The 55,661-nt window shown below is 68.8% G+C and carries 53 protein-coding genes (2 of these 53 only partly in view); 29 read left to right on the top strand and 24 right to left on the bottom strand.

Annotation, left to right across the window (positions count from 1 at the left end; translation table 11 throughout):
- Positions 1-546 carry the final stretch of a carboxyl transferase domain-containing protein gene (locus tag M9M90_RS03850; protein WP_254835845.1) on the top strand. It extends 1,047 nt beyond the left edge of the window, so 546 of the gene's 1,593 nt are visible here — the last part of the coding sequence; its start codon lies off the left edge, out of view; its stop codon occupies positions 544-546.
- A 2-nt stretch (positions 547-548) separates the two neighbouring features.
- Complete coding sequence (locus M9M90_RS03845; RefSeq protein ID WP_254835844.1) at positions 549-2,441, top strand: biotin carboxylase N-terminal domain-containing protein; 1,893 nt, start codon at positions 549-551, stop codon at positions 2,439-2,441.
- A 6-nt stretch (positions 2,442-2,447) separates the two neighbouring features.
- Here the strand turns inward: M9M90_RS03845 and M9M90_RS03840 are convergent, their stop codons facing one another.
- Both M9M90_RS03840 and M9M90_RS03835 read right to left on the bottom strand, forming a co-directional pair.
- Complete coding sequence (locus tag M9M90_RS03840) at positions 2,448-3,872, bottom strand: MBL fold metallo-hydrolase (protein WP_254835843.1); 1,425 nt, start codon at positions 3,870-3,872, stop codon at positions 2,448-2,450.
- A 4-nt stretch (positions 3,873-3,876) separates the two neighbouring features.
- A complete protein-coding gene (locus M9M90_RS03835) occupies positions 3,877-5,805 on the bottom strand; it encodes a hypothetical protein (RefSeq protein WP_254835842.1) in 1,929 nt (642 codons plus the stop codon).
- A gap of 163 nt (positions 5,806-5,968) precedes the next feature.
- Between M9M90_RS03835 and M9M90_RS03830 the strand changes: the two genes are divergently transcribed.
- Entirely contained in the window at positions 5,969-7,495 is a 1,527-nt protein-coding gene (locus M9M90_RS03830; RefSeq protein ID WP_254835841.1) for a hypothetical protein, read from the top strand.
- On the opposite strand, the gene M9M90_RS03825 is transcribed toward M9M90_RS03830, so the two are convergent.
- From M9M90_RS03825 to M9M90_RS03815, 3 genes are all read right to left on the bottom strand, one after another.
- Complete coding sequence (locus M9M90_RS03825) at positions 7,476-7,622, bottom strand: hypothetical protein (protein ID WP_254835840.1); 147 nt, start codon at positions 7,620-7,622, stop codon at positions 7,476-7,478. The genes M9M90_RS03830 and M9M90_RS03825 overlap by 20 nt on opposite strands.
- 31 nt (positions 7,623-7,653) lie before the next feature.
- On the bottom strand, positions 7,654-8,763 hold the full coding sequence (locus tag M9M90_RS03820; RefSeq protein ID WP_254835839.1) for an S-(hydroxymethyl)glutathione dehydrogenase/class III alcohol dehydrogenase: 1,110 nt from the start codon (positions 8,761-8,763) through the stop codon (positions 7,654-7,656).
- Positions 8,764-9,010: 247 nt separating this feature from the next.
- The gene (locus M9M90_RS03815) at positions 9,011-10,210 is read right to left on the bottom strand and encodes a DSD1 family PLP-dependent enzyme (protein ID WP_254835838.1); all 1,200 of its coding nucleotides are present in this window, start codon (positions 10,208-10,210) and stop codon (positions 9,011-9,013) included.
- Positions 10,211-10,358: 148 nt separating this feature from the next.
- Between M9M90_RS03815 and M9M90_RS03810 the strand changes: the two genes are divergently transcribed.
- The 4 genes from M9M90_RS03810 to M9M90_RS03795 all read left to right on the top strand — a co-directional run bounded on the left by M9M90_RS03810 (position 10,359) and on the right by M9M90_RS03795 (position 14,654).
- The gene (locus M9M90_RS03810; RefSeq protein WP_254835837.1) at positions 10,359-11,738 is read left to right on the top strand and encodes an L-serine ammonia-lyase; all 1,380 of its coding nucleotides are present in this window, start codon (positions 10,359-10,361) and stop codon (positions 11,736-11,738) included.
- A gap of 135 nt (positions 11,739-11,873) precedes the next feature.
- On the top strand, positions 11,874-12,272 hold the full coding sequence (locus M9M90_RS03805; protein ID WP_254835836.1) for an avidin/streptavidin family protein: 399 nt from the start codon (positions 11,874-11,876) through the stop codon (positions 12,270-12,272).
- Between the two features lie 167 nt (positions 12,273-12,439).
- The gene (locus tag M9M90_RS03800) at positions 12,440-13,597 is read left to right on the top strand and encodes an MFS transporter (RefSeq protein ID WP_256549228.1); all 1,158 of its coding nucleotides are present in this window, start codon (positions 12,440-12,442) and stop codon (positions 13,595-13,597) included.
- A gap of 31 nt (positions 13,598-13,628) precedes the next feature.
- Complete coding sequence (locus M9M90_RS03795) at positions 13,629-14,654, top strand: serine hydrolase (protein ID WP_254835834.1); 1,026 nt, start codon at positions 13,629-13,631, stop codon at positions 14,652-14,654.
- Here M9M90_RS03795 and M9M90_RS03790 read toward each other — a convergent pair.
- Positions 14,651-16,399, bottom strand: coding sequence for a hypothetical protein (locus M9M90_RS03790; protein ID WP_254835833.1), 1,749 nt, complete (start codon positions 16,397-16,399; stop codon positions 14,651-14,653). The genes M9M90_RS03795 and M9M90_RS03790 overlap by 4 nt on opposite strands.
- 139 nt (positions 16,400-16,538) lie before the next feature.
- Between M9M90_RS03790 and M9M90_RS03785 the strand changes: the two genes are divergently transcribed.
- Together M9M90_RS03785 and M9M90_RS03780 are read left to right on the top strand one after the other, a co-directional pair.
- Positions 16,539-17,000 (top strand): (2Fe-2S)-binding protein, encoded by a 462-nt coding sequence (locus M9M90_RS03785; RefSeq protein WP_254835832.1) that lies wholly within the window; start codon positions 16,539-16,541, stop codon positions 16,998-17,000.
- Positions 16,997-19,237, top strand: coding sequence for a xanthine dehydrogenase family protein molybdopterin-binding subunit (locus M9M90_RS03780; RefSeq protein ID WP_254835831.1), 2,241 nt, complete (start codon positions 16,997-16,999; stop codon positions 19,235-19,237). The genes M9M90_RS03785 and M9M90_RS03780 overlap by 4 nt, the downstream gene beginning before the upstream one ends.
- Here the strand turns inward: M9M90_RS03780 and M9M90_RS03775 are convergent.
- Positions 19,234-20,223 (bottom strand): YafY family protein, encoded by a 990-nt coding sequence (locus tag M9M90_RS03775; protein ID WP_254835830.1) that lies wholly within the window; start codon positions 20,221-20,223, stop codon positions 19,234-19,236. The two genes, M9M90_RS03780 and M9M90_RS03775, sit on opposite strands and share 4 nt — an antisense overlap.
- Before the next feature lie 80 nt (positions 20,224-20,303).
- Here M9M90_RS03775 and M9M90_RS03770 point away from each other — a divergent pair, with 80 nt between their 5' ends.
- A complete protein-coding gene (locus M9M90_RS03770; RefSeq protein ID WP_254835829.1) occupies positions 20,304-20,705 on the top strand; it encodes a hypothetical protein in 402 nt (133 codons plus the stop codon).
- 326 nt (positions 20,706-21,031) lie between these two features.
- Here M9M90_RS03770 and M9M90_RS03765 read toward each other — a convergent pair whose 3' ends face one another.
- Positions 21,032-21,982 (bottom strand): nitronate monooxygenase family protein, encoded by a 951-nt coding sequence (locus M9M90_RS03765; RefSeq protein WP_254835828.1) that lies wholly within the window; start codon positions 21,980-21,982, stop codon positions 21,032-21,034.
- A gap of 265 nt (positions 21,983-22,247) precedes the next feature.
- Positions 22,248-23,816, bottom strand: a complete 1,569-nt coding sequence (locus M9M90_RS03760) for a carboxylesterase/lipase family protein (RefSeq protein ID WP_254835827.1) — start codon at positions 23,814-23,816, stop codon at positions 22,248-22,250.
- 99 nt (positions 23,817-23,915) lie between these two features.
- On the opposite strand from M9M90_RS03760, the gene M9M90_RS03755 reads away from it, so the two are divergent.
- Positions 23,916-24,221: a GNAT family N-acetyltransferase gene (locus M9M90_RS03755; RefSeq protein WP_254835826.1), complete on the top strand. Its 306-nt coding sequence runs from the start codon at positions 23,916-23,918 to the stop codon at positions 24,219-24,221.
- Here M9M90_RS03755 and M9M90_RS03750 read toward each other — a convergent pair.
- Both M9M90_RS03750 and M9M90_RS03745 read right to left on the bottom strand, forming a co-directional pair.
- Positions 24,218-25,297 carry an acyl-CoA dehydrogenase family protein gene (locus M9M90_RS03750; protein ID WP_254835825.1) on the bottom strand — a complete coding sequence of 360 codons (1,080 nt, stop codon included), beginning with the start codon at positions 25,295-25,297 and terminating at the stop codon, positions 24,218-24,220. The genes M9M90_RS03755 and M9M90_RS03750 overlap by 4 nt on opposite strands.
- Before the next feature lie 3 nt (positions 25,298-25,300).
- Complete coding sequence (locus M9M90_RS03745; protein ID WP_254835824.1) at positions 25,301-26,494, bottom strand: acyl-CoA dehydrogenase family protein; 1,194 nt, start codon at positions 26,492-26,494, stop codon at positions 25,301-25,303.
- A gap of 595 nt (positions 26,495-27,089) precedes the next feature.
- Between M9M90_RS03745 and M9M90_RS03740 the strand changes: the two genes are divergently transcribed.
- From M9M90_RS03740 to M9M90_RS03685, 12 genes are read left to right on the top strand one after another with little or no spacing between them, the layout of a single operon-like run.
- Positions 27,090-28,994, top strand: coding sequence for a methyl-accepting chemotaxis protein (locus tag M9M90_RS03740; protein WP_254835823.1), 1,905 nt, complete (start codon positions 27,090-27,092; stop codon positions 28,992-28,994).
- Positions 28,995-29,028: 34 nt separating this feature from the next.
- Entirely contained in the window at positions 29,029-29,328 is a 300-nt protein-coding gene (locus M9M90_RS03735; protein ID WP_254835822.1) for an STAS domain-containing protein, read from the top strand.
- A complete protein-coding gene (locus M9M90_RS03730) occupies positions 29,325-29,690 on the top strand; it encodes a response regulator (protein WP_254835821.1) in 366 nt (121 codons plus the stop codon). The genes M9M90_RS03735 and M9M90_RS03730 overlap by 4 nt, the downstream gene beginning before the upstream one ends.
- Before the next feature lie 26 nt (positions 29,691-29,716).
- On the top strand, positions 29,717-32,050 hold the full coding sequence (locus M9M90_RS03725) for a chemotaxis protein CheA (protein ID WP_254835820.1): 2,334 nt from the start codon (positions 29,717-29,719) through the stop codon (positions 32,048-32,050).
- 2 nt (positions 32,051-32,052) lie between these two features.
- Complete coding sequence (locus M9M90_RS03720; protein ID WP_254837216.1) at positions 32,053-32,520, top strand: chemotaxis protein CheW; 468 nt, start codon at positions 32,053-32,055, stop codon at positions 32,518-32,520.
- The gene (locus M9M90_RS03715; protein ID WP_254835819.1) at positions 32,517-33,389 is read left to right on the top strand and encodes a protein-glutamate O-methyltransferase CheR; all 873 of its coding nucleotides are present in this window, start codon (positions 32,517-32,519) and stop codon (positions 33,387-33,389) included. Before M9M90_RS03720 ends, M9M90_RS03715 begins: the two co-directional genes overlap by 4 nt.
- The gene (locus tag M9M90_RS03710; RefSeq protein ID WP_254835818.1) at positions 33,386-34,426 is read left to right on the top strand and encodes a chemotaxis response regulator protein-glutamate methylesterase; all 1,041 of its coding nucleotides are present in this window, start codon (positions 33,386-33,388) and stop codon (positions 34,424-34,426) included. The genes M9M90_RS03715 and M9M90_RS03710 overlap by 4 nt, the downstream gene beginning before the upstream one ends.
- Complete coding sequence (locus M9M90_RS03705) at positions 34,426-34,815, top strand: response regulator (RefSeq protein WP_254835817.1); 390 nt, start codon at positions 34,426-34,428, stop codon at positions 34,813-34,815. The genes M9M90_RS03710 and M9M90_RS03705 overlap by 1 nt, the downstream gene beginning before the upstream one ends.
- Positions 34,812-35,375 (top strand): chemotaxis protein CheD, encoded by a 564-nt coding sequence (locus M9M90_RS03700; RefSeq protein ID WP_254835816.1) that lies wholly within the window; start codon positions 34,812-34,814, stop codon positions 35,373-35,375. The genes M9M90_RS03705 and M9M90_RS03700 overlap by 4 nt, the downstream gene beginning before the upstream one ends.
- Entirely contained in the window at positions 35,375-35,743 is a 369-nt protein-coding gene (locus M9M90_RS03695) for a hypothetical protein (RefSeq protein ID WP_254835815.1), read from the top strand. The genes M9M90_RS03700 and M9M90_RS03695 overlap by 1 nt, the downstream gene beginning before the upstream one ends.
- Positions 35,744-35,758: 15 nt before the next feature.
- The gene (locus M9M90_RS03690; RefSeq protein WP_254835814.1) at positions 35,759-36,355 is read left to right on the top strand and encodes a response regulator; all 597 of its coding nucleotides are present in this window, start codon (positions 35,759-35,761) and stop codon (positions 36,353-36,355) included.
- Entirely contained in the window at positions 36,352-36,801 is a 450-nt protein-coding gene (locus M9M90_RS03685; RefSeq protein WP_254835813.1) for a hypothetical protein, read from the top strand. Before M9M90_RS03690 ends, M9M90_RS03685 begins: the two co-directional genes overlap by 4 nt.
- Before the next feature lie 23 nt (positions 36,802-36,824).
- On the opposite strand, the gene M9M90_RS03680 is transcribed toward M9M90_RS03685, so the two are convergent.
- The 5 genes from M9M90_RS03680 to M9M90_RS03660 form a co-directional block, all read right to left on the bottom strand.
- Positions 36,825-37,310, bottom strand: coding sequence for a hypothetical protein (locus M9M90_RS03680; protein ID WP_254835812.1), 486 nt, complete (start codon positions 37,308-37,310; stop codon positions 36,825-36,827).
- A complete protein-coding gene (locus M9M90_RS03675; RefSeq protein WP_254835811.1) occupies positions 37,307-37,909 on the bottom strand; it encodes a response regulator in 603 nt (200 codons plus the stop codon). The genes M9M90_RS03680 and M9M90_RS03675 overlap by 4 nt, the downstream gene beginning before the upstream one ends.
- Before the next feature lie 87 nt (positions 37,910-37,996).
- Entirely contained in the window at positions 37,997-39,478 is a 1,482-nt protein-coding gene (locus M9M90_RS03670) for a CehA/McbA family metallohydrolase (protein WP_254835810.1), read from the bottom strand.
- A gap of 139 nt (positions 39,479-39,617) precedes the next feature.
- Entirely contained in the window at positions 39,618-40,760 is a 1,143-nt protein-coding gene (locus tag M9M90_RS03665; protein ID WP_254835809.1) for a hypothetical protein, read from the bottom strand.
- Positions 40,761-40,769: 9 nt separating this feature from the next.
- Positions 40,770-41,174, bottom strand: coding sequence for a Zn-ribbon domain-containing OB-fold protein (locus tag M9M90_RS03660; RefSeq protein WP_254835808.1), 405 nt, complete (start codon positions 41,172-41,174; stop codon positions 40,770-40,772).
- Positions 41,175-41,293: 119 nt separating this feature from the next.
- Here M9M90_RS03660 and M9M90_RS03655 point away from each other — a divergent pair, with 119 nt between their 5' ends.
- Complete coding sequence (locus M9M90_RS03655; protein WP_254835807.1) at positions 41,294-41,728, top strand: DUF1810 domain-containing protein; 435 nt, start codon at positions 41,294-41,296, stop codon at positions 41,726-41,728.
- On the opposite strand, the gene M9M90_RS03650 is transcribed toward M9M90_RS03655, so the two are convergent.
- Positions 41,717-42,403 carry a helix-turn-helix transcriptional regulator gene (locus M9M90_RS03650; RefSeq protein WP_254835806.1) on the bottom strand — a complete coding sequence of 229 codons (687 nt, stop codon included), beginning with the start codon at positions 42,401-42,403 and terminating at the stop codon, positions 41,717-41,719. The two genes, M9M90_RS03655 and M9M90_RS03650, sit on opposite strands and share 12 nt — an antisense overlap.
- Before the next feature lie 101 nt (positions 42,404-42,504).
- Here M9M90_RS03650 and M9M90_RS03645 point away from each other — a divergent pair, with 101 nt between their 5' ends.
- Positions 42,505-42,822 (top strand): NIPSNAP family protein, encoded by a 318-nt coding sequence (locus M9M90_RS03645; protein WP_254835805.1) that lies wholly within the window; start codon positions 42,505-42,507, stop codon positions 42,820-42,822.
- A 166-nt stretch (positions 42,823-42,988) separates the two neighbouring features.
- Here the strand turns inward: M9M90_RS03645 and M9M90_RS03640 are convergent, their stop codons facing one another.
- The 3 genes from M9M90_RS03640 to M9M90_RS03630 are packed head-to-tail and all read right to left on the bottom strand — an operon-like array spanning position 42,989 to position 45,677.
- The gene (locus tag M9M90_RS03640; protein WP_254835804.1) at positions 42,989-43,369 is read right to left on the bottom strand and encodes a hypothetical protein; all 381 of its coding nucleotides are present in this window, start codon (positions 43,367-43,369) and stop codon (positions 42,989-42,991) included.
- The gene (locus M9M90_RS03635) at positions 43,366-44,394 is read right to left on the bottom strand and encodes a phosphotransferase family protein (RefSeq protein WP_254837215.1); all 1,029 of its coding nucleotides are present in this window, start codon (positions 44,392-44,394) and stop codon (positions 43,366-43,368) included. Before M9M90_RS03635 ends, M9M90_RS03640 begins: the two co-directional genes overlap by 4 nt.
- 5 nt (positions 44,395-44,399) lie before the next feature.
- Complete coding sequence (locus M9M90_RS03630) at positions 44,400-45,677, bottom strand: cytochrome P450 (RefSeq protein WP_254835803.1); 1,278 nt, start codon at positions 45,675-45,677, stop codon at positions 44,400-44,402.
- A gap of 156 nt (positions 45,678-45,833) precedes the next feature.
- Between M9M90_RS03630 and M9M90_RS03625 the strand changes: the two genes are divergently transcribed.
- Positions 45,834-46,925 (top strand): hypothetical protein, encoded by a 1,092-nt coding sequence (locus M9M90_RS03625; protein ID WP_254835802.1) that lies wholly within the window; start codon positions 45,834-45,836, stop codon positions 46,923-46,925.
- On the opposite strand, the gene M9M90_RS03620 is transcribed toward M9M90_RS03625, so the two are convergent.
- Complete coding sequence (locus M9M90_RS03620) at positions 46,922-47,404, bottom strand: group 1 truncated hemoglobin (RefSeq protein ID WP_254835801.1); 483 nt, start codon at positions 47,402-47,404, stop codon at positions 46,922-46,924. The genes M9M90_RS03625 and M9M90_RS03620 overlap by 4 nt on opposite strands.
- A 9-nt stretch (positions 47,405-47,413) precedes the next feature.
- Positions 47,414-48,286, bottom strand: a complete 873-nt coding sequence (locus M9M90_RS03615; protein ID WP_254835800.1) for a DUF3034 family protein — start codon at positions 48,284-48,286, stop codon at positions 47,414-47,416.
- Between the two features lie 98 nt (positions 48,287-48,384).
- On the opposite strand from M9M90_RS03615, the gene M9M90_RS03610 reads away from it, so the two are divergent.
- Entirely contained in the window at positions 48,385-49,008 is a 624-nt protein-coding gene (locus M9M90_RS03610) for a methylamine utilization protein (protein WP_254835799.1), read from the top strand.
- Between the two features lie 27 nt (positions 49,009-49,035).
- On the opposite strand, the gene M9M90_RS03605 is transcribed toward M9M90_RS03610, so the two are convergent.
- Entirely contained in the window at positions 49,036-51,378 is a 2,343-nt protein-coding gene (locus tag M9M90_RS03605; RefSeq protein ID WP_254835798.1) for a bifunctional diguanylate cyclase/phosphodiesterase, read from the bottom strand.
- Positions 51,379-51,637: 259 nt separating this feature from the next.
- Here M9M90_RS03605 and M9M90_RS03600 point away from each other — a divergent pair, with 259 nt between their 5' ends.
- The gene (locus M9M90_RS03600) at positions 51,638-52,600 is read left to right on the top strand and encodes a MoxR family ATPase (protein WP_254835797.1); all 963 of its coding nucleotides are present in this window, start codon (positions 51,638-51,640) and stop codon (positions 52,598-52,600) included.
- 4 nt (positions 52,601-52,604) lie between these two features.
- Positions 52,605-53,963: a VWA domain-containing protein gene (locus M9M90_RS03595; RefSeq protein WP_254835796.1), complete on the top strand. Its 1,359-nt coding sequence runs from the start codon at positions 52,605-52,607 to the stop codon at positions 53,961-53,963.
- A gap of 1 nt (position 53,964) precedes the next feature.
- Here the strand turns inward: M9M90_RS03595 and M9M90_RS03590 are convergent, their stop codons facing one another.
- Positions 53,965-55,661: the 3' portion of a carboxyl transferase domain-containing protein gene (locus tag M9M90_RS03590; protein WP_254835795.1), read on the bottom strand. 1,645 nt of this gene lie beyond the right edge of the window; 1,697 of the gene's 3,342 nt are visible here — the last part of the coding sequence; its start codon lies off the right edge, out of view — the gene reads right to left on this strand; its stop codon occupies positions 53,965-53,967.

The following is a 55,661-nucleotide window of genomic DNA, read 5'->3' as shown; positions in this document are numbered from 1 at the left end:
TCGGAGAGCGCGCTGAAGGGCGCCCACTTCATCGAGCTGGCCTGCAAGCGGAAGATCCCGCTGGTCTTCCTGCAGAACATCTCGGGCTTCATGGTCGGCGGCAAGTACGAGGCCGGCGGCATCGCCAAGGACGGCGCCAAGCTGGTCACCGCCGTGGCCTCCGCCGAGGTGCCCAAGTTCACCGTCCTGATCGGCGGTTCGTTCGGGGCCGGAAACTACGGAATGTGCGGCCGCGCCTATTCCCCCCGCTTCCTGTGGACCTGGCCCAACAGCCGCATCTCGGTGATGGGCGGCGAGCAGGCGGCCAGCGTCCTGGCCACCGTCCACCGCGACGCCGGCAAGTGGACGCCCGCCGAGGAAGAAGCCTTCAAAGCCCCGGTCCGCGACAAGTACGAGACCGAGGGCGACCCCTACTTCGCCACCGCCCGCCTCTGGGACGACGGGGTCATCGACCCGGCTCAGACCCGCGACGTGCTCGGCCTTTCCATCTCCGCCGCCCTCAACGCGCCGATTCCGGAAACCCGGTTCGGCGTCTTCCGGATGTGACCATGATCAAGAGCATTCTGGTCGCCAACCGGGGGGAGATCGCCCGCCGCATCTTCCGCACCGCCCGCGAGATGGGGATCGCCACCGTGGCGGTCTATTCCGAACCCGACGCCGACGCGCCCCATGTCCGCGAGGCCGACCAGGCCGTGCTGATCGGCCCGGCGGCGGCGCGCGAGAGCTACCTCGTCGGCGACAAGATCATCGCCGCGGCTCAGGCCTCCGGCGCCGACGCCATCCACCCCGGCTACGGCTTCCTGTCGGAGAACGCCGAATTCGCCGAGGCGGTGATGGCCGCCGGCCTGATCTGGATCGGTCCGCCGCCCTCGGCGATCCGCGCCATGGGCCTGAAAGACGCCGCCAAGGCGCTGATGGACGCCGCCGGGGTGCCGGTCACCCCGGGCTATCTGGGCGAGAACCAGGACGAGGCCCACCTGAAGTCCCAGGCCGACCGCATCGGCTATCCGGTGCTGATCAAGGCGGTGGCCGGCGGGGGCGGCAAGGGCATGCGCAAGGTCGAGCGGTCCCAGGATTTCGCCGCCGCGCTCACCTCCTGCAAGCGCGAAGCCTCGGCCTCGTTCGGCGACGACCGCGTGCTGCTGGAGACCTATGTCACGCGGCCCCGGCACATCGAGGTCCAGGTGTTCGGCGACAGCCAGGGCCGTGTCGTCCATCTCTATGAGCGCGACTGCTCGCTGCAGCGCCGCCACCAGAAGGTCATCGAGGAGGCCCCGGCTCCCGGCATGAGCGACGCCACCCGCGCCGCCGTCACCGCCGCCGCCGTGAAGGCCGCCAAGGCCGTCGGCTATGTCGGCGCCGGCACCGTGGAGTTCATCGCCGACGCCAGCCAGGGCCTGAAGCCCGACCGCATCTGGTTCATGGAGATGAACACCCGCCTGCAGGTGGAGCATCCGGTCACCGAGGCCGTCACCGGGGTCGACCTGGTGGAATGGCAGATCCGCGTCGCCTCGGGCGAGCCCCTGCCCCTCTCCCAGGACCAGATCAAGCTCACCGGCCACGCGGTGGAAGCCCGCCTCTATGCCGAGAACCCGGCCGGCGGCTTCCTGCCCTCCATCGGAACTCTGGAACATTTCCACCTGCCCGACGACCTGATCCGGGTCGACACCGGGGTCGAGGAAGGCGGCGAGGTCTCGCCGTTCTACGACCCGATGATCGCCAAGCTGATCGCCCACGCCGCCACCCGAGAGGGGGCCTCCGATCTGCTGGCCCAGGCCTGCAGCGAGGTCGAGGTCTGGCCGGTCAAGACCAACGCCGGCTTCCTGGCCCGCTGCCTGGACCACCCCGACTTCATCGCCGGCGAGGTCGACACCGGCTTCATCGAGGCGCGCCTCGAAGCCCTGGCGGCTCAGCCACTGCCCTCGCAAGCCGCCCTGGCCGCGGCCGCCACGGCGGTGATCATGGGCCAGGACCGGCTGACCAACGAACCCGCCTCCCCCTGGCATGAGCTGATCGGCTTCCGGGCCAACGCCGCGCCCTGCGACACCGTGCGGCTTTATCTGGGCGGAGAGGGCCTCGACGGCTCGCTCTCAGTGGAGGAGCTGACCGACAACGTCCTGCTCACCGATGACGGCGAGGTGGTGGTGTTCGACGCCGGCGAGGCCTTCGTCCTGACCCGGCGCCCGCCGGTGGCCGACGCCGCCCACGCCGCCGGCGACGGCGGGGTCCGCGCGCCCATGCCGGGCAAGGTGGTGGCCGTCAGCATCGCGGTCGGCGACATGGTCGTGCGCGGCCAGGCCCTGCTGACCCTCGAGGCCATGAAGATGGAGCACGCGCTCACCGCCCCCTATGACGGCGAGGTCGAGTCGCTTTCGGTCTCGGTCGGCGACCAGGTCACCGAGGGCTCGATCCTGGCCCGGCTGGTGGCGAAGGACGACTGAGGCGCCTCAGACCAGGGCGTCGTATTCCACCCAGAGGTCACCCGGTCCCGTCCGCACCCGCGACTTCTTGAACGCCGCCTTGTCGGTCGGCTGGTCTCCACGCAGGACGCGGCCCTTGGTCTTTTCCAGCAGGCGCTCCAGCAGCGGCGGGAAGGGCATGTTCCAGCCCTTCGAACCCTGCTCGCGCGCGATGCTTTCCACGACCGGAATCATGGCGACGAGGTCCGGGCTCGCCATCAGCTCCAGGCCGTCCTTGCGCAGGGTGGCGTTGTGGCTGGCGTGGTGGCCGACCTTGTAGAACACCGTGCGCGAGAGCAGGTCGGCGACGGGGGTCGCCGCGGGCCCATAGGCCTGGTCGTGCCAGGAGAGCCAGTTGCCCACCTGGGCGTCGGCGGCGAACAGCAGCACCTCTCCGCCCGGCGCCTCGAATGCCAGGACCAGGCTGGTGTTGTTGGTGTCGGAATCGAGCTTCAGCGCCAGGGCGCCGGCCATGCCCAGCCATTCAGCGTCCACCCGCCGCCAATCGGGCGCGGCGTAATAGGCTGTATTCAGCCAGTCGACGTCCTGTTCGATCTCTTCCTTTTCGTGGCCCGGCCGGGACCCGGCCTGGATCCGGTCGGGCGTCAGGCCATGGCGGGGGGCGAAGGGCCGCTCCGGCTCACCATCCTCCCAGGCGCCCTCCGCCGCGCTGAGCAGTTGGTCGGCGGCGCTGAAGCGATCGAGGTAGGTCTCCTTCTCCTTGCCGGGATGATGGGACGGCAGGTCGTGATAGAGGCGCTGTTCGGTGCGCGGTGGGCCCAGGACGTAGGCTTTCAGGCTGGCGGCTCCCGGCGTGACCTTGACCTCACCCGGTTCCAGGAACTCCACCTTGCCGCCGCCCGCCCGGGTCACCTCCTTCAGCCTGCGCATCACCACCTTTCCGGTCGGCCGCTCGGCCGCACCCAGCACGCCCCTCGGCGGGTCCACGGGACCGATGAAGGCCTCCAGCCCGCCCACGATATCGTCGGCCCCCGGGACCCCAGCCGCGGCCAGGGCGCCGGCGCGGTCGACCGCCATGGCCACCGCCTGCTTGGCCTTGTTGAACTTGAGGTTCAGGGCGTCGGCCTGCGGATCACCCTCCTTCTCCGTCCAGGCCATCCAAAGATTGTCGATCTTCAGTCCGCCTTCCAGGAACACGGAACTGGCGTGGGCGAAGCCGGAGATGTGATCGTGGTGTTCATGGGTCACGACCAGCAGGTCCAGCCGGCCGCCCGTCGCCTCCACGATGTCGGCGGCCACCGCCTGCATCTTGGCCTTGTCGCCGGGGATGTTCTGCAGAATGCCGCAGTCGATCAGGATGTGGCTGACCGCCTGGCCAGACTTGAGGCGGACCAGGAAGCAGTCGCCCAGCAGGCCCTTGTACATCCGGACAGTGGCGGTGGTCTTGGCCATGACCCTAGCCCCGATGCAGCATGGCGAAGGGCTCCTGCCCGTCGCGCTCGCCGAAATAGACAAAGCCCAGGTCGCGGTCGGCCCCGCCGCGCAGGTAGTCACGTTGCGCCTGCAGCCGCCGGTCGTCGTCGATCCGCTTGCGGACGGCGTAGCGGATCTTCCCCTCGCTGAGCTTCATGACCGCGTCGTAGCGGATCAGGCTGGCGCGCAGGTCGACCAGCAGGGTCGCGCCTCCCCGAAAGATGAAGTCTCTCGCCTTGGGGTCGCCCTCGCCGCGATCGGCCCTGGCCTGGGCCTCGGGATCGAAGAAGCCGCGTCGGGTCTGGGTGATCTCCACCACCAGCTGGCGGATGTCCTGGCCATCCGGACCGGCCCGGCGGGCGATGCGCACGGAGTGGACCTCGACCTTCGGGGCGCCGGTCTGGCTCGATCGTTCAATGGTCATCGGCGCGTCGGGGCGGAGGCGGATGCCCAGCATCCGCTCCCACTCCGGCGTCATCTCGTCGGTATGGGTCAGCCACCGCCAGACGGCGAGCTGGTTCTTCTGGGCCTGGTCCCAGATCGCTTCGCGGCTGTAGAGGGTCTGGAGATCGAGGTCGGGAACCAGGTCGCCGAAATAGATGCCGGCCAAGCTTGGGTCCCATGCGTCCGGCGTCTCCCACAGCAGGCTGTCGGGCGCCATCGACAGGCAGCCCTTGGGAAAGATCCCCCGCCTCCGGAACGCCTCGGCGATGGCCAGGCGGTAGTGCAGCTTGTCGTCGGGAATCAGGTCGGCGTCGGCGGTGATCATGGCCCGCAGGAACTCGCCGAACCGGATGTCGATGGGCGGCACGTAGTCCAGCGCCCGCACGCAGATGCGCAGCAAGTGGTCGGCCGCCTTCATCGCCTCGGCGGCCAGCCGCTTGACCATGTCCGGATGCAATTCCTCACCGAGGGCCGTTGTCTGGGCCAGCCGCATCAGGTCGGCGGTGCGTCGTTCGAAGATGGTGACGAAGGCGTCGAAGATCGCGGCCACCAGGAACGAGCCGCGCTCGTGGGGCTCCTCGGAGTCGGCGTAGCGCTTCGGCGGCTTGTCGCCGGGTCCGTCTCCGGTCGGCTCGATGTCGATGGCCTCGCGCAGGGCGCCCATCCGGCCGGTGGCGTCGCCGAATTGATGGGCCAGGCCGGTCAGCAGGTTGCGGGTGCGCAGCCGCCCGCGCACCTGGGCGAGTTGCTGCTCCACCGCCTCGGCCATGGTGAAGTGCTGCAACAGGGCCACGATGTCGGCGAAGGCCTCGTGGAAGGCCAGGGTGTCCAGGCTGGTCGGCTCGATGAACCGGCGGTGCACCCCGTCCAGGATCGCGTGGGTGGTCTCGTGGGCGATGATGTCGTGCGACAGGCAGGTGAACACCCAGCCGTCCGGCAGGCCCGCAGAGGTCTGCGAGGCCTTGAAGTAGCCGAACAGCAGGGCCTTTTTGTCGGGGCTGTAATAGGCGTTGCGCTCGCGCAGGGCGTGGGGATGGACGCGCAGCTTGCGCACGAAACCGTCCCGCGGCTCGCCGCGCTTGCGCGACCACAACACCTTGCGGCCCAGGGCGCGCTCGAAGTGGCGAATGGTCTTCATGGCCACCGCGTAGACCATCTGTTGATGGAACTGCGGCCGGCTCTCGGAGGGCGGCAGGCCGTCCTGGGCCAGCAGCACGGCGGCGGTGGGGTCGAGGGGTTCGTAGAACAGCCCACTCGCCGGATCGTAGTCGACCACCTCCAGATACTCGCCGCTGGGGCCCTTGCCGAGCGGCTCCTCCCAGGGCTCCTCCCAGGGCAGGCTGATGACGGCGTCATTGACCAGGGCGGTGTCGAGCGAGGTCGAGGCCAGGGGGTCGAAGGCGTAGACCCGAAACCGCCGCGCGGCGGGGATCGGATAGTCGGTCCTGACGCCAAGCTCACTGCTCATCGCGCAAGCCCCTAAGCTGAGGCCCGAAGCTTGCCGCCCCCTCTCGCTCAAAGTCAACCAAGCCGTGCCGTGTTAACCATCGCCCGGATGGATTGCGGATTTCAGCTTAACACCCGGCCGCGACAGGAGGATGATGGCGCCCGCAACAGGCGGAGGGCGGGTCATGGCGCAGGTCGACCTAGGCGGTGGCGTGGTCGTAGAGACGGCCGAGCGCATCCAGGTCCGGAGGGTTCCCGCCGCAGCGGCCCTGGCCGCGGCGGTCGAGCCGGAGCGCCAGGCGCTCACCGGAGCCCTGGCCCTGGCCGGCTTCGAAGTCGCCGCCGAAATGGACCTGCGCGGCAAGCCGGGCGCCGGAGTGGGCCTGGCGGCCTCGGCGGAGTCGCCGAAGATCAGGGCCGACGTGGCGGCGGGGGAGAGCGCCGTGGTGCTGCTGGAAGGCCAGGGCGGAGTCTTCGCCTGGGGCTATCCGGATCGCCAGCCCGGCGTCGCCTTCTCCGCGGACGGCGCGCGCACCCTGACCTTCACCCTGGCCAGTCCCCGCAAGGGCGGCGCCCTGGGTTTCGGCCTGTCGGACCTGCGGCGCGGCCCGATCTTCAACTGGCTGGTCGACAAGATGGTCGATCCGGTCCGCGCCTATGTCCTGAAGTTCGCCGTCGGCAAGATCATCGACGTGGCGGTAAAGAAGATCGAGGGTGACATGCTCACCGGCCTGATCGGCATGGCCGGCGGACCAGACACCTGGGTCCCGGGCCGCGCGATCCCGCCGCTCGCCAAGGCCAAGCCCGCCAAGATCCTGCTGATGGTCCACGGGACGTTCTCGTCCACGGCCGGCAGCTTCACCCAGCTCGCCAAGTCCGCGGACGGTCAGGCCTTCCTGACCCATGCGCGGGGCGCCTATGACGCCGTGCTGAGCTTCGATCACAAGACCCTGGCCGACACGCCCGAACAGAACGCGCGGGCGATCCTCGACGCCCTGATCGCTTTTGGCGTGCCGCCGAACTCGGCCCTGGACGCGGTGGCCTACAGCCGTGGCGGCCTTGTCTATCGCGAGCTGGCCGAGACGCTGCTCGCGCAGGAACGTCCCGACATCAAGCTCGGCAGGGCGGTGTTCGTCGGCTGCACCAATGGCGGCACCAACCTGGCCGAGCCCGAGAACTGGGAGGCCATGGTCGACCTCTACACGAACATCATCCTGGCCGGCGCGCGGGCCGTGGCCGTGGCCTCCGGAGCCGGGGTCGCCGTCAATCCGTTGGTGGATTTCGGGATCAAGACGGTCGGCCGCTTCCTGCAAAGCTTTTCGGAGGTGGCGATCACCGACCGGCGGGTCCCGGGTCTGGCGGCGATGGAGCCGGACGGCGCCCTGGTCGGCAAGCTCAACGGCGCGGCCGGCGGCCTGGATCGCCTGGCGACCTACCACGCGGTCACCTCCAACTTCGTGCCGCGGTTCGAGCCGAAGAAGGGCATCTCCAAGGAACTCGCCCAGGCCCTGCTGGACAAGATCACCAACCGCCTGTTCCAGGGCGACAACGATCTGGTGGTCCACACCAAGGCGATGACCCAGTTCGGCACCCGCCAATCCCGCCTCGCCGACGCCGCGGTCCTGCCGGTCGGCTCCGGCGAAGACATCTATCACACGGTCTATTTCACCTCGGACGACGTCGCCCGCCAGCTCAAGGCCTGGCTGAGCTGAGCGGCTCCATCGTCGCTACGCCGTCGGCGGCGCAGGGTCCGGTGCGCAGCACATTGTCGACCACGGCCGCGCGGGCCTCCTGGTGGGGCTGCTCGCCCTTTTCCCTGGCATGCAGATCGAAGTGCACGGCCGTGCGGCCCACCTCAGAAGATGGAAGGTCAGAACACCACCACGCTGCGGATGCTCTCGCCGGCGTGCATCAGGTCGAAGGCCTTGTTGATGTCTTCCAGCGGCATGACGTGGGTGATCATCGGGTCGATCTGGATCTTGCCGTCCATGTACCAGTCGACGATCTTCGGAACGTCGGTGCGGCCACGGGCGCCGCCGAAGGCCGTGCCCTTCCAGACCCGCCCGGTGACGAGCTGGAACGGCCGGGTGGCGATCTCCTTGCCGGCCTCCGCCACCCCGATGATGATGCTCTCACCCCAGCCGCGATGGCAGGCTTCCAGGGCCTGGCGCATCACCGTGGTGTTGCCGGTGCAGTCGAAGGTGTAGTCCGCGCCGCCATCGGTCAGCGCCACCAGGTGGGCCACGACATCGCCGTCGATGGCCTTCGGATTGACGAAGTGGGTCATGCCGAACTTCCGGCCCCAGTCCTCACGATCCGGATTGATATCGACACCGATGATCATGTTGGCGCCCACCATCCTGGCGCCCTGGATGACGTTGAGCCCGATGCCGCCCAGGCCGAAGACGACCACATTGGCGCCGGGCTCGACGCCGGCCGTATTGATTACGGCGCCCACCCCGGTCGTCACCCCGCAGCCGATGTAGCAGGCCTTGTCGAACGGCGCGTCGGACCGGATCTTGGCCACCGCGATCTCGGGCAGGACCGTATGGTTGGCGAAGGTCGAGCAGCCCATGTAGTGGGCGATCTGCTGGCCCTTGTAGGAGAACCGGCTGGTGCCGTCCGGCATCATCCCCTTGCCCTGGGTGGCGCGGATCGCGGTGCAGAGATTGGTCTTCCGCGACAGGCAGCTTTTGCACTGGCGGCATTCGGGCGTGTAGAGCGGGATCACATGGTCCCCGGGCTTCACGCTGGTCACCCCGGGTCCGACTTCCAACACCACGCCGGCCCCCTCGTGGCCGAGGATCGAGGGGAAGATGCCCTCCGAATCCAGTCCGTCCAGGGTGTAGGCGTCGGTATGGCAGATGCCCGTGGCCTTGATCTCCACCAGCACCTCGAAGGCCTTGGGCCCTTCCAGGTCAACTTCGACGATCTCGAGCGGCTTCTTGGCTTCGAAGGCGACGGCGGCGCGGGTCTTCATGGTTCCTCACGGGTCTTCGTTGTCGGCGCACAAAAGGGCAGGCCGATGCTTCGGGCAAGTCCCCAACGCGGCGGAGCGCGCTCCCAGATCCTCCCCCAGCGCGCAGCGCGATTTGGGGGAGGTGGCGCGTCGCCCTCTTCGGCGACGTGACGGAGCGGGTTGAAGCGCACGAAAGCGAGTCAAAATCCCCCTCAGTCGGCCATTCGGCCGACAACTCCCCCAGAGGGGGAGCATCTGGACTCAGACTTCAGACTCGCGCCGTGCGCCGTGCATCGATGGGCCAGACCTCGACGCCGCCCAGCTCGTCGACCACGAACAACGCGTCGTGCAGGTTGACCGTCGGGTCGATGTGGCCGGGCTGCAGCCACACCAGGTCGCCGACCTGGGGCGCGTCGGCCGGCCAGGCAATCCCGTCGTCGGCGTCCGCCGCGGTCACCGCCCGGTCGAAATCGCCCCCGGTCTTCAGCGCCTGGGTGAGGGCGGGATGGAAGATCGCCCCATGCTCGTCGCCCATGGGACGCCAGCGGGCGCCCTGCGGCGCGCCGGCCACGATCCGCGCCGGCGGTCCGTCCACGGAATGGGCCTTCAGGCCGGCGTCGCAGACCACGTGGGTCTTGTGTCGCGCCGAGACCACCGTCGTCGCCAGGAACAGCGAGGGGGCGAAGGCCCAGGGCCCGCCGTCGGGAGAGGGACAGTCCTCGTACTCAACATCCATGAAGGCGTAGGACCCGGCCTGGATCTCATTGAAGACGCCGGAGGCCAGGTCTGCGGCATAGGTGCCCGTGCCTCCGCCGGTGACGATCTCCGGCGCCAGCCCTGCATCGGCGAGTTCTCCCACCAGGCCGCCCAGGCGTTGGCGAACGGCCTCACAGGCCGCCCGGCGCTGGTCGAGGTCGGTCAAGTGCTGCAGGTGGCCGAGATAGGCCTGGACGCCGCGATAGAGCAGGCCCGGCGCGGCATTGGCGTGGCGGACAAGGGCCAGGACCTCCTCCGGCGGGACACCGGTGCGATGGGTGCCCAGGTCGATATCGACGACCAGCCCCACGATGGTGTCGGCCGCCACGGCCGCGGCCGCCAGCCGGTCGATCTGGCCCGCGTCGTCGGCCACCACCGCGATCTTCACCCCGCCCTTGGCGATGGCGGCGATCCGCGCCGCGCCCCAGGGCGCCGGCGGCGAGGTCACCAGCAGGTCGCCGACCCCAGCGGCGGCGTAGACCTCCGCCTCCCCCACCGTCTGGCAGCAGAGGCCGACAGCCCCCAGCTCCACCTGCCGCCGGCCGAGGGTGGAGCACTTGTGCATCTTGCCGTGCGCCCGCAGCTTGACGCCGGCGGCGTCGCACAGGGCCTGCATGGCCGCCAGGTTCTGTTCCAGCACCGCGCGGCGGACGACCAGGGCTGGGGTGATGGGCGGGTGGAATGCGACGGGCGGGCCGGGTCGGTCGGTCATTGGGGTGTCTCTCGGCTAGGCGTGGGCGGACGCCATGTGATGATGGGTTTTCCGTTCCGGCGCTACTGCGGGCTGCCGATCCGGCGGCCGAGGGGATATTCCAACCCCGCCTTGGCGCGGTTCGCGCAATGACGTACCAACATCGCCCATGACCACGAGCGCGTTCGACCTGTTCAAGCTGGGCGTGGGGCCGTCCAGTTCACACACCATGGGACCGATGACCGCCGGGGCGCGGTTTACGGCGCGGCTGGCGGAACAGGGCCTGCTGGCGGGCGTCGGCCGGGTGGAGGTCACGCTCTACGCCTCCCTGGCCCTGACCGGCAAAGGGCACGCCACCGACCGGGCGGTGATCCTGGGCCTGGCCGGCTTCCTCCCCGCCATTATCGATCCCGACGCCGCCGACGCCGCCCTCGAGACGATCCGCGCCACCGGCCGGCTGAGGCTGGGCGAGGCGGGCCCGGAGATCGGCTTCGACGAGGCCCACGACCTGGTCTGGGCCGGACGCACCCGCCTGCCGCAACACCCCAACGCGGTCGCCTTCCGCGCCTTCGCCGCCGACGGCGCCCTGAGCCTCGAGCGCACCTATTTCTCGATCGGCGGCGGCTTCGTGCTGGACGAGGACGAGATCGCCGCCAACGTCTCGCCGGCCCGTGCCGTGGCCGTACCCTATCCCTTCGGTTCGGGCGCGGAGCTGTTGCAGCAGGCGCAGCGCGCCGGCCTGACCATCGCCGAGCTGATGTTCGCCAACGAGACCGCCACTCGCTCGCCCGACGAGGTCAATGACGGCCTCGACGCCATCTTCAACGCCATGGAGGCCTGCATCGAGCGCGGCGTGCGCCAGGAGGGCTGCCTGCCCGGCGGGCTGAAGGTCCGCCGCCGCGCCAGCCAGATCCGCAACGACCTGATGGCCAAGGTGGAGCGCAACATCTCCGACCCGCTGGCCCCCCTGGACTGGGTCAACCTCTGGGCGCTCGCGGTCAACGAGGAGAACGCTTCCGGCGGCCGGGTTGTCACCGCTCCCACCAACGGCGCGGCGGGCCTGCTGCCTGCGGTGCTGCGCTACTACGACCGCTTCTACCGGGGCTTGACCGAGGGCCGCCGCACCTTCCTGCTGACCGCCGCGGCCATCGGCGCCCTCTACAAGCAGAACGCCTCGATCTCCGGGGCCGAAGTCGGCTGCCAGGGCGAGGTCGGCGTGGCCTGCTCCATGGCCGCCGCGGGCCTCACCGCGGCGCTCGGCGGCTCCAACGCCCAGATCGAGAACGCCGCCGAGATCGGCATGGAGCACAATCTTGGCCTCACCTGCGATCCCATCGGCGGCCTGGTCCAGATTCCCTGCATCGAGCGCAACGCGATGGGCGCGGTGAAGGCCATCGACGCCTCGCGCCTGGCCCTGCTCGGCGACGGCCAGCACACCGTCTCCCTCGACAAGGTGATCGCCACCATGAAGCGGACGGGCCAGGACATGAGCGAGATCTACAAGGAGACCTCGCTGGGCGGCCTGGCCGTCAATCTGGTCGAGTGCTGAGGCCTGCCCATCCCGGCGCCTCGGTAGCTCCAGGTTCTAGGAGTGGATCCGGGTGGATCATAGGCAGGCTCTCATAGGGCGAGACTCCCGCCTCGCGATTGAGTTAGATTTCCACCCTCTAAGCGGGAGACTCCAATGCCGACAGTGAACCTCATGGCCATGGCCGCGCCCACCGCGGGCGCGCCGACCGTCGATTTCTCGGGGAAGTGGAAGAACCAGCTGAACTCTGAGATGGATCTCGTCATCACCGGTCAGAAGGTCACCGGCCGGTATAAGAGCTTGGTCAGCAGTGGCGGATCCACGGTCGAGGGTGAGATCACGGGGTACGTCGACCGTGATCTGATCGCTATTGTGGTCAACTGGGATACGACGGCATCCCTCACAAGCTGGACCGGCCAGATGGTGGAGGAGGGCGGAACCGAGACTATCGTAACCCTGTGGCATCTCGTCATGGATATCGCCGAGGGGCCGGCGGAAGACGCCGCGATCTGGCAGTCCACATTCGCGGGCGCCGACACTTTCACCCGGCCCTAGCCGCCGAAGCGTCCGCGTTCGGGGTCGCATGACGGTGAACATCATCATCGATGCGCGCGTGGGCGCGGATCTCGCGAACGCCCTGAAGGCGTCCGGAAGTCTTTCCTGACATACCGATCAGAAGAACTCAGTCGACTTCGCCGGGTTTGGCGTCGAAGCTTCGCGGCATGGACCCACGCGTTTTTATTTTAGCCCTTTCAACATTCTCCTTCGGATCCAGCGCCTTCATTTTCGCCGGCGTGCTGGAACCCATGGCCGCCGACCTGGGTGTCGCCACCGGTACGGTGGGCCAGCTGCAGACAGTCTATGTGCTGACCGCGGCCCTGGCCGGGCCGCCTCTGGCCATGATGCTGGGGCGTCGGGAGCGCAAGTCGATCCTGTTGCTCGCCCTGGCCGCCTCAATCGTCTTCAGCCTGCTCTGCAGCTTCGCGGCGAACTTCAGCCAGCTCATGGGCCTGCGCGCCGTGCTGGGCGGCGTCGCGGCCCTCGCCGGGCCGGGCGCGGCGACCATGGCCGCGAGCCTCGTCCCGCCGGAGAAACGGGGATCCGCCATGGCCACGGTCACCGGCGGCATGACCATCGCCTTCCTGTTGGGCATCCCGATGGGCAGCGTCGTGGGCTCGGCGTTCGGCTGGCGCGCCACCTTCCTGCTGTCGGCCTTCCTGGCGCTGGTCGCCTTCGCCGCCGTGGCCCTGTTCACCCCGCGCGTCACGCCGCCGGCGCCGATCAAGGGCGGCAAGCTCGCCATCGCCGCGGCCCTGCCGCTGTGGACCGCCGCTTTCCTGGCCTTCGGCGCCAACATGACCATCAATACCTATCTGGCCCCGATCATCCGCCTGCAGACCGGCGTCACGGGCGCCGGCGTCGGGGCCTTCCAGTTGATGATCGGCGTGGGCAGCTTCCTGGGTCTCTGGCTGGGGGGCCGCAGCGCCGACCGGGGCAAGGGTGGGCTCTCGGTGGGCCTGGCCTTCCTGACCCTGGCCTGCGGCGCGGGTCTCCACACGCTGGAGCTCTCCGGCGGGGCCCCACCGGGGCTCGCCACCAATACGGTGGTCTGCCTGGCCATACTGGTCACGGCGACGTCGCTGTTCTCGATCATGCCCGTGATTCAGAGCCGGCTGGTGGAGACCCTGCCCAGCGCAGCGGTCCTCGCCCTGGCGATCAATGGCTCGGCGGTCTCCCTCGGCCAGGCCCTGGGCGGGGCCAATGGCGGCCTGATGCTGACCCGGCTCGGCGGCCCGGCGATCACGCTCTCGGCCTTGGTTCTGGCCCTCGCCGGGGCGGCGTTCTGGTTCCTCACCGCCGGCCGGGTGCGTCCGGGATGACAATCGTCCGGCCAGGAGCCACCTTAGCGCCATGAGCCTCATGCCCCTGCCCGCCCAGCCCGCCGATGTTCCCTGGCCCACCGAGGCCTGGCCGCGGGGGGAAGCGCCCGCCTCGCTCGACAGCGCCCGGTTCCACGCCCTGCTCGCCCAGGCCTTCGACACCGACGCCATGGGCGAGACCCACGCCCTGGCCATCGTCCAGGGCGGGCGGCTGGTCTTCGAGCGCTACGGTCCGAGCCACGGTCCCGACCACACCTATCCGTCCTGGTCCAAGGCCAAGAGCATCACCCAGGCCCTGGTGGGCATTCTGGTGGGCGAGGGACGGCTCGACCTCCACGCCCCCGCCGACGTTCCCGAATGGCGCGAGCCCGGCGACCCGCGCGGCGCCATCACTCTCGACCAGCTCCTGCGCATGTCCAGCGGGCTGAGGTTCGTGGAGGACTACGTGCCCGAGCACCCCTCCGACGTGATCGAGATGCTCCAGCGGAGCGGACGTCCCGACATGGCCCACTTCGCAGCCTCCATGCCGCTGGAACATCCGCCCGGGACATTCTGGTCCTACGCCAGCGGCACGACCAACATCGTCTCGCGCATCGTCGCACGCGCGATCGGCGCCACGGGCGAGGACTTCCACGCCTTCATGCGCCGAGCATTGTTCGACCCCCTGGGCATGAAGAGCCCCATCCCCAAGTTCGACGGCGCCGGCACCTTCATCGGATCGTCCTATTGCTTCGCCACGGCGCGAGACTTCGCCCGCTTCGGCCTGCTCTATCTCCGCGACGGAATCTGGGACGGCCGCCGGCTGCTGCCGGAGGGATGGGTCGATTACGCTCGGACTCCGACCTACCAGCAGCCGGGCGAAGAGAACCGCTACGGCGCCCACTGGTGGCTGGACGTCGGCGGCCCCGGTTCGTTTTCCGCCAACGGCTATGACGGCCAGTATACGGTGCTGGTCCCGGACCTCGACCTGATCCTGGTCCGCCATGGCGCGACGCCGTTGGCCAGGAAGGACGCGCTGAAGGCCTGGGTCGGAGAGGCTGTGGGCTGCTTCCGCTAGTCGGGGTCGCCGGCCAGCACGGTTTCCCGGTGCTTCAGCGCCACGGCGGCCGGGAGACCCGACCAGCCCTGCAGCAGCGAGCCGCGGCCCCACGGCGGCGAGAAGTATTCCACCGCCCCCAGCCAGCCCTCTTTCAGGCAGTGCTCCCACCAGGCGACCAGCGGATAGCGCCATCCCGGCAGCCCGCGCCGCAGCCGCTCCTCGGCATAGACCCCATCCAGCCACGGCCAGTCCGAGCCGTTGTGGTACCGGAAGGCGAAGGCCGATTTCGAACGCACGTCGGCCCGGTGCTTGAAGGGCGGATAGGCGCACATCATGCCCCAGTCGCCGAAGCCCTGGTCCTGGTTGTGGCGGGTCTCCAGCCGGCGGCGCACCGCCTCCAGCACCTGCAGCGCCCGCGCCTCGGAGACCGCGTCGTAGCGCAGCAGGGTCAGGCTATCGAGGGTGAGGTGGTCCTCCAGGGTCGGCTCCACCTCGGCCAGACCCTCGGGCGCGTGATAGTCGGCAGGCCAAATCTGGCCGCGCCACAGGTGGGTCTCCAGGGCCGCCCGCGTCTCGACCGCCAGGGCCTTGGCGGTCTTGCCGAGCGCCGGGTCGAGCTTGGCCCCGAGCTTGACGATCACGTCCAGCACGCCCACCCACAGGCCCAGGTCATAGGCCACGAACCCTCCGCGATAGACATTGTCGGCCCAGTCGCGCTCGTGGCGCGGCTTCACCGGCAACCCCATCTCGGAGAGCTCGCGATAGCGGTCGAACACCGCCTTCACCAGCGGCCAGTGACGCTCGGCCGGCTCCAGGTCGCCGGTGGTGCGCACATAGTCGCCGATCGCCAGGACGAAGAAGAGCGGGCTGTCGAAATGGTCGCTCCACCAGTCGATGGACCGGGTGTGGATCCAGTCCATGCCGAAGGCGGTGGTGCGCAGTTCCTCCCAGGCCCGGGCCTGCTCCGTCCCGGACACGATCACCCCGGAGGGGGCCTCGCCGTCGGGCTGCAGGCCCGAGGCCAGGATCTCGATCTCCTCGTGGACGATGCTGGGGGCCAGGCCCAGCAGCAGCTGCAGGGTCCAGTAGCCGTCGCGGTAGTAGGTCCGGGCCGGGGCCGAATAGTGCAGGCCCGCCGCCAGGCCGTCGAACCGTCCGCGCTCGTCGCGCCGCACACTGGACAGTCCCGCGTGGGTCCCCTGCATGACCATGCTGCGCATCACCGGGTCGGCTTCCGGCATACGGTCGCAGTGGGCCGCATAGGCCAGGGCCTCGCCGACGATGGTGTCGACGGAGAAGTGCAGCGCCCGGTCCGCCTCGGCGAGGTCGGCGCCGCTTGAGACCACCAGGTCCTCGCCGCGCTGCTCGATCAGCACGACCGCCCACTGCAGGTCGATCCGCCGACGGGTCTTCTCGCGCCGGACCCGGGCCTTGGGATGGGTGCTGCGGTCCCAGTTGGCGCAGCGCTTGGACGGCGTGAACCCGCGGTAGGTCGCGCCGCGGATCACCATCACCGGCGCCTCCTGGGCGGCGAACACCCCTCCGGCGCCCGCATCGGTGAGGCCATTGGGGAAGTAGACATAGGGCCCTTCCAGGGCCGAGAACCGCAGCCGCCCCAGATCGCCCTCACCCCACAGGGCCAAGTCGGCCCAGCCCTCGGCATGGAGCTCTCCCTGCAGGCGCGGGGCCATGATCGGCAGGGTCACCGCCTGGTCGCTCTCGATCAGCCCATCGGAGCGGGGCTTCAGGATCGGCTGGCGCAAGATTTCGCTCCCGGCTGCGTCGCCCCGGTTTAGGCCCATCGACCCAACGCGGGAATAGGCGCGAAAGCTCCACCGATGCGTCTGGACAGCGGTTCGAAAAAGGGCGCAGCCTACGGAAAGGAACCTGGGGAGTGCGGCCATGGCGACGTTCCAACTGAACGGCCGGACGGTCACGAGTTCAGGCCCGGACGACGCGCCGCTGCTCTGGGCGATCCGCGACGACCTGGGGCTGACGGGCACGAAGTTCGGCTGCGGGATCGGCGCCTGCGGGGCCTGCACGGTCCACGTCGATGGCCAGGCGGTCAGGTCCTGCGTCATCCCGGTGAGCGCCGTGGCCGGCGCCAAGGTCGTCACCATCGAGGGCCTCGATCCCAAGGGCGCCCACCCGCTGCAAACCGCGTGGATCGCGGCCCAGGCGCCCCAGTGCGGCTACTGCCAGTCGGGCCAGATCATGCAGGCCGCCGCGCTACTGGCCGCCACGCCGAAGCCCACCGACGCCGAGATCGACGCGGCCATGAACGGCAATCTCTGCCGCTGCATGGCCTACGCCCGCATCAAGAAGGCCATCAAGCTGGCCGCCAAGTCGGGAGCCCGCGCATGAACCAGCTCCTCGCCCCCTCTCGCCGCGGCTTCATGATCGCCGCCACCGCCGCCGGCGCCATGTTCGGCTTCGTCGCGCCGGGCGCCGCCGCCGAGGCCGGCTTCGAGCCGACCGTCTGGTATTCCATCGACCCCCAGGGGATCGTCACCGTCAATGTCATCCGCGCCGAGATGGGCCAGCACGTGGGCACCGCCATCGCCCGCATCGTCGCCGACGAACTCGAGGCCGATTGGGACATGGTCCGGATCGTCAGCGTCGATAGCGACCCCAAGTGGGGCTACATGGTCACCGGCGGCTCCTGGTCGGTCTGGCAGAGCTATCCCCTGATGAGCCAGGCCGGCGCCGCCGGCCGCATCGCCCTCGTCGAGGCCGGCGCCAGGCTGATGGGCGCCGACCCCAAGGCCTGCGTCGCCCGCAAGGGCGTGGTCAGCGCCGGCGGCAAGTCGGTCTCCTACGGCGACATCGTCGCCAAGGGCGGGCTCAAGGCGTCCTTCACCGAGGCCGAACTGAAGGCCATGCCGATCAAGCCGCCCTCGGAACGGCGGCTGATCGGGCGCGAGACCCAGGCCCGCGACATCCCCGACAAGACCAACGGCAAGGGCCTCTACGGCCTCGACGCCAAGGTCCCCGGCATGGTCTACGCCCGGCCCAAGATCCCGCCGACCCGCAACGAGTCCAAGGTGGTCTCGGTGGACGACAGCGCCGCCAAGGCCGTCCCCGGCTATCTGCGGAGCCTGACCCTCGACGATCCCTCCGCCACGGTCCCCGGCTGGGTGGTGGTCGTGGCCGACAGCTTCGTCGCCGCCGACCGGGCCGCCGAACTGGTCAAGGTGACCTGGACGTCGGGCGACACGGCCAAGGTCTCGGAGGCCGACCTCCAGGCCCACGCCGCCAGGCTGATCGCCGACCCCAAGGCTGGCGCCATGGTCCTGAACGACGACGGCGTCGACGCCGCGTTCGGCACGGCCAGGTCGACCCTGGAGGCGACCTACACCACCGCCAGCGCCATCCACTTCCAGATGGAGCCACTCAACGCGCTCGCCTTCGAGAAGGACGGTGTCTTCGAGATCCATACCGGAAACCAGTGGCAGTCGCTGATTCTGCCGACCCTCGCCAAGGCCCTGGGCCGGCCCGAGGACAAGATCGTCATGCGCACCTACCTGCTGGGCGGCGGCTTCGGGCGGCGGCTGAATGGCGACTATGCGGTGCCCGCGGCCTTGGCCGCCAAGGCGCTGGGCAAGCCGGTCAAGCTGGTCTTCACCCGCGCCGACGACACCCTGTTCGATTCCTTCCGTTCCCCGAGCGTTCAGAAGGTCCGCATGGCCTTCGGCGACGGCGGCGCGGTGAGCGCCATGGAACACCACGCCTGCGCCGGCTGGCCCACCCTGGTCATGGCGCCCTTCTTCATGCCCAAGGGCGTCGACGGCGTGGCGTACGACCCCTTCGCGATCAGCGGCGCCAACCATTGGTACACGGTGGGCGCGCACCGGGTGCGGGCGGTCTCCAACGACCTGGCCAACCGCGCCTTCCGGCCCGGCTGGCTGCGCTCCGTCGGGCCCGGCTGGACCAATTGGGCGGTTGAAAGCTTCATGGACGAGGCCGCCCACGCCCAGAAGACCGATCCCCTGGCCTTCCGGCTGAAGCTGCTGGACGGCGCCGGCCGCAACGCCGGAGGCCCGCCCAGCGCGGTCGGCGGCGCCAGGCGCCAGGCCGCGGTCCTGGCCCGCGTCGCCAAGAGCGCCGGCTATGGCGGCAAGCTGCCCAAGGACACCGGCATCGGCCTGGCCACCACATTCGGCCAGGAACGCGACATGCCCACCTGGATCGCCTGCGCCGCCCGGGTGCGGGTCGACCGCAAGAGCGGCGAGGTCAAGGTCGAGAGCCTGCACCTGGCCGTCGACGCCGGGGCCATCGTCCATCCCGACGGGGCGCTGGCCCAGATGGAGGGCGCCGCGCTCTGGGGCATGAGCCTGGCCCTGTTCGAAGGCGCGACCTTTACCAACGGCCAGATCGCCGAGACCAATCTCGACAGCTACACCCCGCTGCGCATGGCCGACGTGCCCGAGTTGCACATCGACTTCGTGGAGAGCGCGGAGCCCCCGGTCGGACTGGGCGAACCGGCCACCACCGTGGTCGGTCCGGCCATCGGCAACGCCATCTTCGCCGCCGTCGGCGCCAGGGTTCGCCACCTGCCCATAAGACCCGATGCGGTGCTGGCGGCGCTGAAGACCACCTAACTATCGCTCATTCCGTGCGCCCGCGCGGCCACGGCCAGTTCCTCGCGCATCATCGCCTTCAGCCGGTCGGGCCCGAGGATCTCGACCTTGTCGCCCCAGGTGAACAGGTGCCAGGCCAGTTCGCGCATACCCCCGGCGGTGAACCGCACCATGACCCCGCCGTCCGCCAGCGGCTCCAGCGACTGGGTCGGATGGAAGCGCCAGCCCATGGCTTCCTCGGCCCCGTGCGGCAGGACCCGAAGCTCCACCTGCTCCACCTGGTCCTGATAGATGCCGAAGCTGCGGTTCATGAAGTCCCGCAGCGAGAACTCGGGCGGCCGCGACCCCGCCGCCTCGCTGACCGTTATCTCGCGGACCCGGTCCAGCCGCCAGGTGCGCGGCTCGACAGAGTCGCCCTCGGCTCCCACCAGGTAGTTCGAGCGCCCGAACATCAGCCCGAACGGCGTCACCTCCCGCAGCCGCCCCGGGGACGATCCGCCCGCATAGCGGAACCTTAGCCGTCTCAGCGACTTGATAGCTTCGCGCACCGCGCCGAGCACGATCTCGTCCTCGAAGGGACGAGGCCCGGCATGGATAGCCATGGTCTCGGCCTCCAAGAGGGCCTCCAGGTCCGGCGCGAGTTTGCGGCGCGCGCCCGCACGGATCGCGGAGAGAACCTTTTGCTCCAGAGACAGCAACGCTCCGGCCCGGGTCTTGGACCCCGCCTGCCGGTATTGCTCGGCCGCCGCCCGCAGCGCCGCGAACTCGTCGGCGGTCGGCGCCTGGAAGATGCCGTCCAGCCCCGAGGGGATGCGGAAACGCTTGGTGGGCGGATCGTCCACCTCCTCCATCTGCGGGAAGGCGTCGCGCACCGCGTCGCGCATCCGCTCGGCCGTGCGCCGTCCCACCCCCATCTGGTCGGCCATCTCGTCGAGGGTCAGGCCCTCGGCCGACGAGGCCAGCATCCGGGCCAACTCCAACAGCCGCGCCGCCTTCTCATGCCGCATCGTCGGCTCCCGAAAACATACGTCCGTTTCTGACGCATCGGCATCCTATCAAGATCATGCCGAGACGAAAGGTGACTTCGATGACCAGCCGCAACGTGACCCGCTTCCGCCCCGCCCCCCGCCGCCAGGCCGAGCCGCTGTTCCTGTTCGACGCGCGGCGTCCGACCCAGCCGGCCAGCCCGGCCATGATCGACCAGGTCATCACCCATGCCGACATCGCCGTGCGGCTCTCCGGTGGGCGGTTGAAGCTGCGGCTCAGCGCCGGGATGATCGAGGAGCTGCAGGAGAAGGGCCGCCTCGGCGAGGACGCCCATCGCCTGGCCGACCTCACCGTCGTCTGGGATGAGCAGGAAGGCCAGGTGGTCAATGTCCGCGACGACGCCCGCCTTCGCGACGCGGCCCGACGCTGGGACGCCCTCGACGCCCTCTGGGACGAGGAAAGCTACGAGCCGGAACACGCCATGCGCTCGGCGGCGGCTTAGGATCGAATGCGACCCAGTTGCTCCCCTTCTGGGGGAGCTGTCGGCGCAGCCGACTGAGGGGGACTTTGACTCTCCTCGGCGGGCTTCAGCCCCCTCCGTCTCTCCGCTTCGCTCCGAGCCACCTCCCCCAAACCGCGCTCCGCGCTGGGGGAGGACCTGGGTTCGCATAGCCCATAGATGCTCCCCTTCTGGGGGAGCTGTCGGCGCAGCCGACTGAGGGGGACTTTGACTCTCCTCGGCGGGCTTCAGCCCCCTCCGCCTCTCCGCTTCGCTCCGCGCCACCTCCCCCAAACCGCGCTCCGCGCTGGGGGAGGATCTAGGAGCGTCTAGGCCACCACGGGCGCATATTTTCCCGCCATCTCGGCCATGATCGCCTCGAACTCGGCGACCGTCTCCTGGATCACCTGCGCCACCGGCTTGACCGAGTCGATACGTCCCGCGACCTGGCCCGACAGCGCGATCGACGCCTCCATGTCGCCGCCGAAATAGAGCGCCTGGGTGTTCTTGAACTCCGACATCACGCCGGCCTCGCCGGGGTCGCGCTCCAGCCGCGAGGTCCGCTCGGTGCGCAGCGCCCGCAGGGCCGCGCCAGGCCCGAAGCGGTTCAGGAACACCGTGTCGGTCTCCTTGGCCGCGACGATGGCGTCCTTCCAATTCTGATGCACCGGGCTCTCGGCGGCCGAGACCATCCGGGTGCCCATCTGCACGCCCTCGGCCCCGAGCGCGAAGGCCGCCGCCATGGTGCGGCCGTCGACCATGCCGCCCGCCGCGATCACCGGCACGCCCACCTTCGAACAGACCAGGGGCAGCAGGACCATGCTGGAGACGTCGCGGGAATTCTTGAAGCCGCCGCCCTCGGCGCCCTCCACCACCAGGCCGTCGACCCCGGCGTCGATGGCCTTCAGGGCCGCCGCCAGGGAGGGCACCACGTGGAAGACGGTCAGGCCCGCCTCCTTGAGCTGGCTGCAATAGCGGTTCGGGTCGCCGGCCGAGGTGGTGACGAACTTCACCCCCTGGTCGACCACGAAGGAGACGATATCGGCATCGCGCACATAGGCCTGGGCGATGTTCACCCCGAACGGCTTGTCGGTGAGCTGGCGCATCTTCCTGATCTCTTCGCGCACGGCGTCGAGCTCGCCCGACGAGGTCTCGATGATGCCCAGGCCGCCCGCATTGGACACCGCCGAGGCCAGTTGGGAGCGCGCGATCCAGCCCATGGGCGCCTGGATGATCGGATACTGGACGCCCAGAAGCTCGGTGATGCGGGTCTTGATCATGGCGGCGTTTCCTCAAACGTCTGTTTGAAACATCTGCGCCGATCACACCTCGGGTCGTCAAGGCGCCTACGCCTGAAAGTCTTCCTTCGAGTTGCTGGCCGGCGAGCCCCGCCCTCGCCACCGCCTGCCTCACCGCCCAGGACCTGGGCATGAACGGCTACCTGCCGCGCTGCTGGAGGTGAAGGCGCCTGCCATTGTCGAGCGACCGCCCCAGCTTCGACCACTGCCCGCTCGAGGAGAGAGGAGGCGCCTGAGTCGAGACAGCCTAGGTCCCCGGCTGGACATAGGGGACGGCCTCGAACAGCCGCCGCTCGTCGCCCCGGGGATCGTCGACCACCCGGGTGTCGCTGTCGAAGACCATGGTCGCCCGGCGGTCCAGCTCGTAGCGCGGCCAGGACGGCAGGGCCGCGGTGTTGGGATCGCCGGTCCGCGCCAGGGCGATGAAGGCCTCGCTCATCTGGTCGGCGACCTTCTGGTGGGCAGGGGTCGCAGCGTAGGGCGACCCGGCCGCCGTGACATTGTCGAAGGCGAGCGCGATGTCGGCGGCGTGCGGCGCCCCCAGCCGTCCGCCCTGCGCGCCGGTTCTCAGATCCAGCTGATAGACCCAGCCCGGCGCCCCGGCCCGCGCCCTCTCCTCGGCCTCGATCACCTGGCCGCGCCAGGACCGCCCCGCCGTGGTGGCGGCGAAAAACACGTCCGTCGGCGAATAGTGCGGGTAGAGCCGACGATAGGTCGCCACCACATGGTCCGGATCGATATCGACCCGCATCTCCGGCCCGATCCGCGACGCCACCTCCTCCCAGCGCATGGCGAAGGGATCGGGCTTGGAGCCCGCGAGGAAGGCGCGGGTCTCGTCGTGGGTGTTGCCGAGGATCATCGGGATCTTGAGCCCCTGCGGATGGGCGTCCGGATAGAAGGGGTGGCGCGCCAGGCTGCGCTGGTCCAGCACCGGCCCGAAATAGAGCCGCCCGGGCGTGAAGGGATCGGCCGCGGCCAGGCCCTCGACCAGCCTGGCGGCCGGCAGGGTCGCGGCCTCGGCGGCGCGGTCGGGGGAGAGGCCGATGGTCTTGAGGAACAGCTCCATCCGTTCGGTGGCGTGCAGCGGCCCGGACGCCGTGACCTGCTGGCCGCTCATGGTCGCCGCCGAATGGAACAGGCCCTTGGCCGCCGGCATGGCCATCATGGTGGCGATCTTCGCCCCACCGCCGGACTGACCGAACACCATGACCCGGCTGGGGTCGCCGCCGAACTCGGAGATGTTGTCGCCCACCCATTTCAGGGCCAGCACGATGTCCAGCATTCCGGCGTTTCCGGAGTCGGCGAACCCAGGCCCCGCCAGCTTGGCGAGGAAGCCGTAGCCGAACACGTTAAGCCGGTGGTTGAGCGTCACCACCACCACGTCGCCGCGCCGGCAGAGCCGGGCCCCGTCATAGAGGGGCGAGCTCCCCGAGCCCGACGCATAGGCGCCGCCGTGCAGATAGACCATCACCGGCCGCCTGGCGCCGTCCCGCAGTCCCGGCGTCCAGACGTTGAGGAACAGGCAATCCTCGCTCTGCGGTTCGTCGGCCTTGCCGGCCTGGGGCGAGGCCGGGCCGTGGGCGACGCTCTCCAGGGTCTTGGTCCAGGGCGTGGGCGCCACGGGTGGACGGAAGCGCCGGGGGCCGGTGTCGGCGCCATAGCGGACGCCCTTGAACACCTTGATCGTCCCGTCGGCATAGCCCCGCACCGGGCCGTGGCGGGTCCGCGCCGTGGGCGAGGCGCCCGCCGCGAACGCCCCGCCGGGCAGCAGCAGGCCGGCCGCCGCGAACAGGTCGCGCCGATTGAGGTGGTCCATGGATCGTCCTCCCACGCCCACCCTAGAACCTATGACACCGGTGTCACAAGTAGCCACGCCACGGCGGACCCGCTATCTCGAACGGGAAGAGGAACGCCCATGTCCGACCTGCCCGCTGTCGTCCGCGCCGAAACGCAGTTCGAGATCCGCGTGGGCGAGGATGTCGCCTTCGCCGAATACCGGTTGGAGCCGGGCGCCATCGTCTTTCCACACACCGTGGTGCCAGAAGCGCTCGGCGGCCAGGGGATCGGCAAGCGGCTGATCGAGGCGGGCCTGGCCTATGCGCGGGAGAACAAGCTCTGGGTGAAGCCCACCTGCAGCTTCTTCCGCGCCTACATCACCAAGCGTCCCGAGCTGCTGAAGCTGGTTCATCCCGACATGCGCGATGGGTTGAGGGCAGCTTAGGCGGCCAGGCCCTGGATCTGCGCGGCCAGGCGGCGGACCCGCTCCGGACCGCCCAGCAGCTGGCGGTTCAGGCCCACCCGCTTGAACCAGAAGTGCAGGCCCAGCAGGTCGGTGATCCCCATGCCGCCGTGCACCTCGGTGGCCGTGCGGGCGACGAAGCGGCCGATCTCGGAGGTGTGGGCCTTGGCGTGGGCGGCGGTCAGGGATGACTCGTCCCGCGCCTCATCGAAGGCGTAGGCGGCGTACCAGACCAGCGCCCGGCAGGGTTCCAGCTCGGCGGCCATCTCGGCGCACATGTGCTTCACCGCCTGGAAAGAGCCGATCACCCGGCCGAACTGCCGCCGCTCCTTGGCGTAGTCGACGGCTTTCTCGATCATCACCTCGCAGGCGCCGAGGCTGTCGGCGGCCAGGAGCACCCAGGCCGCGTCGCGCAGCCGGGCCAGGGTCCCGGGCCCGCCCAGCGGCTCGGCCGGAGTCTCGTGGAAGGTGAGCTCCCCCACCCTGCGCGTCTGGTCGATGGTGGTCATCGCCGCCCGCGTCAGGCCCGCCGCGTCGGCCTTCACCAGATGCAGGTTCCCGCTCCGGTCGGCGACGACGAACAGGTCCGCCGTCAGGGCGTCGGTGACGAACAGCGCCTTGCCGGTGAGCTTGCCGCTCGCCGCCGTGACGCCGGCCCCGTCCCGGGCCCCGGCCACCGGCTCGGAGATCGCCAGGCCCGCCGTGACCTCGCCGGACGCGAGCTTCGGCGACCATCGGGTCTGCTGGTCGGCCGACCCGGCCTCGTTGAGCGCGATGGCCGCGGCCACACCGCCCAGGAAGGGACCCGGCGTCACCGCCCGCCCCAGCGCCTGGGCAGCGAGGGCCGCATCCAGCAGGGTCAGACCGAGACCTCCGTACGCTTCGGGGGTGACCACGCCGGCCAGGCCGAAGTCGGCGATGGCGCTCCAGATGTCGGCGCCCGCGTCGGCCGGGGCACCCGCATAGCGGCGCACGCGATCGAGGGGAACGCTGTCGGACAAGGTGCGCGACAGACTGTCCTGCATCATCTTCTGGTCTTGGGTGATCGAGAAATCCATGGCCTAGACGCTCGCCAGCTTGGGTTCGCGCGGCATGCCGAGTCCGCGTTCGGAGATGATGTTCTTCTGGATCTGGGCGGTGCCGCCCCCGATGATCAAACCCAGATCGAACATATAGCTTCTCTGCCAACTTCCCTTCGACCGGAGGTATGGTCCGTCCTCGTAGAGCACCCCCAGCTCGCCCAGGGCGTCGATGGCCAGCGCCGCGATCTGGTGGTTCAGCTCGCAGCCCTGCAGCTTGACCACCAGGCCCGCCATGCCGGCGGACTCCCCGGTCATCGAGGCGGTCAGCAGCCGCAATCCATTGAATTTCATCGTCAATACGCGCGCCTGAAGCTGCATTAGCCGGTCGCACATCACCGGATCGTCGATCAGCCGGACCCCGTCCACCCTCTCGGTCTTCATCAGTTCGATCAGCGAATGCAGCCTGGCCTCGGTGGCGTTGGGATCGCCCAGCATTCCCCGCTCGTGCTTCAGGGTCGCATTGGCCACGAACCAGCCCCGTCCCCGGCCGCCGACCACCGCGCTCTGCGGAACCCGGACGTCGGTGAAGAACACCTCGTTGAACTCCGCCGACCCGGTCATGGTCTTCAGCGGGCGCACCTCGATCCCCGGGGTCTTCATGGGGAACAGCACATAGGAGATGCCGTCATGCTTCGGCGCCTGGGGCTCGGTGCGCACCAGGCAGAAGATCATGTCCGCCTGGGCCGCGGTGCTCGTCCAGATTTTTGATCCGGAGATCAGGAAGTCATCGCCGTCCTCGGTGGCCTTGGTCTGCAGGCTGGCGAGGTCCGAGCCGGCGCCCGGCTCCGAATAGCCCTGACACCAGACCACCTCGCCGCGCAGGGTCGGCGCGATCCAGCGCTTCTTCTGCTCCTCGGAGCCGACCTCCAGCAGGGTCGGGACCAGCATGGAGATGCCCTGGTTGGCGAAGCCGCGCGGCGCGCCGGCGGCGGTGAATTCCTCGGTGATGATACGGGACTTCAGGATGTCGGGCTCTGCGCCGTAGCCGCCGTATTCCCGCGGAATTGTCCGCGCCGCATAGCCGTGGTCGATCAGCAGGGCCTGCCATTCCAGAGCCGCCTCGCGCGGCCGTTCGTCGCCGGCGTTGGGGGCGTAGCGGTCCTCGTGGGTTTGCAGGAAGCCGCGCACCTCGTCGCGAAAGGCCTCCATCTCCGGCGTCAGCTTCAGGTCCATGGCGTCCTCCGAACGGTGTCGGACCTAAGGCCAGCACCGGGCGCGCGCCGGGGCAAGCATGACCTGGCGGAAGCCGGTGATCGTGAATTGCGGCGAAGGATTGGAAGAACAGATTCTTTGAACTTGGCCGGCGTCGTGCGGTCTTCTGCGAGAACTACCGTGGACTGTGCAACTCAACCCCAGAGCCCGAAGTCTCGAACCTCGTGGGGACAGCGAGGGTCAGCGCTAGATTGTCGCATGCCGTCTGCAAATGTCGGTTTTCATTGGTGAAATCTAATTTCACCAAACGACGGTTTTCCCTTCCGGTAACTCTTTCTTCAAGGCGTCGTCGTTAACCAAGGCCGTGACGATGTTTCGATGATCGGCGAGCGGAGGCATCGTTGAGCAGTAAAATCGGCACAGCGTCAAAGTAATTGGGGGAATAATTGACAGTATTGCGTGACGCGAAGAGCTCGATCCGAGATCAGGGCATGATTCTGCGGACTGCAATCCCCAGCCAAGACCCCGTCCGACTCCGCGCCGTCCCGATACCCTCGCCGAGACCTGGCGATGATTGCCGCGCGCCATCCCAAAACCCGAGCACCCAGGAAAGCCCGTGTCGTTCAACAATCTGAAGATCTCACGCAAGCTGACGATAGGGTTCGCCGCCGTGGCCGTGGCCATGGCCGGCATGGGCGGCGCCATGCTGATGAACCTGCGCGCCCTGGACGCGGCGCGGCTTGAGACCCAGGAAGGCCATGAGGTCCTGGCGGCCCTGGGCGAAGCGAAATTCTACCTTACCCGCCAGGAGAACAGCTATCGCGGCTACCTGCTGTCGAAAAACCCCTACTACGCCGAGCGCGTCGACAAGCACCGGGCCAATTTCAAGAAGCGCCTCGCAGCCGTCCGGCCGCTGCTGACCGACACCCCCGAGCTCGCCGGCAAGATCGAGGAGGCCGAGGTCGCCGCCGACAAGTGGTTCACCGACGTCGTCCGCGCCGGCATGGCGCTGAGCGCCGATCCGGCCACCCTGCCCCGCGCCATCGAGATGGTCGGTCCGGACGGCCTGGCCGACACCGTGATCACTCCGGCCGAAGACGCCATGGACGCCGTGGTGGAGGCCGAGACGGCCAGGCTGGCCGTCCTGCAAACCCAGCAGGTGGCCTCGAGCCGCAGCGCCTATACCTGGCTGATGCTCGGCCTGGGCCTGGCCATGACCATCGCCGTGTTCCTGGGCGGGCTCCTGACCCGCACCATCGCCCGCCCGGTGACCGCCATGACCGCCGCCATGCGCAAGCTGGCCCAGGGCGACTTCGAGGCTGTCATCCCCGCCGTGGGCCGCAAGGACGAGGTCGGCCAGATGGCCGACGCCGTGGCGGTGTTCAAGACCGCGGGCCTGGAGAAGCTGCGCCTGGAAGGCCAGACGGCCCAGGAGCGCAGGGCTGCCGAGGACGACCGCAACCGCCATGAAGCCGCCCGCGCCGCCTCGGCGCGCGAACAGGCGCTGGTGGTCCAGGGCCTGGCCGAGGGGCTGGATCACCTGAGCCAGGGCGACCTGACCCATCGCATCGGCGGGACCTTTCCGACCGACTACGTCAAGCTGCAGAGCGACTTCAACGCCGCCATCGGCCAGCTCCAGGAGGCCATGACGGTGGTGGTCACCAATGTCGGCGGCATCCGTACCGGCGCGGACGAAATCTCCATCGCCGCCGACGACCTGTCCCGGCGCACCGAGCAGCAGGCCGCCAGCCTCGAGGAGACCGCCGCGGCCCTGGACGAGATCACCGCCACGGTCCGCAAGACCGCGGGCGGGGCCAAGGCCTGCTCCGACGTGGTCTTGGCCGCGCGCGGCGACGCTCAGACCTCCGGCGAGGTCGTGCGCCACGCGGTCTCGGCCATGAGCGAGATCGAGAAGTCGGCCCAGCAGATCAGCCAGATCATCGGGGTGATCGACGAGATCGCCTTCCAGACCAACCTGCTGGCGCTGAACGCCGGGGTCGAAGCGGCCCGGGCCGGTGACGCCGGCAGGGGCTTCGCGGTCGTGGCCTCCGAAGTCCGGGCGCTTGCCCAACGCTCGGCGGAAGCGGCCAAGGAGATCAAGACGCTCATCTCGGCCTCGACCCAGCAGGTCGGCCAGGGGGTGCGCCTGGTGGGCGAAACCGGCCAGGCCCTGGACCGCATCGTCGGCCGTGTGGCCGAGATCGACAGCCTGGTCACCGAGATCGCCGCGAGCGCCCAGGAGCAGGCCGTCGGCCTGCAACAGGTCAACACCGCTGTTAACCAAATGGATCAGGTTACCCAGCAGAATGCCGCCATGGTCGAGCAGTCGACCGCCGCCAGTCATTCCCTCGCCACGGAAGCCGAGGCCCTGGCGGGATCCATCGCCCGGTTCCGCATCGGCCAGCCGCAGGCCGCAGCGCCCCGCGCCCACGCGCCCGCCCCGCAGATGCGGCGGACGAGCCGTCAGGGTTCGGCGGCGCGCAGGGTCGAGCCGAGCGTGGATGGTTGGGAAGAGTTCTAGGTCGCCGCACGTCAGCGGTCTGAGAGGGAAGCGTATGATGTCTGAGTTTGCCGTTACGGCCCAGGTCAGTCTGCCACCGGTCCTCGACCTGCAGGCGGCCGAGCCGCTGCGCGCCGAGCTGATGGCCCTCCGAGGTCGCCCGATGGCGCTGGACGCCTCCCAGGTGACGCGCCTGGGCGGGCTTTGCCTGCAGGTTTTGATGTCGGCGCGAAAAATCTGGGTTGAAGACGGGGTTTGCTTAACGGTGGATCAACCGTCTTCAGGCTTTTCAGAGCAGTTGGCTGCGTTTGGCGGCCCCGAGCTGCAATTCCAGCCCGAAGGGGGACTCTCGTGAGCAAGACCGTACTGACCATCGACGACAGCCGCACGATGCGAGAAATGCTGAACCACGCCCTGGTTCAGGCCGGCTACACCGTCATCCAGGCCGTTGACGGCATCGAAGGCCTCGAGGTCCTCAAGGCCAACGGCGCCGACGTGGTGATCACCGACATCAACATGCCCCGGCTCGACGGCTTCGGCGTGATCGAGGGGGTCCGGGCCAATCCCGACCACCGCGCCACCCCGATCCTGGTCCTGACCACGGAAAGCGACGCCGCCAAGAAGGAACGGGCCCGCGCGGCCGGCGCCACCGGCTGGATCGTGAAGCCGTTCAATCCGGTCAAGCTGGTCGAAGCCGTCCGCCGCGTCGCCGCCTAGCCCAAGCCACCTGTCGGAGCGTTCCGTTGGATCCGTTCGAGAGCATCAAGCAGACCTTCTTTCAGGAGTGCGACGAACTCCTGACCGACGCCGAGCAGGGTCTGCTTGCCATGGAGGCGGGCGACGCCGACGGTGAAACGATCAACGCCGTCTTCCGCGCCGTCCACTCCGTGAAGGGCGGCGCAGGCGCGTTCGGCCTCGAGGACCTGATCCGTTTCGCCCACGTCTTCGAGACGGTGATGGACGACCTGCGGTCGGGGAAGATGGAGCTGACCGACGAGGTCGCCAAGACCCTGCTGCGGGCCTTCGACGTCCTTGCCGACCATGTGGCCGCCGCCCGGGACGGCGGCGCCGTCGACGAGGGCCGCTCAGCCCCGATCCTCTCCGAGATGAAGGCCTTGATCGGCGGCGAGGGGCTGGACGACGACGATCTCGGCGGCGACGAGGACTTCGGCTTCGTGCCGATGACCGTGGCCATCGAGGGCGAGGACGCCCCGGCCTTCGATCCCCCGGCCCTGGACCAGGCGCCGTCCGCCTTCGAACCCATGGCCGACCTCGCGCCCGAGCCGGTCTCCGGCGCGCGCGTCTGGCGCATAGGCTTCGCGCCGAGGTCGGAGATGTACGCCAAGGCCAACGAATCCGGCCTGGTGCTGCGCGAACTGGCCCGGCTGGGCGAGATGGACGTCAGGCTGGACGCCGACACCCTGCCGCCGCTGGACCAGCTCTCGGCCGAGACGGCCTATCTCCACTGGACCATCCTGCTGACCACCGAGGCCGACGAGGCCACGATCCGCGAGGTGTTCGAGTTCGTCGAGGACGACTGCGACCTGACCATTGAGCCGGCGGACGGCAAGGCCGCACCGCCGCCGCCCTCGTCCGACCTGTCCGACGACGCCCTGGCCGCGGCCAGCGCCGACGCCCCCCTCGACATCGCCGCCCTGCTGGCCCGCGTGGCCGGCGAGGCGCCCACTTCCGAGGCCGCGCCCGAGCCGGAGGCCGTCGTGGCCCCGGAACCGGCCGCCGATCTCGACGTCGCGGCCCTGATCGCCAAGGCCCAGGCGCCGATCGCGCCGGCCGCTCCAAAGGCCGTGGCCGCGCCCGTCGCCAAGGCCGCGCCGCCCGCCGCGAACGCCGGCGGCCAGGCCATCGTCCCTACCGCCACCATCCGCGTCGACCTCGACCGGGTCGACCGCCTGATCAACGCCGTGGGCGAGCTGGTCATCCAGCAGGCCATGCTGTCCCAGCAAGTGATGGAAAGCGGCCTGGCCCGCTCGTCCAATGTCGCGCTGGGCCTTGAAGACCTCGAACTGCTGACCCGGGAGATCCAGGACAGCGTCATGGCCATCCGCGCCCAGCCGGTGAAAAGCGTGTTCCAGCGCATGCCGCGCCTCGCCCGCGAAGTCGCCGACATGACCGGCAAGCGGGTCAAGCTGGTGATGGAAGGCGAGGGCACCGAGGTCGACAAGACGGTGATCGAGCGGCTGACCGACCCGATCACCCACATGCTGCGCAACGCCATCGACCACGGCCTGGAAGATCCGGAAGGCCGCATCGCCGCGGGCAAGCCGGCCGAGGGCGTGGTGCGCCTGCGCGCCCTGCATCGCGGCGGCCGCATCGTCATCGAGCTGCAGGACGACGGGCGCGGCATCAACCGCCCGAGGGTCCGCGGTATCGCCATCGAGCGCGGCCTGATCGCCGAGGACGCGGTGCTGTCCGACGAGGAAGTCGACAACCTGATCTTCCTGCCCGGCTTCTCCACTGCCGACACCATTTCCGATATCTCCGGCCGCGGCGTCGGCATGGACGTGGTCCGCCGCTCCATCCAGGGCCTGGGCGGGCGCATCACCATCTCGTCGGAGCCCGGCAAGGGCTCGAAGTTCACCATGTCCCTGCCGCTGACCCTTGCGGTGCTGGACGGCATGGTGGTGACCGCCGCCGAACAGACCCTGGTCGCCCCGCTGTCGGCGATCATCGAGAGCCTGACCCCCCGCGCCGAGGACGTCCACTTCGTGGGCGGCAAGGACGCAGTGATCCGCATCCGCGAAACCTTCGTGCCGCTGATCGACGTCGGCGTGGCGCTGGGCTTCCGTGAGACCGCCCTGCCCCCCGGCCAGGGCGTCGCCGTGCTGGTGGAAAGCGAAGGCGGCGGCAAGGCCGCCCTGCTGGTCGAGGCGATCCAGGGCCAGCGCCAGGTGGTGATCAAGAGCCTGGAAGCCAACTACCAGCAGATCGATGGCATCGCCGCGGCCACCATCCTCGGCGACGGCCGCGTCGCCCTGATCCTCGACGTCGACGCGCTGGTCACCACCCAACACCGGCGGAAGGCCCCGCCCCGCGCCGAGAAGCGAATGGCTGGATGAGCATGATCGACACCCTGAGCCATACCGCCGGCGCCCGGCGCGAACTGATCGCCTTCCGCATCGGCGACCAGGAATTCTGCGTCGACATCATGCAGGTGCGCGAGATCCGCGGCTGGACCGCCTGCACGCCCCTGCCCCGCACCCCGTCCTACATGAAGGGCGTGATCAACCTTCGCGGCGCCGTGCTGCCGATCGTCGACCTGGGCGCGCGCCTTGGCCTGGCCACCACCGAACCGACCGCCCGCCACGTGATCATGGTGGTGAGCGTCGGCGGCCGCACCCTGGGCCTGCTGGTCGAGGCGGTGAGCGACATCATCAATATGAGCGACGACATGGTGCAGCCGACGCCCGACGTCGCCTGCGACCAGGTCAAGACCTTCGTGAAGGGCCTGTTCGCCATCGACGGGCGCATGGTGAGCCTGATCTCGCTCGACCGCGTGCTGCCCGAGACCGAGGCGGAGGCCGCATGAGCACTTCGCCAGATACCCGCAGAGGCGGATCCGGACTCGTCGAGGGCGAGTTCCTGTTCACGACCGACGACTTCAACAAGATTGCCCAGATCCTCCACAGCCATGCGGGCATCGCGCTCGCCGAGGGCAAGGCGGCGCTGGTCTATTCGCGACTGGCCAAGCGCCTGCGCTCGCTGGGCCTGCGCTCCTTCCGCGACTATTGCGCCCTGGTGGAGGGTTCTCAGGGCGTCGACGAGCGCCAGGCCATGATGGCCGCGCTCACCACCAACGTGACCCGCTATTTCCGCGAGCCGCACCATTTCGACCACCTGCGCGACGTGGTCATGCCCAAGCTGGTCGACAAGGCTCGGAAGGGCGGACGCATCCGCCTGTGGTCGGCCGCCTGCTCCAACGGCCAGGAGCCCTACTCCATGGCCATCACGGTCCTGGCGGCCCTGCCCGAGGCGGCCAACCTGGACGTGAAGATCCTGGCCACCGACATCGACCCCAACATGGTCGCCGAGGGCAAGGCCGGGATCTACCGCGAGGACGCCGTGGCGCCCGTGCCGCTGGAACTGCGCCGCAAGTGGTTCAAGAAGGCGGCCGGCGGCTGGGAAGTGGCCGACGAGCTGCGCCGCCTGGTCTCGTTCCGCGAGCTCAACCTGATCGGCGACTGGCCCATGCGCGGCAAGTTCGACGCCATCTTCTGCCGCAACGTCGTGATCTATTTCGACGAGCCGACCCAGGAGCGCATCTGGACGCGTTTCGCGCCCATGCTGGAACCCGGCGGCACCCTCTATATCGGCCACTCAGAGCGGGTCACCGGCCCCGCCACCAAGATCTTCGAGACCACTGGCCTCACCACCTATTCGCTGAGGGCCGGCCGATGACCATTGGCGTTCTCGTGGTCGACGACAGCGCCACCATGCGCGGATTGATCGGGGCGGCGCTGAAGCGCGACCCCGACATCGAGGTCCTGGGCTTCGCCAACGACGCCATCGAGGCGCGTGAGCAGATCAAGAAGCTCAATCCGGACGTGGTGACCCTGGACATCGAGATGCCGCACATGAACGGCCTCGATTTCCTGGAAAAGATCATGCGCCTGAGGCCGACGCCGGTGGTGATGGTCTCGACCCTGACTCAGTCGGGCGCCGAGATCACCCTGCAGGCCCTCGAGCTGGGGGCGGTGGACTGCGTGGCCAAGCCGGTGGGCGGCGTCACCGTCCAGCAGGCCTTCGCCGACCTCACCGCCAAGGTGAAGACCGCGGCCAAGGCCCGGGTGAAGCCCTATGGCGGCCCGGCGGCGCCGGTGGAGCGCGACGCCTCCTATCGCGCCTCCGACACCATCCTGGCCCTGGGCTCCTCGACCGGCGGGGTCGAGGCCCTGATGACCATCCTGGGCGCCTTCCCCGAGACCTGCCCGCCGACCGTGATCACCCAGCACATGCCGGCCACCTTCACCAAGAGCTTCGCCGCGCGGCTTGACCGCATCTCCGGCGCCCACGTCACCGAGGCCCAGGACGGCGACCGCCTGCAGCCGGGCCACGTCTACATCGCCCCAGGCGGCGATGCGCACATGGAGATCGCCTCCTCCTCCCACCCCGTGATCCGGCTGCGCGACGGCGAACCGGTGAACGGCCACCGCCCGTCGGTCGATGTGCTGTTCGAGTCGATCGCCAAGCTGAACCGCCGCTCGGTCGGTGTCATCCTCACGGGCATGGGCCGCGACGGCGCCCAGGGCCTGCTGGCCATGAAGAAGGCCGGCGCCCGCACCCTGGGCCAGGACGAGCCGTCCTGCGTGGTCTACGGCATGCCCCGGGTCGCCTTCGAGCTGGGGGCTGTCGACAAACAAGTGGGCCTGTCTCGGATGGGCCCCGCCATTCTAAACCTCTGCGCGGCCGCAGAATCCCAGAGGAGCGCTTCCTGATGCCCGCCGCCGTCACGATCAAGACCCTGATTGTCGATGATCAACAGACCATGCGCTCGCTGATTCGGACGAGCCTGCATGCCCTGGGCATCACTCAGACGCGCGAAGCCCCGGATGGGGAAGAGGCCCTGCGCAACCTGCTAAGCGCTCCGGTGAACCTGGTGATCACCGACTTCAACATGCCCAAGCTGGACGGGCTTGGCCTGCTGCGCGCCATCCGCGCCCACGGACCGACCTCCAAGACCGCGGTGATCATGCTGACCGGCCGCGCCGACCGCGAGCTTGTGCAGCGGGCCGTGCAGTTCGGCGTCAACAACTACCTGGTGAAGCCGTTCACCACCCAAACCCTAAAAGAAAAAATCGAAGCGGTGTTCGGCCCCCTCACATGATCGTTGAAAACGTCTCCAAGCGGCCAGGCAAGCGGATCCATGTCGTGCAGGGTGAGCACGCCATCTCCTGCGATCCCGATGTCCTACTGACCACGATCCTCGGATCGTGCGTGGCCGTATGCATGCGCGACGGCAAGACCGGGGTCGGGGGGATGAACCACTTCCTGCTTCCGGAGGGCAAGGCAGACGGCGTCGACAACGAGAGCCGGCGCTACGGCGCCTACGCCATGGAACTGCTGATCAACGAGCTCCTGCGCTCCGGGGCGCGGCGCGAGCGGTTGGAAGCAAAACTTTTCGGTGGCGCGAGGATGTTCGGCGGGCTCTCCGACGTGGGCGCCTCGAACGTGGCCTTCGCCGAGAAATTCCTTCGCGACGAAGGGATTCCAGTGGTGGGTTCCAGTCTCGGCGGGCTGCAGGCCCGGCGGGTCCAGTACTGGCCGACCACGGGACGGGCCCAACAAAGAACCGTCACTGATAACGCCGAGCTAACCCGTCTGCGCGATCCTGTGCGGATCAAGCCCGAGCCGGTCGAGGACGAAGGGTCTGTGGAGTTGTTTTGATGACGCGAACCGCCGCCGCCATCCAGACCCCCGAGGTCCTGGCGTCCATCGCCGTCGAGCTGGAGCATGCCGGCGAGCTGTGCGATCGGCTGGAGACGCTTGTCACCCTGCTCGTGCGCGCCAGCCGCGGCGAGCCGCTGGCCATCGCCCTGGAAGAAGCCCAGACCGTCGACGTGCTGACCCAGCACCTGGCGGCCCTCGCGACCTTCACCCGCAAGCTCTCCGCCCAGGCGCAGAGCGGCGACTATGACCTGACCGACGCCGTGGCCGGCGTCACCCTGGGCGACCTCGCCAATCGGCTGGCCCAGTCGACACGCGAGGCTCCCTCGCGCACCAAGGCCGACGCCGGCGATCTAGACCTCTTTTAGCAAGGCCAATCCCCCATGGCCCTCGACTCGCAGATCCGCATCAACCTGGACCGCTCGGTGGTCCTGCTGGTCGACGACAATCCCCAGGCCCTTGAGGCCCTGACGGCGATGTTCCGCGGCTTCGGTGTGCGCAAGCAGTTCAAGTGCGGTTCCGGCGCCGAGGCCATGCACGTGGTCAAGACGCAGGAACTCGACCTGATCGTCATCGACTCGACCATGCCCGACATGGACGGCTACGACTTCGTCCAATGGCTGCGACGCGAGTCGCCGGATGCGGCGAAGTTCACCCCCGTCATCATGCTGACCGGCCACGCCGCCAGGACCGTGGTCGAGAAGAGCCGCGATTCCGGGGCGAACTTCGTGGTCTCCAAGCCATTCACCCCAGAAGTGCTGCTGCAGCGCGTCTTCTGGGTGGCCAAGGACGAACGCCAGATGGTGGTGGCCGAGGGCTATGTCGGCCCCGACCGGCGCTTCAAGAACCTCGGGCCTCCGCTGGGCGTCAAGGGCCGCCGCAAAGACGACCTGTCGACCCATGTCGGCGCCGCCAAGGACCCGAACCTCGATCAGTCGGATATCGATATGTTGATGAGACCCGCGAAGGTGCAGCTGTGAGCGACCCAGAGTTCCTCAAGGTCAAGTATCGCCTCACCGAACAGGTCGCCCGCCCGGGCGGCATGACCGCGGGCCTGGCCAGCGAACGCGCTCAGCGCGAACTCGCCGCCCACGCCGGCGACGCCATGAAGTCGCTCGGCGGAATGATCGGCCGCCTGGAAGTCATGTGCAAGGAGCGTACGGCCTCCCTCGACAGCGTCTATGAGGAGGGTTCGACCATCCTCGACATCGCCGGCCTGTTCAACAAGCGCGTGCTGTGCGACGCCTGTTACAGCCTGTGCGAACTGGTGGATCGTCAGCGTACGCACAAACGCGCCGACTGGACGAGCATCGGGGTCCATGTCAGCGCCCTGCGCCTGCTGTGGACCAAGGACGGCGAGGATCCGGCGTCGCTGAAGTCGGTGGTCGACGGCCTGTGGACCATCACCGACCGGCTCAATCCGTAGGACAAATCCGACCGGAGTTAGCCCTACTCCGCCGCGGTCTCGGGCCGGGCGTAGCGCTGGCTGACCTTGCGCAGGCCGGCCAGGACCGCCTGGGCGCCTGCGGCGTCGGCCGCGCCCTCGGTGTGCAGCAGCAGGCGGAAGGCGCGCAGGTGGACGGCCACGGCGTTGGCGTCCCAGCGTTCCTGGCCCTTCAGATAGTCCAACAGGTCCGAGAGGCTGATCAGAGCGGTGTCCACCGAGGCCAGGCCGCAGACGCTGGGAATGCCGATCGGGGTGGCCACGATGGCGTAGAGTTCGTCCAGCAGGGCCGGGTCGTACGTGGCGCCGGCGCGGGCGGCGCAGCCCTCGGCCGCCTCCAGCACCGACTGCAGCTCGGTGAGGCACTCGCCCTTGAGGCTTTCCAGGCCGGCGCCGGCCCGCTGAACCGCCTCGGCGACCGGCAGGCCGCCCGGCGTGCGCAGCAGCTTGGCCAGTCGGACCGGCGGGATGTGGATTCGGACAGCGCTCACAGTTCCACCCGTCGCGTCTTCATGAGACCGTCGATGACGTCCTGTTCCATGTTGGGGGTCTCGGCCTCGCCGACCACGGGGGGCAGGTCGTCGCGGCGGCGGCCGACCGTTCCGGGCGGCACGCCCTCGTTCTTGAAGCGCCGGTCAGGCCCCATATAGGTGTCGCACTCGACGAAGCGCCGGCCCTCCTTCGAGATCCAGAGGATCCGCTCCAGGACCGTGATCGGGGTCAGGGGCTTGGCCATGATGAAGTGGGCGCCGCAGTCGCGCGCCTTGGACACCGCGTCGCGCGGCGTGTGGCCGGCGGTGAGCAGGACCGGGGCGAAGCAGTTGGGCTCGATGCGGCTCTGGCGCAGCCATTTGACGAAGTCATAGCCCTCGCCGCCGGCCCCCAGGGAGTCGGCGATCACCAGGTCGAGCTCGACCTTCTGGACCGTGGCCTGCGCCTCTTCGACGTTCTCGCAGCGGTGAAGCGTCCTGACGCCGAAACCCGTCAGAATCTGCACCAGGATGCTCATGCCCATGGTCGAATCCTCGAGCAGCAACACCGAGGCGCGCTCGAGATTGAAGCGGGCGCGGGATTCCGGATTCAGCCCCATGATGTTCCCGACAAAGTACGTTGGGACTGGCATAGGCCCGACAGGGTTAAGAAGAGTTTCAGACTGTCGGGGCGCGTCGAACAGCCGCTAGGGGACGGCGTTGAAGTAGATCGGATTGCCCAGCAGGAGCAGCCGTCCGTCGGCGCCGCGGACGTCCACGCGCAGCCACGAGGCGCGGCCATCGGCGATGAAATCGAAGGTCCTGGTCACGTCGCGCCCGGCGAGGATCAGGCCGGTGGGCGCCGCGCCGGAGTTCCCCGCCAGCGACAGCGATCCGCCGTCGACGCCCACGACATGGACCTCGACTCGAACCCTCGCCCCGGCCGGAGCGGCCAGAGCGTCGCCCATCTCGGCTTGAGCTCCGCCGGAGACCGCGCGGACCTCCAGGAGCCGGTCGGGGGTGCCGGCCAGGTCGAGGAACACATGGCCCCGCCCGATCGCCGCCAGTATGGCGGCCTGGCTCAGCTCCGGGGCGCGGACCACGGTGGTCGGCACGCCGATGGCCGGCGCCTTGTCGGGCGGCAAGGTGGCGTCGTGGTTGTCCGAGCCGCCGACCGCGGTGATCCGATGGCCGGCGTTAAGCCGCGCCTCCCAGAAGCCGACGCCCGAGAGCGGCCCCTCGGCGAGCCCGCCGTTCACGACCTCGATCGCCGCGATGCGCGAGAAATCGGTGTCCTTGGCGGTCCAGCCGCAGCCCATACAGGCCTCGCCCGAGGGCAGGCCGGGATGATTGATCGACACCATCCCGCCGGCCGTCTTCGCCTGGTCGAGGATCGTGTCCATCGACGGCGCACGGGCGCCGCCTAGTTGGAAGTCGACGAAGGCCGTCGGGCCGAACAGGTTGGCGTGGCCGTAGAAGGTGGTGACCTCCCGGCCGGGGATCAGCAGGAGGTCGTCGAAATAGGGCGCCAGCTCGCGCATGGCCTCAAGGTGAGAGGTGGCGTTGTGGTCGGTGATGGCGATGAAGTCGAGGCCGCGGGCGGCGGCGGCCTCGGCGGTCTTGAACACCGGGCACGGGACCTTCATCCCCTTGCGCGACAGGCAGGACCCGTCCGAGTGGCCGGTGTGCATGTGCAGGTCGCCGCGCCACCAGCGCTCGCCACTGGCCAGAGGCGCGGCCGAGAAGCCCGCGAACGGCTGGCCCTTCCGGTCGAACCAGATCCTGGCGCCATAGTCGGCGCGCGCGGCCTTGCGGATGTTCGGCGCGCCCAGCACCAGTCTCCAGGTCCCGGCCTTCAACGGTCCCGGCAGGTAGGACGGCGTGGCGTCGCTCTCGGCCAGGGTGAAGCTGGACTTGTTGCCCCCACTCCACCCGCGGAACCGTTCGGGATCGCGCAGACCCAGGTCGATGACCGAGCGGTCGGCCTTGCCGGCGTAGGTGAACTCGACGGTGATCCGCTCGACGCCGTCCGGGACCTTGAACGGAACCTCCGTATAGGTCTCATGCGCCGCGCCGGTGAGGGTCCCGGTCAGGGTCAAGTCCGGCGCGCGCGGGGTCTGGGCCCGCGCGGCCGAGGCCTGCAGGACGGCCAGCCCGATCGCGAGGATCAGGGCCGCGCCCGTTCTCAAGCCTGTGATCCGCCCCATCTCGAGCCCTATAGCATGGCGGCTGACCGCCTACGAAATCGCCCTCCCGGGCCAAGCCTGGGAGGGCGAAATTGCTGCACCTCATGCTGCGCAGCATAAGGTGCGGTAAGAGGCGGAAAACCTAGCCTTTTTCGTTCGAGAAGATGATCGTCCCCGAGGCGGCGAACATACCTCCCACCCCGTGGCAGACGCTGATCTTGGCGTCCTTCACCTGGGCCGGTGCGACGCCCCGGAGCTGGCGCACCGACTCCTGCAAAGCGTACATGCCGTACATCCCGGAGTGCATGTAGGAGAGCCCGCCGCCGTTGGTGTTCAGCGGCAGCTTTCCGCCGATGGCGGTGTTGCGGCCATTGATGAAATCCTTGGCCTCGCCGGGCTTGCAGAAGCCCAGGTCCTCCAGGCCGTAGAGCGGCAGGTGGGCGAAGGCGTCGTAGATCATAAGGTGGTCGACGTCGTCGTGCTTGATCCCGGCTTCGTCGAAGGCCTTCTTGCCCGAGACGCGGAAGGCCTTGGAGGTGTTGAAGTCCTCCATCTGGCTGACCAGCGGCGTCTCGACGCTTTCGCCCGTGCCCAGCACGTAGACCGGCTTATTCGGGAAGTCCTTGGCCCGGTCCGCGCTGGTGAGGATCAGGGCCCCGCCGCCGTCGGTCACCAGGCAACACATCAGCATGCGGAACGGCCAGGCGATCATCGGCGAATTGAGCACGTCGTCGACGGTGATCGGGTCCTTGAAGCTGGAGCGCGGATTGAGCGCGGCCCACTCCCGCTGGACGACGGCGACCATGGCCAGGTCCTGCTCGGTCACCCCGTAGGTCTTCATGTAGCGAAGCACCGGGATGGTGAACATCGTCGGCGGGCTGGTGACGCCGTAGGGCATTTCGAACTGGCCCATCAGGCTGGACGGCGAACGGCCGAAGCCCCCGGCGCCGACCCGCGAGCGGCCCGATTCCCCGTGGGTGATCAGCACGGTCTTGCACAGGCCTTCATTGATGGCGGCGGCCGCGTGGCGGACGTGCAGCATGAAGGAACAGCCGCCGACGCTGGTGCCGTCGGCATAGGTGGGCGTGATGCCCAGATAGTGAGCCAGCTCGACCGGCGAGATGCCGGCGCAGGCCACGCCGTCGATGTCGGACGGGTTGAGCCCCGCGTCCTTCATGGCGTTCAGCGCGGCGTCCGCGTGCAGGCCGATCACGGAGACGTCCGGAATCTTGCCCATCTTGGTGGTTTCGGCGGCCCCGACGACCGCAACGGAATTCTGTTTCATGGTCTCGCCTCAGCCCTTGGCCGGTTGGAACAGGGGCAGCGAGATGGTGTCGCTGATCTTCTCGAAGACGACCTCGAGCGGCATGTCGAGGACCAGGGCCTCGGGGGTCTGCGGGCAGCCCACGATGTTGGTCATCATCCGCGGACCTTCCTCCAGCTGCACCACGGCGATCGAATGCGGCTCGGTCCCCATGTCGGGGCGCGGGCGGGCGTTGATCACGTAGGAATAGAGGGTCGCGCGGCCGGAGGCCTTGAAGACCTCGACGTCGCGAGAGCCGGTCTTCGGGCAGAACGGACGCGGCGGGAAATAGGCCTCGCCGGTCTGCTTGTTGCGCTGCAGGAGCAGTTCGCCCCGGGCGGTTCCGTCCCAGAAATGCTGGGTCTCGGGCGTAGGTTCAGGCGCCATCCTCGGCATGTGGAAATCGTCCCCAATCAAAATCGTTGAATCATGGCCCTCCGGAATAGGAGGGCGGCGCAGCAAAGCCGACCGGGGCCGTCTTGTCGAGGCGCGGAGGCGCCTCATAGGATGGACAGGTGAGCAATCTCGACCCCTTCGACCTGTCCCGGTTCCTGGAAGCACAGGCCGACGTCTTCGAGGACGCATGCGATGAGCTCAAGGCTGGGCGCAAGACGACCCACTGGATGTGGTTCATGTTTCCGCAGGTGGCGGGCCTGGGCCATAGCCCCATGGCCGTTCGCTACGCCATCCGATCACGGGCGGAGGCCAGGGCCTACCTTACCCACTCGGTGCTGCGTGACCGACTGATCAACTTAACGAACGTCGCAATCCATGCGCCCGCAGCGTCGGTCCAGGATCTGTTTGGATATCCCGACCATCTCAAGTTCCACTCGTCCATGACGTTGTTCGAGGCCGTGGCGCCGCATGAGCCGGCCTTTCCCAGGGCGATCGATCGCTGGTTCAAGGGGCCGGACGCGCGAACGCTCGAGATCCTGCGCTCATGGGGGTGAGTGAAACGCGGCCTTGAAGGCCGCCAGGCCCGGCGCTGAGAAGCTGACCACCCGACTGCCCGCGACCTGGCGCGCCCAGCCCCTGGCGTAGACCTGGTCCAGCAGAGCCTTGCCGAGCGCGCCGCCCAGATGGCTGCGCCGCACGCTCCAGTCGAGGCAGGCCTTGCAGAGCGGCCGGCGCCCGCGGGCCAATCCAGCCGTCTCCACGCCGAGGGCCCGCATGAAGCCCGCGCCCTCCACGGTCAGGCTGAGCGAGCCCTCGCGATCCTCGATCAGGGCGCGGTCCGTCAGGCTGTCCAGCAGGGCCACCCCCAGCTCCCCGGCCAGATGATCGTAGCAGACCCGCGCCATTCGCAGGGCGGGCTCCCTCGGCCCCGGACGTACCCGCTGGTGGCCGGCCCGCTCGGCGAGCCCCATCAGCGTCTCCAGCAGATCGGCGACTTCCGGGCCCGCCAGCGCGAAATAGGCGTGACGGCCCTGGCGCCGAGCGACGAGCAGCCCGCCGTCGGCGAGTTTCGCCAGATGGCTGGAAGCGGTCTGCGGCGTCACCCCAGCCTCACGGGCCAGTTCGCCGGCGGTCAGCGCCTGGCCGCCCATCAGGGCCGCCAGCATGTTGGCCCGGGCCGGGTCCCCCAGCAGGGCGGCGATGCGCACGATGTCCGGACCCAGTCTCATCGTGGAAGACTAACACAGGCCCGCCGCCGACAGTTCGGTCCAGGTCGAAGCATGCAGGGCGCCCACACCGCTAGAACGGCGGCGATCCCTCGGAGCATCCCATGACCGTCACCTGCGCCATCCGTTATGTCATCGACCCGTTCCAGAGGGACGCCTTCGAGGCCTATGCCCGAAACTGGTTGACCATCATCCCGGCCTGCGGCGGCGACCTGCTCGGCTACTGGTTGCCGCACGAGGGGACCAACAACATCGCCCACGCCCTGATCTCATTCGAGAACCTGGCGGCCTACGAGGCCTATCGCGCCCGGCTCAAGACCGACTCGGCCGGAGCCGCCAACTTCGCCATGGCCCAGGAGAAACGCTTCATCCTGTCGGAGGAGCGGACCTTCCTGACGCCAGTGACGGCTGCCCGTGGCTAGGTCGGCGCGCTTCAACCCCCTCCGCCACGTCGCCGAAGATGGCGACGCGCCACCTCCCCCAAATCGCGCTGCGCGCTGGGGAGGATCCGGGTTTGCGCTGTCACAGATGCTCCCCCTCTGGGGGAGCTGTCAGCGAAGCTGACTGAGGGGGACTTTGACTCTCTGACTACACCGGCGATCCGGCGACCAACCGGCGTTCGGTGGACGCCACCAGTTCGGCCCAGATGGCGGCCTCCCTCGCCGGGTCCTTGCCTTCGACCTCGGTGTGCAGGGCGATCAGCGTCGCGCGCAGGCGGTCGTTCTCCGCGGAGAGGACCGAGAGATGCAGGTCCTCGTCCGATCCGGCCTCGCCCAGCAGGGTGCGGATGGCGCGGTTCTCCTGGACGAGGTTGTGGGCCGCTCCGTCCCAGGCCTGGGCGGCGAAGCCCAGCAGGGCGGCGGACAGGCCCAAGGCCCCCGCCCGCTCGGCCGGGGGCACGTCCGGCGCAGCGTTGCGCACCATCAGGGCGGCGGTCTCGGCCAGGACGGCGGGGACATCGGGTTTCATAGCCGGCCCATCACTTTCAGCGCCGCGCGGTCCTGGGCGTTCTGCAGGGCCCAGGGCGGATAGGCCATGATGGGCTCGCGGTTGCCGCCGTCGATCCAGGCGCGGGCCGAGGAGACCCAGATCGCCTGGCCCTTCACGCAGTTGAACAGCTCCCACCAGTGCAGCGCCGCCGGGTCGGCGGCCATGCCGCTGGCGGCTTCCCAGATGGCGATGGCCTTTTCGCGCGGGACCAGACCGCCGGCCAGGCCGCGACCGAACGACCAGACCGGGTTGAGGCTCCAGCCCAGGTCCTCCAGCGGGTCGCCCAGATGAGCCATCTCCCAGTCCAGGATCCCGTGGATGACGCCCTGTTCGTCATAGAGGAAGTTGCCGGTGCGGTAGTCGCCATGCACCACGCCCACCTTGCGCGGCGGCGGCGGCGGGTTGGCGCGCAGCCAGCGAATCGCCGCGCGGATGATCGGCAGGGGTTCGGCCTCGTCCTCGTCCAGCACGCCTTCCCAATAGGAGAGCTCGCGATTCCAGCAGGCGTCGGACGCCACCGGCTCCATCACCTGGTCCAGGCCGACGGCGGCGGGATCGGCCTTGGCGATCTCGCCCAGGATCGTCCACTTGCGTTGCGCCAGGGCTTCCAGGTTCGCCGCATAGGGCTCGGCCCAAAGCAGGCCGGGCGAGGCCTGGAACCCCGCGATCTCCTCGGCGATGAAGAACGGGTGGTCCAGGGCCGCGTCGGCCTCTTCCAGCCACAGCATCTCGGGCACCGGCACGACCGAGCCGAAGAAGGCGCGATAGGCCTCGAACTCGATCCGCCGCTCGGTGTCGATCAGCGAGGCGGGGGGATCGCGGCGGAGGATCAGCTTGCGCTCGAGCGCCCTGCCTTCCGCGTCGCGCCAGCTCAGGCGGAAGCGGTAGGTCTCGCGCGAGGCGCCGCCGGAGATGCGGGTCAGGCTGTCGACCGCCACCTCCGCGACCCCCGGCATGCGGCCGGCGATATAGGCCGCCAGCCGCGTCTCCAGCGGCGAGGCCATGCCGCTCAAGCCATCTCGAAGGCGATGGGCAGGGTCTTGGGACCGTTGACGAACACGGCCAGCGATTGCTTGGGCTCACCGGCGAGCTCGATGCTCTTCAGGCGCGGCAGCATCTCCTCCCAGAGAATCCGCATCTCCATCTTGGCCAGGTGCTGGCCCAGGCACACGTGAGCGCCATAGCCGAAGGCCAGGTGCTTATTGGCCTTGCGGTCGACGCGGAAGGCGTTGGGATCGTCGAACACCTCCTCGTCGCGATTGCCCGAGGCGTAGCAGAGCATCAGCCAGTCGTCCTTCGACAGCGACCGGCCAGCGAGCTCGGTGTCTTCGGTGGCGGTGCGCATGAAGGTCTTCACCGGGGTGATCCAGCGGATGCTCTCATCCACCAGGCCCGGGATCAGCGAGGGGTCGGCCTTGAGCTTGGCGAACTCGCCGGGGTTCTCGGCCAGGCCCCAGATGGCCCCGGCGGTGGAGGACGAGGTGGTGTCGTGACCGGCGGTGGCGACGATGATGTAGTAGCTCATCGCCTCGAAGTGGCTGATCGGCTGGCCGTCGATCTGCGAATTGGCGATCAGGCTGCCCAGGTCGTCGCTCGGATTGGCCCGCTTGCCCTCCGAGAACCGGGTGAAATAGGCGATGAAGTCGGTGAGCACGCCGGTCTCGATCTGGGCGGTGGGGCTCTCGTCCTTCGGCTTGCGGCCCAGCTCCGGATCGGCGGCGCCGAACAGCTCCTGGGTCAGCATCAGCATGCGGCCCTCGTCCTCTTCCGGCACGCCCATGATCTCCATGATCACGTGCAGGGGATAGTGCAGGGCCACCTCGCTGACGAAGTCGCACCGACCGCCCTTGGCGGCCATCTTGTCGACCGCGGCGCGGGCGATCCTGCGGATGCGGTCCTCCATGCTGCGGAGGTTCTGCGGCAGGAACCAAGCCTGGGTCAGGACCCGGTATTTCATGTGGTCGGGCGCATCCATGTGGATGAGGGTGCGCAGCAGGTGCGGGCTGCCGCCGGTCATCTCGCGGACCTTGGCGTCCACCGCCTGGCTGACCAGGGTCGGCGACCTCACCCCATTGGCGAAAAGCGCGTTCTGGCGGCTGATCTCGAGAATGTCGGCATGCTTGGTGGCGACCCAGAACGGATCCACCCCCTCGATCTCGGCGCGGCCCAGCGAGTTGTTGGCGCGCAGCCAGGCATAGGTTTCATGGATGCGGCCGTCGGCGTAGGCGGCCGGATCGACCAGGACCGCGGCGTGGTCGTCTGGAATACGAAAGTTTTTGGCGCTCATTCGCGTCGCTCGGCCCCTCGAAGACGCCACGTAAGCTTACGTGGCGTAAGAGCAGAGCGTCCTCCCTTGTCTTGATATCTTTGTTCACTTGATACTGCGCCGACACGTGCGGTCGCAATACAAGAACCTGGATCGCCGCTCCGGAGGACGCCCCCCATGCTGACCAAGGCCGACGATTTCCCGATCCACCAGACGCCCGAGCCGATCGCCTTCTCCGGAACCGACCGCAATTTCTACGATCGCTACTTCTTCAACGGCTACGATCCCGACGGGACGGAGTTCTTCGCCGCCGCCTTCGGGGTCTATCCGCACCTGAACATCGCCGACGCGCATTTCTCCGTAGTTCGCGACGGCGTTCAGTACTGCCTGCACGCCAGCCGCGTGCTGCACATGGAGCGCATGGACCTCACCTGCGGCCCGATCCGCATCGAGGTGCTGGAGCCGCTGCAGAAGCTGAAGGTGGTCGTCGAGCCGTCGAACGGCTTCGCCGCCGAGATCGTCTTCGAGGGCCGCACCTTCCCCATCGAGGAGCCGCGCTTCATCCGCCGCAACGGACCGCGCGCCTTCATGGACTACACCCGCCTGACACAGAATGTCCGCGCAACGGGCTGGATCGAGATCGACGGGGTGCGCAAGGAACTCGCCGCCGGCACGGTGGGCACGCGCGACCGATCCTGGGGCGTTCGGCCGGTGGGCGCGCCCGACCCGCAACCAGCCGTTCCCCAGACCATCACGGGGTTTTTCTGGCAATGGACCCCGCTCAACTTCGCCGACCGCAGCGTCTTCTTCCACATCAACGCCGACCCGGACGGCACGGCCTGGAACACCCGGGCGGTGATCGCCCCCGACGGCGCCGGGCCCGACGGCTTCCACGAAACCGAGCATGCGGTGATGGAGGACGTCGCCCTGATCGCCGGGACGCGCCACGCCAGGGGCGGGACGCTCAACGTGCCGCTGGCCCAGGGCTCGGCCAGCATCCGGTTCCAGCCGTTCCTCACCTTCCTGATGCGCGGCATCGGCTACGGGCATCCTGAGTGGCGGCACGGCGGCTACAAGGGCGAGCTGGTGGTGCAGCGCGAGGACATCGACCTTGCGACCGTCGACATGGCCGCGCCCGAGAACATCCATATCCAGGCGCTCAGCCGGGTGACCATGAGCCTGCCGGGCGAGGCCCCTCAGACCGGCATGGGCGTGTTCGAACAGCTCATCGCCGGGCCCTACCGGCCCTACGGCCTGGGCCTCGCCTAGCGAACGACCACGTCGCGCTTCATGGGGGCGAGCTTGGCCAGGAGCCGGTTCTGGGCGCGGAATGGCACGCCCTCCTTGTCCATCGCCGCCTGCAGGTTCTCCACCAGGGCGTTGAACTCGGCGGTGTTCACGCCCTGGTCCCTGTGGACGCTCCGCATGTCGCGACCGGTGTAGTCCACCGGAGCCCCCAGCAGATAGGCGATCTGTTCCTTCAGGGTGCGGCGCAGGCGAACCAGGTCTGTGGCCTTGAAGATCTCGGCGATGCGCGGGTCAGCGATGCTGCGATCAACCAGGTCGTCGACGATGCGTCCCACGCCCTCGCGCCCGTGAAAGGCCGCCAGCACCGCATCCCCGGCGAAGGGCGCGGCGCCGGCGTTGGCGTTGGACTGGACGTACGGGTCGACCGGCGTCTCTTCCTGGGCGACCACCGGCGTGGCGGCGGCGAGCGAGAGGCAGACAATCAGGGCGCGGATGGTCATTTTTCGCTCCTAGAAGCCGGCCTGCAGCGAAACATAAAGCCCGCGCTGGTCCTCGAAACCGGCGATGTCGCCAAGATCCGCGTAGGCCACCGTGACCGACAGGTGCTTGTTGACCGCATAGGCCGCGAACACGTCGACCCAGTCGTTCTCCGCGGCGAAGCCCAGATTGTCGGGTTTGGAGCGGTACTCGGCCCCGACCAGAAGGCGCTTGGAGACCAGGTAGCCGGCCGAGCCCTCGAACTGGGCCGAATAGCCATCGTCCCCGTCACCGCCAAAGCCGAGCAGGCCCGTCTGGTTGGCCTTGGTGAGGCGAACCGTTCCGTTCAGCACCAGGCTCTCGTTCAGCAGGATCTTGGTGGCCGCGACATAGTAGTCGATCCCGTTGTGGTCCTTGCCGCCGACCGCCCGGATCACCGCGCCCTGGTTGTTGTGCTTGAACTGCACGCCGACCGCGACCTGGGGCAGGAGCCTGTCCTGATCGTAGAGCGCGTCGCCCAGGATGCGGAGCTTCGCTCCCACCACGTCCTGCCGGAAGGTGAACCCGTCGCCAAGGCCCAGCTTCACGCCGGTCGAACCGGTGTCGAACGCCTGGCGCGCATAGGAGAGCTCGACACGGTCACGAAACCCGACCGCGGCGCCGTAGGCACGGAATCCATAGTCCGGCAGGTCCACACGGGTGGCGTGGACATTGGCCCCCACGCCGTCGCGCGTCTCGTAGCCGGTGATCGTCGCCCAACTGGCCAGGCCGCCGCCGCCGGCGCCCTCCAGATTGGTCACCCCGCCAGTGAGAAGCAGCTTGCCGCCGGCCACCAGCTCGCCGGCCTGGGCCGGGCTGGCGCCGAGGGCGGCGACGGCGCCCAGCGCCAGAGCGGTTCGTTTCATCGTATCCATTCCCTTTGGTCGATGAGATTTGGCGGCGAACCGTTTAGATCGCGTGGACGCGCGACCTGAAGCGCGGTCGGCCCGTATAGTCTTTGCCCATGCGCACAGCGATTCTCGCCAGCCTCGCCCTCCTCGCCCTGGCTCCGGCGACCCAGGCCGCCGACCTGAGCGTCAGCGTCATCGACGCCGCGGGGCGCCCGGTCCCCAACGCCGTGGTGACCGTGAACGTAGCGGGGGCGGCGACCGCGCCCATCCGCTTCACCTGGCCCTACACGGTGAGCCAGAAGAACATCCGGTTCGACCCCTTCGTGCTCATCGTGCCCGTGGGCTCGGACGTGACATTTCCGAACCAGGACAAGGTGCGGCACCATGTCTATTCGTTCTCGGCGACGAAGAAGTTCGAGCTGAAGCTGTACGGCAAGGAAGAGGCGCGCAGCGTCCGGTTCGACAAGGCCGGCGTGGCGCCTCTCGGCTGCAACATCCACGACCAGATGATCGCCTATGTCTACGTGGTCGATACGCCCTATGCAGCGAGGACGGGAGCGGACGGGACGGCGACGGTCCGCGGCCTTCCCGCCGGAGACGCCAGGCTGACGGTCTGGCATCCGCTGATGAAGACCGCCCGCAACCAGCTTGTGAAACCGATCGCCGTGGGGGCGTCCAACACCCGCACCAGCGTCAAGGTCGACCTTCGCCCGGCTCCGGCCAACCACCCGCACTAAGGCCACTGGAGCGACGCACAATCGCGGTCAGCCGTAGCTGCGTTCCGAGTCCCGATCCTCGTTGAGGAAGCTCAGCAGTTCGTGGAACGGCATGGGCTTGGCGATCAGATAGCCCTGGACGTTGTCGCACCCCATGGCCGCCAGAAGCTGGAAGGCGTTGGCGGTCTCGACCCCCTCAGCGGTCACTTTCAGACCCAGGCTGTGGGCCAGGTCGATTGTCGAGCGGACGATCAGCGCGTCGCGCTGGCTCTCGGTCAGGTCGGTGATCAACGAGCGGTCGATCTTCAGCTCATGGCCCTTGATCTGCTTCAGGTAGGCCAGGGAGGACAGGCCCGATCCGAAGTCGTCGATGGAGATGCTGATCCCCGCCGCACGGAACCGGTCGAGGATTTCGAGGGCCATGTCAGGGTTCTCGATGACCGCCGTCTCGGTGATCTCGAAGCACAGCTTGCCCGAGGCCTCGCCCACCGCGCGGTCGACGAAATCGGCGAAGTCCGCGTCGCCCAGCAGGCGGCCGGAGATATTGACCGACATCTCGATGTCGTGGCCGGCGCGGCTCATCCGGGTCTGGTCGGCGATGGCCTGTTTCAGCACCCAGTCGGTGAGGGTGCGGATATGGCCGGTCTCCTCGGCCATGGGAATGAACAGGTCGGGCCGCAGCAGGCCCCGGGTCGGGTGGCGCCAGCGGACCAGGCCCTCGACCCCGTTCACACCGCGGGCGCGAAGGTCGTATTTCGGCTGGTGGTAGAGCTCGATATGGCCCGAACGCAGGGCCCAGAGCATGCCGCTCATCAAGGCCAGGTTCGAGGAAGGGTCGCCATAGGCCTCGGCATCGAAGAAGGCGACCTTCCTGCGGGCTGACCGCGCCTGGTCGAGGCCGATATTGGCCCGCTCGATGGCCGCCCCCCCCGGCTCGCCCGAGGCGAAGGCCGAAAGGCCGACGCTCAGGGCCACGTCGATAGCGTCGCCGCCGATCTGCAGAGGCTGCTCAAGTTCGCGCAGCAGCCGGGCCACCATGACCTGGGCCGCGTCGTCATCGGCGGCCTCGAAAGCCATGCCAAGCACGTCGGTGGAGATCCGGGCGACAAGGGCGCGGCGCTGCAGGCCGGCCAGCCTCTCGCCGACTTCGCGGATCACCTGGGCCGCCAGGGCGTAACCGATCGCGCCACGCACATGGGCGAATCGGTCGACCCCCAGCAGAGCCACATAGAGGCTTCCGCCGTCGGCGACGGCCAGGGCCTCGACGGCCTGTTCCAGCGACAGGCGGTTGGGCAGATGGGTCTCGGGATCGTGCAGGGCCAGTTGGGTGATCCGCCGCTCACGCTCGCGGATCTCCGTGGCCATGACGTTGAAGCTCTCGGCCAGGTGGCCGATCTCGTCCCGGCTCTCGATAACGACGTGGCTGTCGTGGCCCTCGCGCAACCGGTTGGCGGCCGTGGCCAGCGCCGAGATCGGCCGCGTGACGCTGCGGGCGAGACCCCAGCTTCCGGCCACCACCAGGATCAGGCCCAGCAGGCCGACCCCGCCGATGGTGGCCAGCAGGGGCTTGTAGGGCGCCAGCGCCCGGGCCAGGGGATAGCTGAGCACCAGCACCGCGTCCCCCTTGTCGGTCAGGGTCGGCAGCGGTTTGACCAGGGCCAGCGAGGCGCCTTGCGGCGTGGCCAGGGTGCGCGGCGCCTTGGATTTCGCCGTCAGCGCCCCGTCGATGAATTCGCCGAGCCGCGCCTGTTCAGCGGGGCTGGCCGTGAGCTCGGAGTTCCAGCCCTTGCCGGCCCTGTGCATGACGCCGGCGTCCAGCGGGATGGCCGACAGCTTCTCCAAAGCCGACATTTCGCGCCGGTCCAGGCGGGCGGCAAACACCACCCAGCCGATCAGGTCGGGCGACAGGATCGGGGCGGCGATCATCTGGTAGGGCGTTCCGTCGAGCACGAAGATTCCGCTCGGGCTCTCCTGTTCGTACATGGCCTCGACCAGGGCGTCGGCGTTGGGCTTCAGGCGTCGAGGATCGGCGGCGGTGATCGTCCCATCGACGCCGACAATGAAGGCCAGGTCGATCTGCAACCGCTGGCGCAGGTTCTCCATGGCCGAGACGATGGTGGCGCCGTCGCCGGTAGCCACCGCCTCGCGGAAGCCGAAGTCGCGCGACAGCAAGGCTGCGCCCTGCCGAAGCTGTTCCGAGCGCAGGGACCAGACCCGGTCGAACACGGCGCCCGAGGCGGTGAGCTCGTCGCGGACCTGGCGTTGCGCCGCCCCCGAGATCGCCGAATAGCTTGCGCCCGACACCAACACCAGGGCCACGCCGAACAGACCGGCATAGAGCACCGTCAGCTTGGTGCGCAGCCGCCTGAAGCCGGCCAGGCGTCGGGTCACGTGCCCCATCCAGGCCATGTCAGTCGGCCCGGCGCGATGCGGACGGGCTCACCAGCCCGGCGGCCATCGGTGGGGCTGTAAAGGCCGCAGGGAAGCGCATGGCGGCCAGCCTAGCCGGAGGGTGTGAAGCCCCGGTAAAGCATAGCTGCGCACGCCTTCAGGGGATTGGGGTTGCGCCGCACCCCGCGCGCTTGGCACACTCGCCGCATTGAAAGACATCCCGGCGTGGTTACGCGCCATAATTTGAGAGTTTCAGGTTTTGACCATTTCCCCGACCGTGGCGGTTCCCGCCGCGTCCACCAACCACCTGGCCTCGGTGGACGCCCTGATCCAGGGGCTGGCCGATGTCGGCTACATCGCCTCCAAGCGCATCGCCACGGCGCTCTACATGTCCGTGCACCTGCAGAAGCCCATCCTCGTCGAGGGTTCGGCCGGGGTCGGCAAGACCGAGCTGGCGCTCTCGACGGCCACCCTGCTCGGCCTGCCGCTGATCCGCATGCAGTGCTACGAGGGCCTCGACGAATCCAAGGCCCTGTACGAGTGGAAGTACGGCAAGCAGCTGCTCTACACCCAGATCCTCAAGGACCGGATGGGCGAGCAGCTCTCCGACGCCAAGGACATGGACGCGGCCATGGAGCGGCTGCACGGCATGGGCGACCTGTTCTTCTCCGAGCCCTTCCTGGAGCCGCGGCCGCTGATGAAGGCGCTGCGTGAGGACAACGGTTGCGTCCTGCTGATCGACGAGATCGACAAGTCGGACGAGGCCTTCGAGGCCTTCCTGCTGGAGGTGTTGTCGGCCTATCAGGTCTCCATCCCGGAATTGGGGGTGATGGTCGCCAAGACCCCGCCGCTCGTGTTCCTCACCTCCAACAATGTCCGCGACCTGGGCGACGCCCTGAAGCGCCGCTGCCTGCACCTGCACATCCCCCTGCCCGACGCGGCCCTGGAGCGGAAGATCGTCGCGAGCCGGGTGCCCGATATCGAGGCCACCCTGGCCGCCCAGCTGGTGGACTTCGTCCAGTCCCTGCGGACGCTCGACCTGCGCAAGTCGCCCTCGATCTCCGAGACCGTGGACTGGGCCCGGGCGCTGATCCTGCTCAACGCGTCGAGCCTCGACGGCGAGGTGGTGCGCGACACCCTCAACGTGCTGCTCAAGTTCGAGCAGGACATCGCCGCGGTGGAGCCGCAGATCGTCGAGCTGATCCGCCGCCCGGTGGGCTAGGGCCATGCAGGACGCCATGGAGGACTTCTTCCGGGCCCTGCGCTCGGCGGACGTGAAGGTCTCGCCGGCCGAGGCCATCGACGCCCACCGCACGGTGGCGACGGTGGGCTTTTCCGACCGCGAGCTGTTCAAGGACGCGCTCTGCGCCACGCTCGCCAAGACCGCCGACGAGGTGGTCCGGTTCGACGACGTGTTCGACACCTTCTTCGCCCGCGACGCCCTGACGCCGGCCGAGCCGCCGCCCAATCATGGCGACGGCGACCCGATGGAAGGCCTGCCGCCGGAAGCCGCGGAGTCCGAGCTGACCCGCATGATCATGCAGGGCGACGCCACGGGCCTGGCCCAGGCCATGGAGGAGGCCGCCGAGCGCGCCCAGGTCTCGCAGATCCGGCTGACCACCCAGCGCTCGCGGATGAGCCGGCGGCTGCTGGAAGAGATGGGCCTGGCCGAGATCGAGGCGATCATCTCCGCGGCCCGGCGCCTGGAAGGCGGCGGCGACGCCGCCGACCGGCTGGAAGCCGGCAAGCGCCGGCTGGCCGCCGAGGCGACACGCTATGTGGAGCGCCAGCACGACCTCTACGCCTCGGGTTCCGGCAAGATGCTGCGCGAGGAGCTGCTGGCGCGGAAGGCGCTGAACGCCGAGGGCGGCATCGATCCGGTCGACCAGGCGATGATGCAGGCCCTGGTCAAGAAGATGGCCAAGCGCCTGGCCGACCGCTATTCGCGCCGCCGCAACCGGGCGCGCAAGGGCCACATGGACATCCGCAAGACCCTGCGGAAATCCATGCCCTATGGCGGCATGCCCTTCGAGATCCTCTGGAAGACCGAGAAGATCGACAAGCCGTCGATCGTCTGCATCTGCGACGTGTCCAAGTCGGTGGCGGCGGCGGCCCAGTTCCTGCTGAGCTTCCTATATTCGCTGAATGAGGTGGTCGATCGTATGGAGGCCTACGCCTTCTCGGGGCGGCTGATCAGCGTCAACGACATCCTCGACGACGAGCATGTGGACCAGGCGATCTTCCAGGTCCTGCGCAAGATCGGCTTCCAGCAGACCGACTACGGCAAGTCGCTGGAGGACTTCTGCGAGAACCACCTGGACCATGTGGACCGCCACACCACGGTGATCTTCCTGGGCGACGGCCGGTCCAACTACGCCGACCCGCGCATGGACCTGATGGCCACGATCCACAAACGCGCCCGCTCAGTGATCTGGCTCAATCCCGAGCCGGAGAGCTACTGGAGCCAGGGCGACAGCGTCATGCACCGCTACGAGCGCTTCTGCCACGTGGCCAAGACCTGCAACACGCTGGGTCAACTGGAGCGGATCATCGAGGACGTGCTGCGGACCTACGTCCCGCACTGACCTACCAGCTGTCGATCCAGCGCAGCTTCTTCTCGGTGCGCGCCGGGACGGGCGGCAGGGCCTTGAGGCCCGAGACGATCCAGCGGCGGGTGTCGGCGGGGTCGATGACGTCGTCGAGGGACGGACTGGTGGCCTGGGACATGGCCTTGCCCCGGGCGTAGGCGGCGGCGACCATCTCGTCGAACTTCGCCTTCCTGGCCGCCGGATCGGCGATGGCTGCCAGTTCGTTGCGGTAGCCGAGCTTGACCGAGCCCTCCAGGCCCATGCCGCCGAACTCGCCGGTCGGCCAGGCCACGCAGAACATCGCCGCCTGGTAGCTTCCGCCGGTCATGGCGATGGCGCCCAGGCCGTAGCTCTTGCGCAGGATCACCGAGAACAGGGGCACGGTCAGGTTGGCCCCGATCACGAACAGCCGCGAGCAGTGGCGGATCAGGCCGGTCTTCTCGGCTTCCGGCCCCACCATGTTGCCCGGCGTATCCGACAGCGACAGGACCGGGATGTCGAAGGCCTCGCAGAGCTGCAGGAAGCGGGCGGCCTTGTCCGAGGCGTCGGAATCGATGGCCCCGCCGATATGGTTCGGATTGTTGGCGAAGACGCCGACCGGGCGCCCCTCGATGCGGATGAAGGCGGTGACCATGGCCAGGCCGAACCTGGGCCGCAGCTCCAGCACCGAGCCGGTGTCGGCGATCAGTTCGATGACCTTGCGGATGTCGTAGACGCGCAGGCGGTTCTCGGGGATCGAGCGGCGCAACAGGCGCTGGTCGGCGCAGGACCACTCGGCGAGCGGCCCCTGGAAATAGGAGATGTACTGCTTGGCCAGGCGCACGGCGTCGGCCTCGTCCTCCGCCAGGACGTCGATGGTGCCGTTGGCCTGCATGACCTTGATCGGGCCGATCTCCTCGGGCCGGAAGACGCCCAGGCCGCCCCCCTCCACCATGGCCGGGCCGCCCATGCCCAGGGCCGAGTCCTTGGTGGCGATGATCACGTCGCAGCACCCGAGAATGGCGGCGTTGCCCGCGAAGCAGCGGCCGGAATTGATCCCCACCAGAGGCACGGCGCCGGAGAGCCGGCCCCAGAACTCGAAGCCGCGGACGAAGCCGCCGCCCTCGGTGTCGCCCGGCCGCCCGCCGCCGCCCTCCGTGAAGAACACGGTCGGCACTCGCCAGCGCAGGGCGATCTCGCTCATCCGGTCGAGTTTCTCGTGATTGTGCCCGCCCTGGGTGCCGGCCAGCACCGTGTAGTCATAGGCCATGACCGCGACCCGGGCCTTGTCCTCGGCGAACATCGCGCCGTTCACCGAGCCCAGGCCCATGATCATGCCGTCGGCGGGGGTCTGGGCGATCAGCTCGTCCAGGGTGTTTCGGCGGCGGCGTGCGGCCACCACCAGGGAACCGTATTCGGTGAAGCTGCCGGGATCGAGCAGGTCCTCGACGTTCTCCCGGGTGGTCCGCTGATTGGTCTTGCGCCGCCGGGCCGTGGCCTCGGGCCGGGCGGAGTCCAGGGTCCGGGCGTGGCGGTCCAGCACCTCGGCGAGGTCGGGGCGGATGAAGTCGAGGTCGATCTCTTCCTCCTCCACCCGGCCGCCGCCCTCGATCTCCACGGGCTCCAGGAAGGCCAGGGGATGGTCCTCGAAGACCGTGTCGCCCTCGGCGACGTTGATTTCGCGCACCACGCCGGAGACCTCGGCGGCGATGACGT

Origin of the sequence: Phenylobacterium sp. LH3H17 (genome assembly GCF_024298925.1) — a bacterium.
Taxonomy (GTDB): Bacteria; Pseudomonadota; Alphaproteobacteria; order Caulobacterales; family Caulobacteraceae; genus Phenylobacterium.
This window is presented reverse-complemented; position numbering and strand designations above follow the sequence as displayed.

What these genes read in the sequence shown, in the direction of transcription:
- M9M90_RS03845 (WP_254835844.1), top strand. Translation starts at nt 549, where the DNA reads ATGATCAAGAGCATTCTGGTCGCCAACCGGGGGGAGATCGCCCGCCGC.
- M9M90_RS03840 (WP_254835843.1), bottom strand. Translation starts at nt 3,872, where the DNA reads ATGGCCAAGACCACCGCCACTGTCCGGATGTACAAGGGCCTGCTGGGC.
- M9M90_RS03835 (WP_254835842.1), bottom strand. Translation starts at nt 5,805, where the DNA reads ATGAGCAGTGAGCTTGGCGTCAGGACCGACTATCCGATCCCCGCCGCG.
- M9M90_RS03830 (WP_254835841.1), top strand. Translation starts at nt 5,969, where the DNA reads ATGGCGCAGGTCGACCTAGGCGGTGGCGTGGTCGTAGAGACGGCCGAG.
- M9M90_RS03820 (WP_254835839.1), bottom strand. Translation starts at nt 8,763, where the DNA reads ATGAAGACCCGCGCCGCCGTCGCCTTCGAAGCCAAGAAGCCGCTCGAG.
- M9M90_RS03815 (WP_254835838.1), bottom strand. Translation starts at nt 10,210, where the DNA reads ATGACCGACCGACCCGGCCCGCCCGTCGCATTCCACCCGCCCATCACC.
- M9M90_RS03810 (WP_254835837.1), top strand. Translation starts at nt 10,359, where the DNA reads ATGACCACGAGCGCGTTCGACCTGTTCAAGCTGGGCGTGGGGCCGTCC.
- M9M90_RS03805 (WP_254835836.1), top strand. Translation starts at nt 11,874, where the DNA reads ATGCCGACAGTGAACCTCATGGCCATGGCCGCGCCCACCGCGGGCGCG.
- M9M90_RS03800 (WP_256549228.1), top strand. Translation starts at nt 12,440, where the DNA reads ATGGACCCACGCGTTTTTATTTTAGCCCTTTCAACATTCTCCTTCGGA.
- M9M90_RS03795 (WP_254835834.1), top strand. Translation starts at nt 13,629, where the DNA reads ATGAGCCTCATGCCCCTGCCCGCCCAGCCCGCCGATGTTCCCTGGCCC.
- M9M90_RS03785 (WP_254835832.1), top strand. Translation starts at nt 16,539, where the DNA reads ATGGCGACGTTCCAACTGAACGGCCGGACGGTCACGAGTTCAGGCCCG.
- M9M90_RS03780 (WP_254835831.1), top strand. Translation starts at nt 16,997, where the DNA reads ATGAACCAGCTCCTCGCCCCCTCTCGCCGCGGCTTCATGATCGCCGCC.
- M9M90_RS03775 (WP_254835830.1), bottom strand. Translation starts at nt 20,223, where the DNA reads ATGCGGCATGAGAAGGCGGCGCGGCTGTTGGAGTTGGCCCGGATGCTG.
- M9M90_RS03770 (WP_254835829.1), top strand. Translation starts at nt 20,304, where the DNA reads ATGACCAGCCGCAACGTGACCCGCTTCCGCCCCGCCCCCCGCCGCCAG.
- M9M90_RS03765 (WP_254835828.1), bottom strand. Translation starts at nt 21,982, where the DNA reads ATGATCAAGACCCGCATCACCGAGCTTCTGGGCGTCCAGTATCCGATC.
- M9M90_RS03760 (WP_254835827.1), bottom strand. Translation starts at nt 23,816, where the DNA reads ATGGACCACCTCAATCGGCGCGACCTGTTCGCGGCGGCCGGCCTGCTG.
- M9M90_RS03755 (WP_254835826.1), top strand. Translation starts at nt 23,916, where the DNA reads ATGTCCGACCTGCCCGCTGTCGTCCGCGCCGAAACGCAGTTCGAGATC.
- M9M90_RS03750 (WP_254835825.1), bottom strand. Translation starts at nt 25,297, where the DNA reads ATGGATTTCTCGATCACCCAAGACCAGAAGATGATGCAGGACAGTCTG.
- M9M90_RS03745 (WP_254835824.1), bottom strand. Translation starts at nt 26,494, where the DNA reads ATGGACCTGAAGCTGACGCCGGAGATGGAGGCCTTTCGCGACGAGGTG.
- M9M90_RS03735 (WP_254835822.1), top strand. Translation starts at nt 29,029, where the DNA reads ATGATGTCTGAGTTTGCCGTTACGGCCCAGGTCAGTCTGCCACCGGTC.
- M9M90_RS03720 (WP_254837216.1), top strand. Translation starts at nt 32,053, where the DNA reads ATGATCGACACCCTGAGCCATACCGCCGGCGCCCGGCGCGAACTGATC.
- M9M90_RS03715 (WP_254835819.1), top strand. Translation starts at nt 32,517, where the DNA reads ATGAGCACTTCGCCAGATACCCGCAGAGGCGGATCCGGACTCGTCGAG.
- M9M90_RS03710 (WP_254835818.1), top strand. Translation starts at nt 33,386, where the DNA reads ATGACCATTGGCGTTCTCGTGGTCGACGACAGCGCCACCATGCGCGGA.
- M9M90_RS03705 (WP_254835817.1), top strand. Translation starts at nt 34,426, where the DNA reads ATGCCCGCCGCCGTCACGATCAAGACCCTGATTGTCGATGATCAACAG.
- M9M90_RS03700 (WP_254835816.1), top strand. Translation starts at nt 34,812, where the DNA reads ATGATCGTTGAAAACGTCTCCAAGCGGCCAGGCAAGCGGATCCATGTC.
- M9M90_RS03695 (WP_254835815.1), top strand. Translation starts at nt 35,375, where the DNA reads ATGACGCGAACCGCCGCCGCCATCCAGACCCCCGAGGTCCTGGCGTCC.
- M9M90_RS03690 (WP_254835814.1), top strand. Translation starts at nt 35,759, where the DNA reads ATGGCCCTCGACTCGCAGATCCGCATCAACCTGGACCGCTCGGTGGTC.
- M9M90_RS03675 (WP_254835811.1), bottom strand. Translation starts at nt 37,909, where the DNA reads ATGGGGCTGAATCCGGAATCCCGCGCCCGCTTCAATCTCGAGCGCGCC.
- M9M90_RS03665 (WP_254835809.1), bottom strand. Translation starts at nt 40,760, where the DNA reads ATGAAACAGAATTCCGTTGCGGTCGTCGGGGCCGCCGAAACCACCAAG.
- M9M90_RS03660 (WP_254835808.1), bottom strand. Translation starts at nt 41,174, where the DNA reads ATGCCGAGGATGGCGCCTGAACCTACGCCCGAGACCCAGCATTTCTGG.
- M9M90_RS03650 (WP_254835806.1), bottom strand. Translation starts at nt 42,403, where the DNA reads ATGAGACTGGGTCCGGACATCGTGCGCATCGCCGCCCTGCTGGGGGAC.
- M9M90_RS03645 (WP_254835805.1), top strand. Translation starts at nt 42,505, where the DNA reads ATGACCGTCACCTGCGCCATCCGTTATGTCATCGACCCGTTCCAGAGG.
- M9M90_RS03640 (WP_254835804.1), bottom strand. Translation starts at nt 43,369, where the DNA reads ATGAAACCCGATGTCCCCGCCGTCCTGGCCGAGACCGCCGCCCTGATG.
- M9M90_RS03635 (WP_254837215.1), bottom strand. Translation starts at nt 44,394, where the DNA reads ATGGCCTCGCCGCTGGAGACGCGGCTGGCGGCCTATATCGCCGGCCGC.
- M9M90_RS03630 (WP_254835803.1), bottom strand. Translation starts at nt 45,677, where the DNA reads ATGAGCGCCAAAAACTTTCGTATTCCAGACGACCACGCCGCGGTCCTG.
- M9M90_RS03625 (WP_254835802.1), top strand. Translation starts at nt 45,834, where the DNA reads ATGCTGACCAAGGCCGACGATTTCCCGATCCACCAGACGCCCGAGCCG.
- M9M90_RS03620 (WP_254835801.1), bottom strand. Translation starts at nt 47,404, where the DNA reads ATGACCATCCGCGCCCTGATTGTCTGCCTCTCGCTCGCCGCCGCCACG.
- M9M90_RS03615 (WP_254835800.1), bottom strand. Translation starts at nt 48,286, where the DNA reads ATGAAACGAACCGCTCTGGCGCTGGGCGCCGTCGCCGCCCTCGGCGCC.
- M9M90_RS03610 (WP_254835799.1), top strand. Translation starts at nt 48,385, where the DNA reads ATGCGCACAGCGATTCTCGCCAGCCTCGCCCTCCTCGCCCTGGCTCCG.
- M9M90_RS03595 (WP_254835796.1), top strand. Translation starts at nt 52,605, where the DNA reads ATGCAGGACGCCATGGAGGACTTCTTCCGGGCCCTGCGCTCGGCGGAC.